Origin of the sequence: Mycobacterium sp. GA-0227b (assembly GCF_001499855.1) — a bacterium.
Taxonomy (GTDB): Bacteria; Actinomycetota; Actinomycetes; order Mycobacteriales; family Mycobacteriaceae; genus Mycobacterium.
The window spans coordinates 1-57,671 of sequence record NZ_LQIK01000029.1 but is presented as its reverse complement, the minus strand read 5'-3'; the positions used below and the strand labels follow the sequence as shown (position 1 = coordinate 57,671).

The following is a 57,671-nucleotide window of genomic DNA, read 5'->3' as shown; positions in this document are numbered from 1 at the left end:
CGCCGACACATTCTCGATCGGCCCGGCATATGCAGCTGCAACACGAATATCCATCGCCGTCACCTTCTGGGCCATGGACCATCCTGGCCGCAGCCCCACTCAGGTGTCAGCGATGTCCCGAGACATCAACCTGTCAGCGATGTCCCGAAACAGAACAGAGCGGTGAACGCTCCGAAACGTGCACAAATCACAGGTAAGGGTCGGCCCAGGCGCTGATGATGCGCGCGGCGCGGGCCGCCTGGTTCTTCTCGGTGAGCAGATGATCGGCGCCCTCGAGCGAGACGAAGCTGCGGGGGTGCCGGGCCGCGCGAAAGATCTCGCTGGCGTTTTCGATGCCGACGGTGTTGTCGGTCGGCGAATGCATGACGAGCAGCGCGCGGCGCAGCGTTCGGATGCGCTCCTGCAGATCGACGTTGCGGACGTCGTCGATGAAGTGCCGCTTCAACGTGAGCGCCTTGCCGCCGATGAGGAACGGCGCCTCCCCCTCGGCCTCGATCCGCTCCACGAGCGCGTCGTACGTGCGCTCGACGTGCGCGGGCTCGGACGGCGCCGCGATGCTGGCCACCGCCGCGACGCTCGGGCACTCGTGGGCCGCGGCGATGGCGGCCGACCCGCCGAAGGAGTGACCGACCAGCAGGCGCACCTCGCGGCCTTCGGAGTTCATGAACTCGACGGCCCGCGCGGTGTCGGCCACCTTGTGCGAGAACGACCCGTCGCTCCAGTCGCCTTCGGAGTCACCGAGGCCGAGGTTGTCGAAGCGCAGCATGCCGATGCCCTCGCTGGCGAGTTGCTTGCAGATGCGGCTGGCCGCAGGACTGTTCTTGCCGAGCGTGAAGCCGTGCGCGAACACGCCCCACCCGCGGACGTCGCCGTCGGGCATGTCGAGCTCACCCGCGAGCGTGGGTCCGCTGCAGCTCGGGAAACTGACACGCTCAGCCACGCGGGTCATCCTGTCATCCGGCGACCATGTGTCGTCGATCACTTCTTCGGGTACCAGGGTGCCATGGCAAACCGAATCATCATCGCGGCGCTCGCCGTGGCGACACCGATCGTCGCGCTGACCGGCTGCAGCACCGAGGACGCCGGCGAAGAGACCACGACGCCCGGCACCACGGCGGCGCCCGCGGCCACCGAGCGACTCAACGCACAGCTGAAGACGGCCGACGGCACACCTGTCGCCAACGCCACCCTGGACTTCGCGAACGGCTTCGCCAGGGTCACGGTCGAGACGATCGAGAGCGGCATCTTGAGCCCGGGTTTCCACGGCTTGCACATCCATTCGGTGGGCAAGTGCGAAGCCAATTCGGTCCCGCCCACGGGCGGGGAGCCAGGTGATTTCCTGTCGGCGGGCGGCCACTTCCAGGCGCCGGGGCACACCGGCCACCCGGCGAGCGGCGACCTCACCGCGCTGGAGGTCCGCTCCGACGGGTCCGCAGAGCTCGTCACGACCACCGATGCGTTCACGGCTCAGGATCTGTTGGCCGGTGAGGGCACCGCGCTGATGATCCACCAGGACGAGGACAACTTCGCGCACATCCCCGACCGCTACACCCAGCCCAATGGCACGCCGGGTCCGGATCAGGACACGCTGGCCACGGGTGATGCCGGCGCGCGGGTGGCGTGCGGTGTCATCCAGTCGGCGTCGGGAACCACCACCACGACGACGACCACGACAACCACGACGACGACACCGACGACGGTGACGGAGACGACCGTGATCAGCCCGACCACCGAGACGGTGGTGCCGCCGCCGCCGGCGATTGAGACCACGACGGCGGACACGACCACTGTGACCACTACGACGACCGCGCCGACGACGACAACAACGACCGAGACCCCACCACCGGCGCCACCCGCTCCGGGCGGCTGACGGCGATCAGGACCGCTGCAGCAGGTCGCGTTTGACCTCGAGCCGCCGCAACTTGCCCGATGAAGTCCGCGGTAGTGCGCCGGGCCGGACGAAGACGACGTCGGCGGGTATCACGCCGCACTCGGATGCGACGCGCTCGATGAGGTCGGCGCGCGACTGTGCCTCGTCGGGACCGCGGAACTCCGCGACGATCGCGACGCCGGGCCTGATCGAGCGCTCCCCAACGCCGACCGCCACCACGGCGCCGTCCCGCACGCCGGGTGCGCCGGCCGCCACCCGTTCGACCTCGGCGGGGAAGATGTTGCGGCCTGCCACCGTGATCAGTTCCTTGGCGCGGCCACAAACCACCAGACCGCCGTCGACGAAATAGCCGAGATCGCCTGTGGCGAACCATTCGTCGGGGTCCAGCGGGGCGTCGTCGCGGTAGCCCGACATCATCGAGGTTCCGCGGATCAGGATCTCGCCCACCCCATCGTCCTCAGCGTCGTCGCGCTGCTCGACACGCACCGACATGCCGGGGATCGGCTCGCCGAGCACCGCATGGCCGGCGCCGTCGACGATCATGCCGCGGCCAGGCTCGGGAACCGTTACGGCACAGGTGGATTCGGCCAAGCCGTAGGAGGGCGCAAGCGCACCGGCGGAGAACCCGAAGCGGGCCATCTCGGTGGCGAACAGCGCGGTCAGTTCACAGTCGACGGGTTCGCCGCCGTTGAGCGCGAACCGCATGCTGCCGAGGTCGACGTCGGTGACCCGGCGCGAGTACTTTCCGATCAATCCGTATGCCATGTTCGGCGCAGCGGTGATAGTGGCGCGACTCTCGGTGAGCCAGTCCAACCAGCGAAACGGTGAGGCCTGGAATGCGGCGGTCGGCGCCTGCCACAGGTCGATACCGCCCAGGGCTCCGGCCAGCACAAAGCTCAGGCCCATGTCGTGATACAGCGGCAGCCAGGAACAACCGGAGTCGGCCGGAGACACCCCGATGCGGGTGTTGAGGCCGCGGAGGTTGGCCAGCACCGCATCCGGGGACAGCTGCACCGCGCGAGGAACACCCGTCGAGCCGGCCGTGCCCTGAAGCAGGGCGATGGCGGCGGGTTCGTCGGGTCGCCGGAAGGTCGTTGATCTGGCAAGCGGCGCAACGGAATTCAGTTCTTTCACCACCGGCCCGCCGTCGACGCGGGCGAGCTGCTCGAGATGACTTCGCCCGGTGAGCACGTGGCTGACGCCCATACCCGCGAACCGGGCCACCGTCGTCTGCGCCCACTTGTCTGCGTCCGCGCCTCGAACCGGGCTGGGCGCGATGGTCACCGCGACGCCGGCCTGGAAGGCGCCCAGGATCGCCGCGATCAGCTCGACGGTGGGTTCGCCCGCCAGCCCCAGCGTGGAGACTTCCTCGTTGAGCAGCCACTCCGCGACGTTCTCCGACCGGCCGTGCACCTCCGGCCAGGGGTGGCGGATCCAGGTGCCGTCGTCGAAGACGTGCAGGCTGTTGTCAGAGCTGGTCAGCCGCTCGGCAAAGGCCTTCGCCAACGAGTCCATGGACCACCTCGCAGTGTTTACGCGCTTGAATAAGCGATTGTCGATCTGGTCAATTGCGTCCAAAGCTAACCGATCGAAGTTCGCCGTGGGAAATCACCTCGATGCCGTCGGCGAGATACGAAACGGCCCCCGGAAATCCTCCGGGGGCCGTTTCACCTAGTAGCGGGGACAGGATTCGAACCTGCGACCTCTGGGTTATGAGCCACCCGGTTCCGGTCCCGCATGACCTCCCCGGTCTCGAACGTGCAGGTCCAGAAGGCGTCGCCGTCCCAGCCATCACGGTGCGTCTCACATCCTCACGGCAGTTGCGCCCTGTTTCGTTCACAAATCCGTTCACAAGCTAAGGCGTCAACTGCCGCGGCTCGGCCACCGGTCGCCGACGCTGCTGCAGGTCTCGAACTGGCACCACCTTCGCATCGCCCGAGGACTTACCCGGCCCGGAGGGTCGCCGCGAACACCGCCCGCTGTCACGAACGGGTCAGGAGAGTCTGCTTGTGGTTGCGATCGAAGCGCCGACTGCTCTCATTCAGCCACTCCCCCACGTACCCTATTGCAAACCCGCGTTTCATGGATACTCGTCATTATCCATGAAACGGCCAGCGAGGCGCTGTTGTGTCGGCGAGACCGGGTTCGTCGCGCTACCGCAGCGTTCGGCTTCCGATCACGATTGCCAAGACGATCAAGAACAGGAGACCCGTGCCGAGGCTGTATGCGGCCGCCGATGCCCACCGATACTTGCGGCGCGCGACGGTTGCGATCGCGTGTGTTTGTTTCGCAATCTGTTCTGTCAGGTGGCCCGGATTTGAAAGTAATTTCCTTAATGATTGAGCGTAATTCGTACCATCGCTTCCAAATTTACGGACAATATGTACGTAATACAAAAGGCTGTCGGGCGCCTCTCGGCGGTGGAGACGTAGGCGCGGAACTAGAGACCAAACTGCAAAGAGTGCCGCAAAAACTAGCCCTCCGCAGCACAACACGGCGACAACAGAAAACCAGCATGAAGGGGAACTCTCGTTCTTCACCAAGTTATATAGGACGCCGCCTGCCACTCCAGCGGCGGCAAGAATGAACCCTGCTTTTGTCTCGGCGTGGCGCACCCATTCATTGACGACGGAAAGTCCTTTCCACGCATGGTCGGGAGCACTCTCGTCCGAAGACGGCGTCTCGGCGCCGACTGGGTTCCGCGCGCCATCTGAGCTGGATGTCAAACTCGTTCACCGCCGAGGCTCATAGAGTCCACCACCAGGTCGAGCCATAGATTCGGTATCCAAGGTCCCTCGTTCCGAGATCAGTCCACATGTCACGCTTTGGTTCGCCCCCGTACTTTGACGACTCACCTAGCATGTTGTAGACCGATGCGGAGATGTAAGTTGGATATGTAGTGGGCAGCGCCGCCATCTTGGCAGCGTTATTCGCCGCATTTCCAACCCACACGAGATCATTGCTGCCCCGGATTCCGGTCCGCGCAATGAATAATGGGGACGTATCAATTCCAACGCGTTGCCTCAGGTCGAAACTATTGTTAGGGTACTGAGCCTTAGTCGCCGGACGGAGAATATCACGCACGGCGTAGTTGATTCTCAGTCCGCATTTTGCGGCATTGGAATTCTTGGAGCCGCCGATAAATACGGCCATAATGCGATCCCCATCGTATGCAGTAATAACCCCATCGTGGTGGCGAACTATCCGAGCGGCGCAGTACAGGTAGTTCTTGTAGATTTCGGCCGCAAACCAGTTCTCATGGTTTTTGACCATCACAGTGGACTGAGCCAGGTCCGCATACAGTACGGTGGCCTCCAACTTGACTGCCTCGTTGCCAAGGGCGATGTCGTCCGTCTCTGGCACCTTCGTGCCGTCGCGGGTCTTCCACTGGCCTTTGTGCACGGCCGCGACGTAGCTTTTCAGTTCCTCTTTGAGCGACACGAATTCTCCAGTGTTCCTGACGACCGGCTTAGGTGGGCCGGACTCATCCGCTTCGCCGCAAGCTCGCCAAGCCCCTGCGGTGTGCCAGGTAGTCCGTACGCATGCGCTCCCATCGAGCAGCCCGGACGGCGTCGAAGGTCGACTTGGCCGCCTCCCGAACACTGGCGGACTCCTGTCTAGTCGTCTCGCCGTTCAGTATTGCCGCGACGAAGTCAGCACCGCATTCGCGACACCAGCAAGCGCTCAACATCCGCCCCATCGCTTCATCGTCGTCGTGGTCGAGCTTTTCGATTCTGACGTCCTCCCACAACGTGGAAGGCTGCGCAAGCACACCTCCCGCGGAATCGTGGCCACACGAGGTGGTCAGGAAGTCGTTGTTTTCGATCGCGAGCCATACCGAACCGGTGACGATCATTTGCCGTCTGCTCGCTTGCTGGGCCGCCTTCGCGGCATAGTTCACGGGCTTGCCAGCCCATACGGGCTCCTGTTCCGCAGGATTGCGAGGCGTACCAATTTTCTTCACCAAGGTTCGCCCACTAGCAACCCCAACCTTGAACCCAGTCTTTGGCGCCTTCGGCCACTTTGATTCCAGAGCCGGTTCGAGATACCGCTCGCTGAAGGTCTTCACGGTGATTCCGGCACAGATAGCCCGCTCGATAGCACCATTCCCCCAAAAAAGCCCGAACGCTCCATCGCCCTGAATCTGAATGAAGTCGGCTTGGAACTCGTGCAAGATCCTCACCGCATTGCCGGTTGCAGCGCGGTAGATGGCGGCTGTGCTTCGGGGGTGCTTTCCGACGCTCATCTGCGTGGAGTTTTCGAGGTCAACGAACGCGGCGACAATGTTGTCGACCCGAAGCCATTTGCTGCCCGATGCGTCCGGAAGTTCATCCGCATTTAGGTTGTCTGGATCGATGTCGTCGACCGGCGGATTCTTCTGTAGGACGTCGGAGACGTCACCGTCGACGGCCTGCAGGATGTCGTCAAGCTGCTTCATCGGGCTGTCTTTACCTCCGGTCGACATCGGTGTTCCAGTTATGCATCTCTGTCTCAAGTCTAACACACTGTGTCGAGAACGATGTGGCGTTGCATATGTGCGACACTGCCAACATGGCGAAAACCACGATCGATACCGCCGTTTTGTACGCTGCCCTGGATGCTGCGCGCGTTGAGCGCGGCCTGTCGTGGCGGGGGCTTGCCAAGGAGATCGGTGTGAGCCCATCGCTGCTGTCGCGGATCGGAAACGGATTGAAACCCGACACAGACGGATTCGCGACTCTTGTTGCGTGGCTTCGTCTGCCGGCCGAAGAGTTCTTCACCGACGAGGAAGGCCGCGCGGCGACGGGCGGTGATCCAGACCTGATGGTGAAACTCGCACCGCTTTTGCGCGCTAGTAAGGAGCTGAGCGCGACAGACGTGAAGTATCTCGAACAAATCATTGCTGCGACAATCGAGCGCGCTCGAGACCACCGTTAAGCCTTATGCGACGTGGATTCAAAGCGGAGGCCAAGCGGCTCGCTATAGAGCTGCGCACCGAGATAGGTCTCAACGTTCACGTTCCGTTCGATCCATACCAATTCGCCGAAATGTACGGAATCCCAGTTGTCCGGCTAAGCGAGCTCGAAGGCGAGGCGCGTGACCACTTTCTCCGGCGCGATGGTAGCGCCGTCTCTGGCGCGCTGATCCCCGTCGGAACCGGTGCAGTCATCCTGGAGAACGATGCCCAGCCAGCGACTCGCCGTCGCACCACTATGTGCCACGAACTAGCCCACCTCATCCTCGAGCACAACTTTTCGGTATCTCTGTCAGAGGACGAGCGCAAGTGCGGTCTAGGCGGCGAACAAGAGGCGGAAGCAGACTGGCTCTCGGGCGAAATACTGGTGCCCTACGACGGAGCGTTCCACCTGGCCCGCTCTAACGCCACCGATGAAGTCGCGGCGAGCAGGTTCGATGTAAGCCTCGCTGTCGCGCGCTGGCGCATGAACCACAGCGGCGCCAGGACCGTCATCCGTCGGACACGAGCAAAGTGGTCGCGTTCGCCGAGTTAGAGAGGATTGGCCGCAACTGTGAAATCGCCGCGACGCCCTCCCAACCGGACGAGTGCCGATAACTGCCGACTATGTCGGTCTCGGACGCACTGAATGTGTCGAGCCCTCTGTTGTCTGTAGACGCCGTCGACCGCTGGTCTTTGCAAGCACAGGCGGGATGGGATGGTCTCCAGTGCTGAGTGACGACATCGTTGAGACGAATGAGCACGGCCAGGTGCCCATGATCGCGAAGCCAGAGGACGTCAATTCTGTCGATCCCGTCGGCCGACTCGTGACGTGAACAGCAGAGCGTCGATGAGCGCACGGTCGTGCCGGCAACATGAAGGCTCAGGTATTCGATATCGGCGACACCAGACCGCCCATCCCCGCCGGTACGCCGTACGACGTCAGCGTGCATCCGGTGCCAGCGCTGTCGGCCCCGGCCAGCTGCACGCCGCGTATCCGCGGTTCCACCCGATGTCCGCCGTGTGGCCTATGCTGGAGGCCACTTCATTGAGGGTGGTGTTCCGAGCGACCGAGCTGCAGAAGGCCAAGCGCCGGGTCAAGGCCGTGCGCGCGATCCGCCGTAGCACAGAACTGGAAGGTTCCCGCAGCACCAACGCCACGCGCGCCGACCAGGTTGCCTACGCCCGTGGAACCATCACCGCCGCTGAGCTGAGCGATCGCGTTCGGCGCCGGTACAACGTGAAGTAACCGAGCCTGGAGTGCCGCATCCCTGGGATACCGGCGATCTCGAACGGAATTGGCGGGGCTATTTCATTCCTGGCACGAACATTCTGAGAAATCGTGTCGGTGCTCAGACAACGAAGGAGCTGCGGGACGCGGAGAACGATCTCGTCGAGGCACGTGTTATCGAACTTCGTGAGGCCCCCGAACTCCTGGGTGATCGCACGTATGACTTGCCGTATCTGCGCGCGATCCACCGTCAGCTCTTTCAAGACGTGTACGTCTGGGCGGGTGATGTGCGGACAGTTGGCACCGAGAAGGGTGGCGAGTCCTTCTGTCCCCCGGGCAGCATCAGCCAGCCGATGATCCATGTGGCCGCTGAGGTCCACCGGCTGAACCGGCTCAGGGATGTCCCCGAGGCTGAGCTCGCCCGCACCGTCGCGTACCTGTATGACTACGCGAACTTTGCCCACCCCTTCCGTGAGGGCAACGGCCGTTCCACCCGCGAGTTTTTCGACATCTCCTCTCAGAACGCGGCGCCGGACTCGACTGGCAGAAGACCGACCTGACTGAATTGCACAGCGCATGCCACGCTGCTCGAGCCGAATCCGACCTCGCAGGGCTGACCGCGATGTTTGCGAGAATCCTGGACGCTGACCCTGATACGATTTCTGATCGGGCCGGGAGGCTGCCTGTTCAAGGCCTCTGGCTCCGCCGCCACTCATGGACCTCGGTGAGGGCACCGGTCCGGCCGATGCAGCCGTCGCGAAGCGCTGAAAGATGTTGTCGCCGTTGAGTCGATCTGGTTCAAAGATTCGAAAAGGCGATCGTCGGACCGGCGGTGGGGTCATCGCTGATTCGTGCTCAACTCGGGCGGGTAGGCCCGGAGGAGTTTGGTGGTGGGGTGCGAAACAAGCGGAATCGCGGCGTAGGCTCAGCACGCTCGGGCATTCCCCTGCACCCGCCGACGACACGCCCTGATATTCGTGGATATCCGCTGTTATCCATCGGATTTGGATAGGTGTTCGCCCGCCGCTGATCGACCTGCCAACCGGATGGGCGCGCCGAAAGTTCGCCCTACGTCAGGCCCACGCGCCATCATTGAGGCGGTTAATAGCAGCGAGTACTTCTTCGGCTCGGCCCTCGGCAATAAGATCGACTGCTCGTCGACCCCCAAACCACCGGTGGGGCGATGTCATCCAAATCTGCACGCCTTCAGGCTCATACAGTTCACAGAGCAGCGATTCAATGTGGCTCGTTGCCTGGTCTCGTATCGCGTCGTCAGCGTCCGTCATATTGGTTCCTCCGTTGATGAAGCCCGGTCATTCGTCGCTTGCTGACAGCTCCGGTTGCCCCGAGATATCGGTGATTTTTGCACGCTTCGTGGACCACCAGTTTCCCGACGCCACGCCGGCACACTTTTCTGAGGCGCACCGCTGATGCGCCTATCGATGCAATATCTGCGGCCACGCGCATCTGCATCGGCTGTGGCAACCGACAAACTGCGCCGTAGAAGGTTCGGGCAGTTAAGAGAGGGCCAGGTCGGTCATGGTGTTCTTTCGCCGATAATAGTGCAAACCTCTGGTCCACCGAGCCGAGTAAATCCAAATTCGCAAGCAGTCCGCTCCGAGCACACCTGTTCGAGCCGCTGAACGCCATCGAGGCGCTTATCATGGGCCAAACGGAACGCGACTAGGATCAGCAATCGATGAACGCGTGGATCGAATCACTACTAGCCGTAGAGATTATGCGCCGGCGTTGCGCTGCTCATGACCGGTGGACTCGGAAGCGCCCAGAGGCAGTGGCGTTCGCTGAAGCCTGGGCGACTGAACCTTAGGAACCGGCGCGTAGGTAAGCGTGTGACGAACCAACGCATCGGGAGATACCGTCGCCTACGGCATACGCTGCGGCAGGCAAAGGCCCATTCGCTATATGGACGACTTTAGCGCTGACGTCGAATCTAGTTGCCCCCAGTGATCCTGTGGACATGGATAATCTCTATTATCCATGAAAAATGTCGCCGTTTTCATCTGATGAATCAATCGGCCGATGCCGCCCGCCGGTGCGACCGTCGCTTCTGTTCACCGAATGTTGCTGTTGACCAAGGCTATTCGGGTTGATTGCGGGGCGCGAAGAGCGGGTGGGTCGTAGGACCAGGTCCGCGGGGGAAATTCGCACGTTCATCGCCGAGGCACACCGTAGCGGCGGCTCCCCAGTGACAGTGCCCCGCTGCCGGGTGAACGGTTGCCGATTCGTCACCGTGACGGTTCTAGCGGTCCCAATAATGTTGTGCGCCAACTCATTCCGCTTGCTTTATGGATAGTGTGCATTATCCATGAAGACTGACTCGCCACTTCCATCAGAAGAATCAGCCAGTGTCCCCCACCTCTCAGGCTCACAGAATGGCTCGCGCCACCGAATCGATTGCGTGGGCGATGGCGACGACGGACGGACGCCGCCATCGCGGCCGTCGCTGGCGGCCACACGAGCACGGGCGGCAGTAGCATCCTTGCCAACGGCCCACCCACCCAACAAAAGTATGCGTGGTTTCGCCTCGATCGGCTAAGTCCGCTAGTACGTAGTCGATACGTCACCGTGACGGTTTACCGGTCCTAATTTTGCTGCACCACAGGCTATTCCACCCCGTACACGGATAATCACTATGATCCATGAACAACTATCCGTGTTTCACAGGCGGATCAGCGCCCTTCTTCCGGTCGTGTCGCGGCGAGCGCAATCGCTTCCCGAAAGGGCAGGACGAACAGGCGGTCGCCAGCCATAGTGTCGTGATCTGGACTGCGCTGGCTGCCTCGTCGTCGAACGTGAGAAGAGCCCGGTTCGGCGTAGCGGCGGCTCGCGCCGGTCGATGTGCGTCATGTGGTGCGACGCCAGCGAGTGCTCCTCGCGCGACATGATGCCCGTGAGGCGGTGGTCGCTGAGGACGACGGGCGCTTGCCCTGTCGGCCGTTGCATGGTTGAACTCATCGATCGCGTCATCGTTCACGTAGATCGCTGGACCGGTGGCGAATTCGTGCGGGAATGATCGAGTGCAGCTGCGAGGAACGCGGGATGTCGTGCCCGCTGGCGCTTCCTCGTCCCGGCAGGTCACAGGACCGCACCACGGCGAGCCCGTGTTTGCCGACTCGGTTCGCTCGCCTAAGAAACTAGCTAACGGTCGTCGGCGCCGCCTGGGCGAGCAGGGCGCGGACATGGCCGTAGTGTGGGAGGTTCTCTGCCGCCTGGTCGGGCGCCATCGCGAGACCGGTGGCGTCGGCGAGGATGAAGTGCTCGCAGCCAGCATCTGCGTATGGGCGCAGACGCGCAGAGACCTCTTCGGCGTTGCCGGCGAAGACGAGTTTCTCCCAGAGCTCGAACGGGATGCGGGGCGCGAGATCACGGAGCATCGACGCGTCGAATTGGTGTGGGAGCGCGTCGGCAAAGCCCTGGGCGCTTGGCCCTGTCGGATGCGCCAGACCGTGACGCTGCCACGCTGCCGCCGGAAGGAACAGCGCGGCCAGCTTCGCCGCCGGGAATTCGTCCAATGCCGCTGCGATCGATTCTCGGGAGTGTCCCAGGAAGACGAGCGGACCGAATGCGCAGGTTGGGCGTGGTCGGCCGGCTTCTGCTGCCACGGTGAGCACGTGCTCGCGGTCCAGCGCGTACTGCTCCGGAGTCACGCCTGATGTGATCCAGCCGTCGGCAAGCCGGCCGGTGATCCTACGCATTCGCGGGCCGTGCGCGGCCGCCCAAACCTGCGGCCGCCCTATCCCAGATTCAAGCGGAAGACCGATCCGTCCGACGCCGTTCGGCATGCGGCCGGTGTCGAGAAGGCACCGGATCTCGGTCAATCGCTGCTCGAAGATGCTCACGCGACGCTTGAACTCGTAGCCGAACGGCTCGAGGTTAAGCCGGATGCCGGCGCCGACGCCGAGGATGAAGCCAGGCGGGTGCGCGTGATGCACGGTTAGCAGCGCTCGCGCGAGATCGGCCGACCCTCTGCGAGTGATGTCGATGACCGCGCTGCCCATCGGAAGCGACGTCCTGCCCGCAATCGCCGTTGCCGTGCAGAAGGGGTCGAGAAATGCGTCGGGATCGGCAAGTACTGCCGAGGCCGGAAGGTCGTTCCACACGTCCGGATGTGACAGGCCGAGCAAATGGTCGATCACCCAAACGCTGTCCATGCCGATCTGCTCGTAGACGGCGGCCGCTTGGGCGTTGATCTCGAGGTTCACCATCGACCAAGCGGTGAGGCCGGTCTTCACTTGCCGCGTCGTTTCACCGACTACCATTGGTTCCTCCCTGCGGAGACTGGTTCGAGAAATTCGAAGATCGAGTATTCAAAGCTGAACCGCCCGCGGATATCCGCGCTGGGAACTCATTGAGGTGGTTCAGCTCAGCGGATCGTGTGGTTCGGCAGCATGGACTTACCGGGATGCTTCGTGAACCGCATCAGGACGTTTTTTCACGGCGATCGCCATGGCGTCATATTGCCGGACGAACTTGATCACTTCCCAGATGGCGCGAACGATCAGCAGTGCCAGTGGCAGTGTGAGGATCGCAATGATGTAACGCATCGGTTCGGCCATCGACGTGTTGAGCTGTAGGAAGGCAAGCGGCATCGCAATGCCCCAAGCGCACATGTGGCCAGCGGTCGGGGCCAGCAAGAGCACTGCGCGCCACTTGCCGTGTACGCGTGGCTCCAAGACGTAGAGGAAGAGTCCGATCGACAGGATCGCTGTCGCATTCAGCCAGGACCAGTAGAGAGGAAAGCCGAAGATCTCGAACGGTTGGTTGCCGTAATAGACGTGCACTCCGGTCGACGTGCCCGGAACTTCCATGATGAAGTCGGCGGCGGCGATGATCCCGAAGACTGCGAAGAGGCGCTTCATTGTTATTCCAGCGGCTATGAGCCGATACGCGAAGTAGCCTCCGCCCCCAACGAAAGATGAGTAGGCGAACGGGATCAGCAGCGGGACCTCGACGCCGTATGCGGTGTAAAGCGTGAGTGGCACGTTAGTTGGCCACCAGAGATGGCCGACCAAGTCGCCCATCGGCTCCACGAAGGAGCAGATGAACGCGCCTCCGGCCCACATGATCACGGGGACGCTGTCGCGGTACCTCGCAAAGCGGTAGCCTCCATAGGCGAGAAAAAGCAGTCCCAGAACGATGACCCAGGCGGTGAACAGCCATCCCGCTGTTTCTCCGACGCGGAGGTCGTCTGGCACCGGCTGAATGAAAGCGGCCGATAGCGTCATCTCGTGCTCTTCCTGTTTGTAACGATTGACGTTGTTTATGTTTGAGGTGCTGTCGCAGCCGGGGCAGTCTCGGCGACTGCGCGGGCTTTTGGCAAGCTTCGGCGATGCGATGTGCCGCTGTTGCCTGTGGCTCCGCACAGCGTGCGTGTCACGAGGATCTTCTGATATTGCTGATCGAACGTTCGATGCTCGACGTTAGCAGGCCCCACCATCTCTGGCAATAAGCTGGGTGTAGGTCCGCGCCAACTGCATGAAATTCCACAGTTGGTCGAAAGTGTTACTGGCCACGCACAACCGCGCAAGGGGCGCCAGCGGCAAGCCGGACTCGGTTCGCTGCCCGGCGTGGCACGGAACTGGCCTCAGCGTTACCCCCTTGCTGGACGCCGGGTGGAGTACCGGATTGGTCGTCCGGCCGAATCCGCGCATCGGCTTGCTGGGTATGCCAGCTCTTGGTGGGCGGCGTTCGGCCATGATCTTTGTGCGAATTGTGGAAGTCGCGCGGTCGGCAAAATTCAGAAGAGTGGACAAGTCGGTGAGACTACTCAGGGCCAGCCGGGCCGTCTGCTAGAAAATCTGCCCGGTGACCGTTACCTGGGTTCGGAAGAAGGTGCAGCCACAGTCAACCTCGCTTCGTAACGATCGCTTAGACCGGGCTGAATTTGGAGATGAGCCAGCGATCGTCGATTCTGTCCATGGTTACCCGGACGCTGGACTGAAGGTCGGTGGGTGCAGTCGTTCCCACCGTCGTGGTCTGATTCACGAACACCAGCACCACCGCGTGGCCCGGAGTTGCCGACACCGAGGCCGCCGCCGCAACGCTGGCTGTCGCTGAAATGTGTTGCTGTTTCGCACCGGGAATCACCACATCTTGAATCAGCTTCGTGTACTCGCCTCTGAAGTCGCCGGTCAATCGGTCTCGCACGCCCATGAGGTCCTGCTCGACGGTGTCAGGCCGGTAGGACAACAGCGCCACGGTAGCGTCCTTGGCGGCCTGGACGGATTCGATGCGCGCGCGGTCGGAGAGGCGCATCGACGCGTCCTGCCACTTGAAGAACGCGGCGGCCATCGCCAGTAGCAACGCCACCGCCGGCAGCATCCCGAAAACCAGCACACGAGACCAGTTGATCTGGCGCTTGCCCTTGACAGGCCCACCCGTGTCGGAGTCGTGGCCTATTTCGGCATCGTCTGCGGGGGTGCGTGGCGACCCCGTGCCGCCACCGGTGCTGTCGGACGCGGTTCCGCCCGGAACCTGCTCGGTCGTCTCCTCGGGGGTTTTCGCCTCCTGATGCTCGTTCCTAGTATCGGTTACGGTATTGGGCTTGACCGGCATAGCAGCTGGTTTCCTTTCTGCGTTGGCGGGTCGATTGTTGTGCGCTGCGCAGTTGCGGCTGGGTCATGGCACGAACGCGACGTTGGAGAGCTTCACCTCGTCGTCGCCGACCTTTTGCACCGAGATTCGCATCCGCCAGGAGCGCGGCTGCGGCTCGGGCGCATTGGGCATCGCGGTCTTGACCGACATGGCGACAAGCACCTGAGCCTCATCGTCGGACAACGATTCCAACCCGGCTTCGGTGACTGTGCCCACCGACTTGGACTGCACCTTTTTGACCACGTCGACGAAGGGCTGCGACCGCGCTGCGAAGTCGTCGTGGAAGGTACCCGTCGCCGAGTCCAGAATGCGCTGGACGTCGGCGTCGGCCTGTTGCCAGTCGATGGTCGTCAGGTTCAATGCACCCTGGCGCGCGACCTGAACAAACAGCTCACGCTGTTTCTCGGTCTGATAGGACTCGTTTGCCCGAAAGCCGAGCCATCCGGCCAGCCCTCCCAGCGCGACGACCATGACCACAGCGACGAGGGCGGCCCGCCGCAGCTGTGACATCGGCTGTCTGGCCAGCACCGCGGCTGGTGGCTCGTCTTCGTATCCCGTCGCGGCGTCGTCTTCCTCGCCGTCTACGGGGGCGGAGTCGCCGGCGTCGGGTGTGGCTGCTGAGACATCTTCGGCCTTCGGCTCGGCGATTCTCCCGTTCCGCGATTGTGGTGAACCGTTGTCGGTGTGGTCGGGCGATGTCGGCAACGTGTGTGTCTCCTCTGTGGTGTTCAGTTCCCCGGCGGAGGGGTCAGCATGTCTTGCCATGCCCGCTCCTCACCGGCGCCGGGCGCCAGGTTCTGGTGGGTGTGCACACGCCCGTCCGGCCCGACATATGTACCGGTCGCGGGGTCGTACTCCGCTGGGTAAAGCGGCAGCGGCGGCGCACCAGGTGGTGGCGGTGCAGGCAGTGGTGGCGACACCCCCGGCGGTGGTGGCGCTCCCTCCTCACCCGCGACCACGGGGATGTCTTGCCCGGACAACGTCGCATTCGGATCGCCCTTCCAGTTCCAGCCTTCGTTGAGTGGCTGGTAGACCTCGTCGCTCTCACACAGCTGCGCCGTTGGGGCGCGCTTGTCCGGCTTGGTGGCGCACGGGTAGTTCTTCGCGCCGCGCGCATTTAATGCGCTGTCTTGGGGTGTCCGGCAGAACAGGTTGCCCGTGGGACGATCCGGGTAGTCCTCGAACGCCGCCGCCCGCTGCTGCTGTACCGGCAGGTACCCGGTCGTGCAGGGCTTCGCGATATTGAGGGTCAGATTGAAGTCCAGGTAGGCGCCGTTGTAGTCCTGCTTGGTGTTGAGGTTGGCCACCTGCGGGGCTTGGATGATTTTCGCGGTTTGCGGAATCAGCACCAGGATGCCCTCGAGGTTGTCTCGGTAGGCGACCAACACCTCATTGGTGCTGACCAGATTGGCGAGCACGATCGGCAGCGTCGGTCGGAGCCGGTCGAATAGCGCGCGCGCCTCTTCAGCGGCCGGGGCAGCGTCCTGCAGCAGGCTTTGCACGGCGGCGTCGTTGTTTTGCAGCTGCGTCGTGATGGTCGCCAGGTTGGCCGCCCACGCCTGGATCGAATCCGACGACTCCGTCTGACTGTCCAGTACCGGCTTCGCTTCTTCGATCAGGGCGATCTGCGCGTCCAAAGTCCTGCGGGCGTCGGCCGCCAGTTTGGTTGTTCCGTCCACCAACCGGGACAGTTCGGGCCCCAGCCCCCCGACGGCGATATACGCCTCGTCGACGACCGTGTTGAGGTCCTCGCGCGGGATCGCGTTCAGGCCGCGATTGGTGGCCTCCAGCAGCGAGGCAATGCCCGGCGGCACATGCGTGCGGTCTTGGGGGATCAGGTCGCCGTTCTTCAGTGGCGGGCCTTGCCCGCTTTGCGGCAATAGCTGGACGAACTGCTCGCCGATCGCCGACACGCTGTGGACCTCGGCTCTCAGATCGGCGGGGATCTGGATGTCCGAGTCCAGCGCCAGCACCGCCTCCACGCCGGTGTCGGTCAGCCGAACGGCGTCCACCCGGCCGACTTCGTAGCCGCGGTAGGCGACGTTGCCGCCCTCATACAGCCCACCGTCTTCTGGCAGCTGGATGGTGACCCTGTAGCGATCAATGCCGAAGAAGTGGGTCGGAACCCTCATGTAGGCGAAGAACACGTAGGTGATCGCGGCCAAGGCGACGGTCACGAAAACCACGAACTGGATTCTGGTTTGCCTCGTCAGACGCATGTCAGGGCCCCTGGTTGAAGTGGTAGGGCGCAATCAGCGGGTTACGCGCGGTGTAGGGGCTGGGCATCTGGCCGATGGTGCGTCCCCACTGCAGCTCCAGCTCGGTCAGCTCTCCCTCCAGGAACGTGCCGGTGAGAAATGACGAGTCGAGCCGGCTCAGTGTCAGGTCGACGACAGCGGTCAGGTTCGCGTAGTCCCCTCGAAGCCATTTGGACAACGTGGGCTTGGGGAACGGGAGGGTCGCGTAGAAATCCAGCGAACGGGTCAACGCTGGTCCTGCGTCGGCCAAAGACTGCAGTACCGGGCCCAGGTCGTTGAGCTCCTTGACCAGGTTCTCCTTGGTCAGGTTGACCGAGTCGGTGGCCAGCGCGCCGAATTGACCCAGCTGATCGAGCGCCTCAGCCAGGTTTTGCCGCTGGTCCTTAAGCACCGTCAGCGCGTCGGGTAGGGTCTTCAGCGCCCTGTCGACGACGGGCTTTTGTTCGGCGAATTGGCCGACCAAGTTGTTAATGCTCTCCGTCGCGGCGATGATGTCGCCTTTCTGGTCGTTGAGGTAGGCGACGAATTGGTCCAGTTGTCCGATAAGGCTTCTGAGGTCTTGCTCGCGACCGCTCAACGCGGTGCTCAGCGCCTTGGTGATGTCCTGAATCTGACCCAGTCCGCCCCCGTTGAGCAGCAGCGAAAGCGCGGCCAGCGTCTGTTCGGTCGAGGGGAAGGTGGCCCCCGACGACAGCGGGATCAGCGCCCCGTCGTCCAGGGTGCCCTCGGGGGGGACGTCAGTGGGCGGCGCCAGTTCGACGTGCAGCGAACCCAGCAGGCTGGTCTGACCGACCGTCGCCGTCGCGTTGGCCGGCAGGTCGATGTCACCGTCGATCGTCATGGTGACCAACGCGTGCCAGCCCTGACGTTCGATCTTCTCCACGTTGCCCACGGTCACGTCGTTGACCCGGACCCGGGAGTTTCGATCCAGGTTTTGCACGTCGGGCAGCTGCGCTCGAACGGTGTAGGACCCGGGTCCGCCGCCCTCGGTGCCTGGTAGCGGAAGCGAGTTCGCGCCCCGCCAGTCGCGGAGGAATCCGCAGCCGGACAGCACGGTTACGGCCAACGCCGCCAGGAGTCCCGCGCCTACGCGGCGCCAATGCGCCGATCGGTTCACCGTCCACCTCCGGGGGGCGCCATCATCCCGGGCAGGCCGTCGGCAGGATTGGTCGGTATTGGGTTCGGCGGCTTGGCCGGTACGAATGGCGGCTGCCCGTGGTAGGGGTCGGCCGGCTCGCCGAACCGGGTGTAGATCTGGTTCGGTGGTGGGAGCGGCCCCTCGGGGGGCGGCGCCCCCGTCGCGGGCCCCCCGATCGGCGCGCCGCCGGGTGAGGCCGGCGGCGGAATGTAGTCGGGCCGTAGCCAGTCCTCGGCGTAGGTGATTTCGTTGGGACGCGCCTGGGCTCCGACGAAGGGGTTCAGCCCGAACGGTAGGAAGTTGTACTGCCGGTTCTTGACGATCGGCGCCAGATACTGCACGCACAGCTTCGCCGACTGCTCGGCGCCCAGCCGCGATGCCGCCTGTACCGCTCCGCAGAGGAACTGGATCGGGTTGGCGAAATTGTTGAGGGACAGGTTCCCGGTCAATGATAAGTGCGCGGGTTCGTAAATGTTGGTGAGGTTTTGGAGCGCTGTGGGGGCGATGTGCAGGGTTTGTTTGAGGTCTTCGCGGATTTCGGCCACGGCGGTCGACACCGACGCCAGCTTGTCCGACGTCGTGCCCAGCGTTTCTCGATTGTCGGCCACGAAGGCTGTGACATCGTCGGCCACGTCGTTGAGGGTGCGGACCGCGTTTTCGACCTCGTTGGGGTCGTTGGCCAGCAGGCCGGTGACCGCGGCCAGGTTCTGGTTCAGGTCTTTGAGCAGGCCGGTACTGTCCTGCAGCGCTGATACCAGAGTCGCCAGGTTTTGGAAGGTGCCGAACAGGTCGTCGCTGTGGTCGCCGAGCGCGTTGATCGCCTGCGACAGCTTGATGACGGTGTCACGGATGTCGGCGCCCTGGCCGCGCAGGTTGTTGGCGGCGGTGTTGACGAAGGCTCCTAAGGTGCTGACTCCGCCCGGTTGAGTGGGCTGCAGCGTGTCCGCCAGCTTCTCCAGCTGCTGTCGAAGGTCGTCGAACTCCACGGGAACCGCGGTGCGCTTCCGCGGGATCACCGCGCCCTCTCGCAGCACCGGCCCGCCGGTGTAGGCGGGTGTGAGCTCGATGGCCCTCACCGTCACCAGCGACGGCGACAGGATCACCGCCTTGGCGTCGACGGGCACCCTATATTTCTCGTCGATCCAGAACGAGATCTTGACGCGCTCGGGCTGCGGCTCGATCTTTTCGATCTTGCCGACTGCCACACCGAGGATGACCACGTTGTCGCCCTCGAAGATGCCGTTGCTGTTTTCGAAATAGGCGACGAGATTTGTTTGGTTTGCGCCGCTCGCGGCCCTCACCGCCGCGACGACGCCGCCGATCAGCACCAGCACCAGCGCCATGGCCAGAGCCACCTTCGCGTTGCGGATATTCACTGTCCGTCCCCCTCGGCTGACGTCGGGCCCGGGGGCTGGCGGGTGGGTTCCGGTGCTGGAGGTCCGGGCGGCGGTCCGCCCGCCGGCGGCGCCGGGGGTGGCTGCCGGTAGGGATAGCAACCTGGTGCTGGTCCCGGGCATGGTTGGTCACCGGGATTACCGGTGATGGCGTCCGGGAGGGTAAGGCGTGGTTCGCCGCCCTGCCCGGTCCGCGGGAAGGGCACCGGCAGCGGCGGCGTTGCCCGCTGGCCGGTCTGCGGGTCGGCGCGTTCTGTGGGCAACAGGGTGGCCGGATCGAGGCCGAGATCGGAGAAGGCAGCGTCGATGAACGGCTGCACGAACTGCCCGGGCAGCAGGTTGACGACGTAGGCGTTGAAAAACGGTCCTGACGACACCGCCTCACCCAGCGACAACACGTACGCGTTGAGCCCCTTGACGGACTCCTGTACGTCTGTCTTGCGCCTGTCGACGATCGCCAACACACCGTTGAGTTTCTCCAGCGCGGGTTTAAGCGATTCGCGGTTCTCCGCGATGAAACCCTCGATCTGCTGGGCCACTGCCGAAATGCTGTTCGAGATCTGGTCCAGGGCGCTGCTCTGGTTTTGCAGCTCGACCAACAGCGCGTTGGTGTGCACGACGAGATTGACCACGTCCTGGCTACGCTCGGCGAGCACCTTCGTCGACTTGTTCGCGTTGTCCAACAACCTTCGCAGCTCGGCATCGCGCTCGTTGAGTGTCTGCGAGAACCGCCCTACCCCCTCGACCGCCGCCCGCAAGTCGGGCGCGGTTTCGGAAAAGGTGTCGGCCAGCACGGCCAGCGAGTTCGATAGCTGGTCGGTGTTCAACCCACTGATTGTTGTGGTGAGATCGCCGAGCGCGTCAGGCAGCTGATAGGGCGATGCGGTCCGGTCGAGGGGTATTGGATTCGTCAGCTGCCCTTCTCCCCGCGTAGTGACCTCCAGGAGTTTGGCACCGAGAAGGGTCTCCACCTCTATCGCCGCTTCGGTGCGCTCGCCGAGCCGAACGGTTTCATCGACCGTGAAGGTCACCAGCACCCGCGATCCATCCAGCTCGATGCTGGACACCTTGCCGACTTCAAATCCCGAGACCCGGACCGCGTTACCCGGTTGCAGGCCGCCGGCCTGGCTGAAGTAGGCGGAGTACGTTTTGCCCGTGTCGAAGAACGGAAGTTTCTGATAGTTCAGCGACAGCACCGTGATGGCGAGAACCACGCCAAGCCCGATGACCCCGATGACAAACGGATTGCGTTCGGAGAAGCGTTTCATCGCGGCGTGCACCTCCCCGAGGTTTGGCCGACCAGCTTGACGTACACGGGTTGGCCGCCCTTGCCGTTCATCTTCAGGACGACGTCGCACAGGTAGAAGCTGAAGAAGTCCCCGTATAGCCCCTGCCGACCCAGGATTTGATAGGCGTCGGGCAGCGTGTCGAGCAGGTTGTCGACGTACTCGTGGTCGGCCACGATGATTCCCGCGGTCCGATCCAATTCGGGCACCACCTTCTGCAGCGGCGGGCGGGACTGTGCCAGCAGGTCGGCAATCGACTTCGCGGCCGCGTCGGTGTAGGCCAGCCCGTTGGCGATGTCCTGCTTGCGGTTTTCGAGGCCGTCCACGAGTTCAGACAGCGAGTCGACCGCCTCGGCGAACTGGTCACTTTGGTCTCCGAGTGAACCGAGCAAGGTGTTGAGGTTGGCGATGACCTCGCCGATCAGTTGGTCCCGGTCGGCCAGCGTGTTGGTTAGGGCCGCCGCCTGGCTCAGAAACGAGCCGATGGTCGGCCCTTGCCCCTGAAAGGCCGCGATCAGCTGACCGGTCAGCTTGTTCACCTGGTCCGGGTGCAGCGCACGAAACAGCGGCCGAAAACCGCCAATCAACGCATTCAGGTCCAGTGCGGGCTCGGTGTGGGTCAGCGGGATCGTGTCCCCGGGATCGAACCTGTCGACTCCCCCCGCACCCTCCTCGAGCGCCAGGTATCTGCCGCCGATCAGATCTTGGTAGCGGATGACCGCCCGGCTGCCCTCGGTGAGCACCACCGAGGCGTCCGCGGAGAACTCGACGCGCACCGTGCCGTCGTCGTTGATCGCGATGTTTTGCACCTTGCCGACCTCGACACCCGCGACGGTGACGAGGTTTCCGCTCTCCAGCCCGGACACTTTCGCGAACTCGGCGCTGTATGTCGTTGTCTGCTGGAAGAAGCGCAGCTGACCGAAGACGGCGAAGAGCAGAACGAGCATGACCGCGCAGGCGACGGCGTAGGCGCTAAAGCGCAAGGACGCACCTACCAGATTCTCTCGCATCTGTGCCTTTCTCTATCGCGTTCCGCGGTCAGGGTGTTGGGGCGTGCATCGGTGGTGGCGGCGAAGGTGGCAACGACGATGGCGGTATCGGGGTCGGCTGCACCTGTGCCGGATTGGGCGGCGCAGGGGGTACCGGGTCCGAGCCCGCCGGCGGCGGACCGGGTTCGGCCGGCCTGCCCGGCGGCGGCGCCGGCGGCAAACCCGGATAGAGCGGCGTTCCGTCCGGTGCGTACCGCGGCGCCCCGTAGGGCGGTGCGCCCGGGTATGGGATGGGTCCGGGCGCCGGGCCCTCGCGATTGTTGAAGGTCGGCGGTTCGGGTTCCGCCCGGGTGACGGGAAAGTAGTTCGCGTACCCGGGGAAGCCGATACCGGGGTTGGGCCGGATGTCGACGCCGGTGCCCCAACCGGAGTTGGTCACCAGGTACCGCACCGGGAGGTTCTTGGTGACATCGGGCAACTCGCCGCAGCTCGGCGCTCCCCCCGGGCCGCCCTTGATGCCGTTGATGGGCAGGTGGTCGGGGTACCGGTACGGGTCGTCGCCGAGCAGAAGGGCGGTGTCTAGTATCGCCGAGTATCCGTTGCGACCGCCGGCTACGTCAGCGAAGCCCATGTCCAGCACGGTCTTTCCGCCGACGAGGGTGCAGGTGAGTATGGGGTTGTATTTCATCAGCAGCCGCGTTGTCGACTCGAGCATGTTGACCCCGCTAACCAGGTTGTCCTTGTTCGGGCCGATCAACTCGATGCCGCTGCGCGACAGACCGATCACGTCGACCAGCAGTGCGTCCAAGGCCTGCGCATTGCCGGTGATGGTGGCGCTGGTCGTGCTGGCGGCGTCCAGCACCGTCAGGACGTCCTGCGCAGCCGCGGCGAAGGTGTTGCTGAAATCGCGGAGCCCGCGAAAATCCTGGCGGATGGTTTCGCTGCGCGGATTGAGCTCACTGAGCACCTGATTGAGATCGGTCACGGTCTGACCGAGCTCGTCACCCTTGCCGCGAACACCGTCGGCCACCGCGGACAGCACCGCGTTCAGTTTGGTCACGTCCACCTGGTTCAACACTCCGACCAGGTTGTCGAACACCGTGTTGACCTCGACAGTCACATCGCTCGACCGCAGCACCGCCCCCGCCGCCAGCCGCTTCGGACTCGGATCGCTGGGGGTGCGCAGCTCGACGAACTTTCCACCAAACGCCGTGGGGGCCGTGATCTGAGCTCCGACGTTGGCAGGGATGTACTTGAGCTGGTCGGGGTAGAGCTCCAATTCAAGTTTGACGGGATCCTTCCCACCGCCCGTGTGAATCGACGCCACCCGGCCGACCGGAACGCCGCGAAGTTGCACCTCCGCGTAGGGCTCGGTCAACAGACCCGCCCGGCCCGACAGGAGGGTCACCCTGGCGTATGACTGGAAGTCGCGGTTAAACGCAATAGGGGTAATCACGATTACCACCAGGGCCATCACGGCGACTATGAGTGTCCACCATGCGGGATGCAGGCCAAGCTCGCGGCGTTTCGGTGTCATCGTCGCTATCCCGTGAGGTTGAAGCCACCGGATCGGCCATAGAGGATCATGCCCACGATCATCGTGACGGTCGTCGCCGCGACCAGTGCGGCGCGTACCGCGCGACCGGTCGCCTCACCGACGCCAGCGGGTCCCCCCGTTGCGTTAAACCCGTAATAGGTGCACACCAGCATGATGACGGTCCCCTGCACCGTCACCTGTACCAATGCCCAGATCACATCGGTGGGCCGCAGGAATGTGTTGAAGTAGTGCTCGTAAACACCGACTGACTGACCGAAGGACACTAGGACGACCATCTGGGTCGTCACTATTCCGGCTATTAACGAGACACAGAACAGTGGGATGACCACGATCACACCGGCGATCACCCGGGTTGATGCCAAGTAGGCGATCGCGCGGATGCCCATCACCTCAAGGGCATCCATCTCCTCGTTGATCCGCATGGCCCCGAGCTGAGCGGTGGCGCCGGCCCCAATGGTGATGGCCAAACCGATAGCGGCGATCAACGGACTGACGAGGCGCGGGTTGACGTAGGCGGAGAAGAACCCTATTAGCGCCTCTAAGCTCAGGTTGCTGAATTGGCTGTACCCCACAATGGCGACGACCGAGCTGGCGCCCATCACGACGAAGGACACGACAACCACGGCCCCGCCGACCAACGCAAGCGCGCCGACGCCCAGGCCCATCTGGGCGATGAGCCGCGTCAATTCGACCCTGTATTTGCGCACGGCTTCCGTGGATTCGCCCAGAGTCTTGGCGTAGAACGCGGTCTGTTCGCCTATGCGATTCCATTCCCCGGCCGAGGCCCGCACAAAGCGCTCCAACCGCTGTCTTGTCGCGCTCATCGCAGAACCACCGACACGGTCGCAGCGGTCACAACCGTATTGACGACAAACAAGATCATGATCGTGTACACAACCGTCTCATTGACGGCGTTGCCCACCCCCTGCGGACCGCCGCCGACAGTGAGACCCTTGTAGCAAGCGACCAGGCCCGCGACCAGGCCGAAAATGAGGGCCTTGCAGGTGGAGATGACCAGGTCGGGAAGCCCGATGAGAAACGTCAGGCTGGCCGCGAAGGAGCCTGGAGTGACGTTCAGGACGTAGACACTAAAGAAGAAACACCCCGCCAGGGCGCCGACGACCGACAGTCCGAACAGCAACACCGTGTTCAGGATGATTGCGGCGATCCTCGGCACCACCAGCCGTTGGATCGGGTCGACGCCCGTCACTTCCATAGCGTCGATCTCTTCGCGGATGGTGCGCGCCCCGAGGTCAGCACACATCGCCGTGGCGGCGGCGCCACCGACGATCAGGATCACCATAAACGGCCCGCTCTGCGAGACCGCGGCCAGAGCTGCGCCGCCGCCCCCGAGGTCCTGAGCGCCAATCTCGGCGAACAGCACGCTCAGGACGAACGTGACCAGCACATGGAAGGGAATCGTCAACATGATGGCGGGCAGCGCCGACACTCGAGCCGTGAACCAAGCCTGCTCGATGAATTCACGCCATGAGAACCGCGTGGTAAACGCTGTCACCAGGGCGTCCAGCGACATCGCGAAGAAGGCGCCGACCTCGCGTACCGGCGTGCGTAGCGTTGTAGACGCGACCACGTGCTCCCTTTGGCGTTCAACAGCTCACTCGTGGTGGCCGAATCGGCCGACCAAGTTGTTGAGTCATTGAGTTAAAGATTTCCCGAAGCTGCAGACATCCTGGCACTGGCACCTCGTTACCTGAGCGAACGTTCGATTGATCGAATCAGATTCCGCCGCGGAACGCAAGTAACCCGCTGCCATCGGTAGTGCACGGCCTAAACGCGTTGCAGGACACCGAGTGTGACTGCTGCGCTGGCCAGTTCGTCGGTGGCGGCGAATCGGAGCCGGGCCGCGGGTGGGATCACATGTCCTTGGTACGGTCTGCCCATGGGTCAGCCGTACGAATCCGTCACCGTCGAAACAAGGGGTCACGTGGCGCAGGTGACGCTGATAGGACCGGGCAAGGGCAACACGATGGGCCCGGCGTTCTGGTCGGAGATGCCGGAGGTGTTCACCGCACTGGGAGCCGACCGCGATGTGCGCGCAATCGTGCTCACCGGCTCGGGCGACAACTTCAGCTACGGGCTGGATGTGTCGGTGATGGGTGGGTTACTTGGTCCGATCCTGGCCGAGGGTGCGCAGGCTCGACCGCGCGCCGATTTTCACGCCGAGGTGCTGCGCATGCAGCAGGCGATCAGTGCCGTCGCCGACTGCCGCACCCCGACGATCGCCTCGGTGCACGGCTGGTGCATCGGCGGCGGTGTTGATCTGATCTCGGCGGTGGATATCCGCTATGCCAGCGCCGACTCCAAATTTTCAGTCCGCGAGGTGAAGCTGGCGGCGGTCGCCGACGTCGGCAGCCTAGCCCGACTTCCGCTCATTCTGGGTGACGGACACCTGCGCGAGCTGGCGCTGACCGGTAAGGACATCGACGCCGCGCGTGCGGAGAAGATCGGCTTGGTCAACGACGTGTTCGACGACGCCGAGGCCTCGCTGACCGTTGCGCACGCCACCGCCGCCGAGATCGCAGCCAATCCGCCGATGACCATTCACGGCATCAAGGATGTCCTTGACCAGCAACGCATTTCGGCAGTAGCGGCGAACCTGCGCTATGTTGCGGCATGGAACGCGGCGTTCCTGCCGTCCAAGGACCTGTCCGAGGCTATCTCGGCGACGTTCGCGAAGCGTTCGCCGCAGTTCACGGGCAAGTAGGCGATTGGACATGCCCTCAGGAATCCCTAGGTATCTGTGCCTACCGCGTGCTCGACCCGCAGGGCGACGTTGTCCCGGCACCCCGTCGAGAGTGTAGGCGCCCGCCGCGATCGGCGTCCCGCTGGCGTTGGTGCCTTCTGCCCCATCGTTGGAGTGCTCTTCGGTACCTCATCGCTGATCCTTGCGGGTGTTCGCGACGCTCGGCTCACGAACCCCCGGAACTGGCGACCTCGCCTTCCACATCTCCGAATCCCCCGACCCGTGTCCATCCGAGAGTGAACCAACTGATCGGTTCGCTTCGCCATTGCCGCGCAGCGCCGCGTGAAGCGCCAACGGGCCCGCGATTACGCCCTCCCGGGGTCGTGTGACGACGATCGCCGTTGCTGCCGCGGGACGAGTGCTCGGCCCTGAAGGCGCAGGAGACGGCGAATCCGCCGTCTCCTGCAACGATTCTCGGCGGACTATAGGAGCCACTGGCGGGCCTACCGCCATTCGACTACCGCGATGGCGCGGGCGCCATCCGCACGGCGACCTCTTGTACCACAGTGGCCACGGCGCGGCCGTCCAGCGTGCGAATCTCACCGGTGACCAATCCTCGACCGCCTCCTGCGACGGGCGAGCTTGATTCAAGGACTAACCACTCGTCGGTGCGGGGTATGTGATGAAACCACATCGCGTGGTCGGTAGTCGCGAATCGGATCCTGCGGTCATTGCCCCGAAAGCCGTGCTGAGCGACTATGGGTTCGAAGAAGTAGAGATCGCTGATGAACGACAGCACGCATTCGTGAACGATGGGGTCGTCAGGCAGCGCATAAAGCGAGCGGAACCACAATCGTCTGGTGAAGACGCCGTCGACACGCTCGTCGTAAAAGCGTATGTCGAAAGCGTCCGGTGGCACGGCTCGCGCCGTGTGCGGCATGGCGTTTGGCAAGCTGTCGGGCAACACTGGGGGCCGCTGTTTATGTCCATGCGTCCAGCTGTCACTCGGAGTATTAAACGCTACGGTTCCGATCGCCACCGGCAAACCTTGCTGGCTCACCGAGATCGAGCGCAAGGCTGACGACTTTCCGTCGAATGTGCGTTGGACGCGGAATTCACACGGGACGTCACCCGCAGCGGCCCGCAGGAATTGAACATGAAGATTGTCTGCGTAGGTAAGGCCTGGCATCGCAGCTCGTCCGGCGGCTAAGACCTGCGCAATCATCGTCCCGCCGAACAGCCGTCCGCCGACCGGGTCGGCGGCGCGCGAAAGCCAAACATCAGTCGCCGCTTGGTCGAGCTGGAACACATCGAGGATCTGCGGGCGCGGCGATCGAGCGCAATTGTTCTCCCGTGTCATCCTTCGTTGCCCTTCCGGCAGCCGAGCACTTCGTCCAGCGCCACGAAACTTGTGCAGATCGAACGTACGATCATCTGCTATCGTGCTGGTCGAGTGCTCCGCTGTCAACCGTGGTCCAGTGGCCTGCCGACGATCAACGTGCGCACCTGCAGAACATGTTTTGTTACCGCCGTGAGGAGCCAGATGCTGACATCCGACCATACGTCGAAAGATGGACTTGACCTGAGCGTGATCGGACGCGTTGGGTCCCCGCGTCGGGTGTCATGGTCGGCCGAAGACGCGCAGCTGTATGCGGTTGGCATCGGCGCGGGCCAAGAGGACCCGCTGGCTGAATTATGCTTCACCACCGAAAATACCCGCGGCGTAAACCAGCGTATCGTGCCGACATTCGCAATTACTTTGGCGCAGAGGGACCTTCCCGCGGTGGGGCCAATCAAGATGTCGCAGGTCCTGCATGCTGACCAACGGCTCACACTGCACCGTCCGTTACCCGTCGACGGAGAGGCCTTCAGCACTTCGACTGTCACCGCGATCTACGACAAAGGACGCGACGCGCTTATCCGGGCTGTCTACCAACTCCATCTGATCGGTGATGACAGCCCTGTAGCCACGGCGGAATCCGGCCTGTTCGTCCGCAACGCAGGTGGTTTCGGCGGCGAACGCGGTCCGCACACGCTGTGGCAAGCCCCGGCTCGACAGCCTGACTCGACGGTGCAGTTGGGGGTCGGGCCGGGGCAGGCTCTGATCTATCGGCTGTGCGGCGACCGTAATCCTCTGCATTCAGATCCCGCGGCCGCAGCAGAATTGGGGTTTTCCCGCCCAATCCTGCATGGGCTTTGCACGTTTGGATACACCTGCCGCGCGTTGATCGGCGCGCTGTGCGACGGTCAACCTGAACTGTTTGGTTCGATGAGCGCGCGGCTTTCCGCGCCGGTGTTTCCCGGCGACCAATTGACAGTAGCGATTTGGCGGGTCGACGGCGGCGCGGTGTTCAGGACGACGACCGCAGTGGGGGTCGCGCTCGATCATGGCAACTTCATGTATCGACCTTCCGACGACGACACCAAAGTATCGCCCGCCCCGCAAATTTGAGAAGTCAATCCCTCGCGCATCGTACGCTAGCTTGCTCGTCCAGCCCAGTGCTGACGGCTTGCTCGCCCCACGTCACGGGTTGACGGTTCGCCGGACCGGTGCGCCGCACCCTCAGACGGGTCGAGTGCGTAGCTGGTGGCCCTCCAGTGTCACCGTGTGCGAAATCGCTTCGGTGTGTTTCTTGCGTCCAAGTGGTGAATTTGCGCGGCGGCGCGTGCAGCAGGTCGATGACGACGGCCGTTCGCACCTCGCGTATGTGCAGTGACGCGCGGGTGGGAGCCAAAGGTGTTCCGATGTGGACTATCTCGGCCAAAACCCGTCTCCGCTGCGCCCGCTTCGATTGGGCGCACGAAATGTACTGCTCTTGAACCGGGCACCGGTGTAGTCGCTGCCGGAGATGTTGAGGCCCGGGCGTGAGCTACGCACGGTGGCTGCGGCCGCGCTACTGAATTTCAGGACGGCGAAACGTGCCGTGGCGGTGGCGAGCAGGCGTCCTGTTGGGTCCATGAGGTCCGCCGACGGCGGACTCCTCCGTCGGTGACGGCATCGGCGATGGTGGGGCGAGCGATGACGGCCAGGTGCAGATTGCTCGTCGCGATGTGCTGGCAGGTGGCCAGTTCACCCAGAACTGGTGCGCGCCAGCACAATGTCGGCAAGCATGAACAACACGCCGGGGGCTAGTTCACCATGCCCGTCTACACAGCGCGGGTGCGGGTGAAGTTGCGCAGAGAGACTGCCCGCCAGCCAGGGTGTCGTGATGGATGCCGACCGACGCATCCGCCGGACTGATCACCGACATCGATGGGTGCGGTGAGCCGTCGGGGGCATCTCAGCGCGCCTTCACCGGGTAGCCCACCTCTACCGCGATGCACAAAACGGGCCGGCGCGACCATTCAAACCGCCGACGACGCCAGGTGAATTCGACAACATGGCGCCGTCTGAACACATTGACTTCGACGAGGTGACTGGCGTCCCAGACGGATGGCGCCACGCCGTACGGCCGAATCCGTCTGGGGCCGCAGCGGGCTGCTTCATCGCTCTTCTTGGCATTCGTCATGCCGGAGGACCACGGTGTCACGATCGTGGTTTGGTCGCACATCCCCAGCGGCGAACCCTCGCAGAATCGGCGGAGTTCCATGATCATCAGGAACTCGACGTAGCAGGGATGGTTGGCGCGGCGCTGGGCCACGACGGCGTTCGCCGCTCTTGAAAGGCCGCCATGCCTTCAACCACGTCAGGCTCTTTCATGCTCTGGGCTTCGAACGACGCCGAAAGCATAACGTTGGGGATTGCATCGCGGGCGTGTGCGGCGTTGATCGCCCGCTTGGTGTAGGCGATGGCTTGTCGAGGGCCGGCCGCCAGGCGTGCGGCGAACGCGTGCGCTTCGGCGACAACCCCGCCGGCGGGCACGACGCGGTTGACCAGACCGATCCGTTCGGCGGTGGGCGCGTCGACAACGTCGCCGGTGAGCAGGAACTCTTTGGCGCGCGCTGGCCCTACCAAAGCCGGCCACACCGCCGTGCCGCCGTCGCCGGCCACGATTCCCATCCGCACATGCGGGTCGGAGATCGTTGCGGTGTCGGCCATGATGACCAGATCGCTGAGCAACGCCAGCGTGGCGCCCAGACCCACGGCAGCCCCGTTTACCGCCGCGATCACCGGTTGAGGGACTTCGAGGAACTCACGCACGATCTTGCTGACATCGCCGATCGCGCGTGCGGTGGCCCAGGGATCGGCGTTGCGGGTCTGCTCAATGAGTTCCATGTCTCCCCCGGCGCAGAAGAACCGCCCCATCCCGGTGAGGACAACGGCGCCGACATCGCGCTGATCGGGCAGCCACCGCAGAAACGCCAGAATCTCGTCGTGCATCACGGAATTGACGGCGTTGGCGCGGTCGGGCCGGTTGAACTGCACTGTGAGTACACCCGCAGTGGTTTCGATTGCGAGGGTGCTGAACTCAGGCGACATCGGTTATGTCCTCACTTCTGACGGCACTCTTGACGGCGTTGATGCTGGATGCCACCTCCGCCCGGCCGGGGTGCGGCTGAATCGGGGTGCCGGCGCGGGCTGGAACGCACCCCGACTGTCGAGCTCATAGACCGCTCGCGCTGTATTCGGCGTGTAGTCAACAGCTTCCCGCAGTGACAGCACAGGGGAGACGCAGACGTCGGCGCCGTTCAGCAGCGCGGTCCACTCGTCGCGGGCCTTGCTCGCGAACACCTGCCCAAGTCGGGCCTTGGCCGCCGGCCAGGCCGAGCGATCCCACTGCCGCGCGAACAGCGGGTCACTGGCCAGGTCCAGATGCGACAGCAGGTTGGCGTAGAACTGCTTCTCGATGGCGCCGACGGCCACGTAGCCGCCGTCACTGCACCGGTAGACGGTGTAAAACGGAGCCGCCCCGTCGAGGGTGTTGCTGTCGCGGGTGTCGGTCCAGGTGCCGTTGGCCAGCATGTCGTGGATCATGCTTAGCTGCAACGCGGTTCCGTCGACGATCGCGGCATCGATTACCTGACCCTGACCCGAGTGACGCGTCTCGGCCAGCGCGCAGGCGATGCCGAACGCCAGTAGCATGCCTCCCCCGCCCATGTCGCCGATAAGCTTGAGCGGCGGTACCGGCGCGTCGGCGCCGATCGCCCCCAGCGCGCCGGCCACGGCGATGAAATTGATGTCGTGGCCGGCGGCTTGGGCCAGCGGCCCGTCTTGTCCGTAGCCGGTCATGCGCCCGTATACCAGTCGGGGGTTCACGGCGCAGCAATCAGTCGGACCCAGCCCAAGCCGTTCTGCTACTCCGGGACGGAACCCCTCGATGAGAACGTCGGCTTCGGCGATCAGGTGCAGCACCGCATCGCGGTCTGCCGGATCTTTTAGGTCGGCCTCAAGCATGCGGCGCCCCCTGTGCAGCACGGCATCCGGCTTGGCGGTATCGGCGGGCCGATCGACCCGGACGACGTCAGCGCCCATGTCGGACAACAACATCGCGGCGAACGGACCGGGACCGATACCGCCAACCTCGATGACCCGCACGCCGGCCAGCGGCCCGCCGGGACGCTCGTCGGAGAGTATGGCCCCCCAATCCCACTGGGTCACTGGGCCTCCGCGAGCAGACTGCGCGCGATAGTGCGCACCTGGATCTCGTCGGTGCCGCCGAAGATAGACAGGATCTTGGCGTCGCGGCACAATTGCTCAACGTGATTCTCTGCCATATAGCCGTTGCCACCGAAGATCTGGACCGCCTCCAATGCGACTTCCATGGCGGCCTGGGCGGTGTAGAGCTTGATCGCCGAGGCTTCGGCCAGGCTCGGACGCAGTCCGGCATCCGACATCGCGATGTACTGCAGCAGCAGGTTCTCGGTGTTGAGTCGCGCCACTTCCATCTTGGCCAGTTTGAGTTGGATGAGCTGGTAGTCGCCGATCGGCTTGCCGAATTGGACGCGGGTCTTCGAATAGTCAACGGACAGCTCCAAGCAACGCTCGATGATGCCCAAGGCGTTAGCCGCCATGCTCGCCCGCTCCATCGCGAACGTCGCCTTGGCGGCCGATCCGGACGGCTCGGCGGATTTGGCGGGACCCGTGTTCGGCCCGGGCCCGTCGAGTAGTCGGTCCGGGGTTACGAAAACGTTGTCCAGGCGCAGCTCACCGGTGGGTGAGGAATGCAGCCCCATCTTGCGCAGCGGTTCGCTCTGCCACAGCCCGGGCATCCCCTTTTCGAGAACGAAGGTCATGATCTTGCGCTGGGCGGCGGGCCTGCCGTCGTCGAGCTTGCAGATGAACACGATGGTGTCGGCGTAGGGCGCGTTGCTGATGAAGGTTTTGGATCCGTTGAGCAGCCAGCCCCCCTCGGTCGCTCGTGCGGTGCATCGCATAGCCCCAAAAGCATCCGAGCCCGACTCCGGTTCGGTGAGCGCCCACGCGCCGATCTTGGCCAGTGACAGCAGATCCGGAACCCAGCGCCGTTTCTGCTCATCGCTGCCGCTGCGCAGGATCGCCCCTGCGGTCAGGTCGATGCTGGCACCCAACGCGGTCACCAGACCTGGCGAGTGCCGGGAGAACTCCAGCAGCGGAATGAGTTTCTCCGACGCGTTTCGTGGCGGCTTCTGCCCGGCCATCGTTGCCGCGAAACGCTCCATCGCACTGTCAGCCACCCCGAATTCGGCGTAGAACTTGCGCAGAATGTCGAATGGAGGGACACCGTCGAATTCCAGTGCCTCGCGCTGTGGAGCTACCACAGTTTCCACGAAGCGACGCACCGCCTTGCGATACATCAGTTGCTCATCTGACCAACGAAGCATCCTCGGTCCTTTCCTGGGTGTGGCCAAAGTTTCGGTTGGGCGCAGCGCTCATGTGCCGCTCCACTGCGGTTGGCGTTTCTCGGCGAAGGCGCGTGGGCCCTCTTTGGCGTCCTGCGAACGGAATACCGCTTTGAGCAGAGGCTTCTGATAGGTATAGAAGTCGTCGTCGCCGATACCGCTGCGCCGGCGCACCAGCCGCCGCGACGCCCCAACGCTCAGCGGGGCGCAGCGGCCGATCAGCTCCGCGAGCGCCAACGCCTCATCGGCCGCGGCGCCCTGCTGGGTGAGCCGGGATATGAGCCCGAGTTCGTAGCCGCGTTCGGCGCTGAGCGGCTCACCGGTGATCGCCATCTCCAGGGCCACGTTTTCCGGGATGCGCTGAGGTAGCCGTAACAAGCCCCCACCTGCGGCGAACAGCCCCACCTTGGCTTCGGGAAGCCCCAGCTTGGCGCCGGTGGCCGCCACGATCAGATCACAAGCCAACGCCAGTTCAAGGCCGCCGCCGAGGGCGTAGCCTTCGATCGCGGCGATGAGCGGCTTCTCGGCGCTGCCGTCGCGCAGGAAATGGCCGATACCATCTGGCATTCCGGTCTTGGCGAACGCATTGAGGTCCATACCGGAGCAGAACGCTGTGCCGGTCCCGGTCAGCACCCCGACGCGTAGGGAGGCGTCGCGATTGAGGCGTTCCACGGCGGCCAACAACCCGTCGCTGACCGCGGTGTCGATCGCGTTGCGCGCCCGCGGACGGTTAAGGGCAATCAGCAGGGTCGAATCGCGTTGTTCGACCAGCACTTCATCACTCATAACTGAACTCCTGCGCTTTCAACTACCGCGGCGGCAAACGGATGGCGCCGTCGAGCCGGACGACCTCACCGTTCATATAGCTGTTGGTCACCAATTCCACTGCCAGAGAGGCAAATTCGTCGGCATATCCGAGACGTTGCGGGAATACCACGCTGGTGCCAAGTTTTGACTTGAAGGCGTCGGCCTTTTCACCGGCTCCATAGATCGGGGTGTCGATGAGGCCAGGCGCGATGGTGTTCACCCGGATCCCGTGCAGCGCGAGATCACGAGCCATCGGCAATGTCATTGCCACCACACCACCTTTGGCTGCCGAGTAGGGCGTCTGCCCGATCTGCCCGTCGAATGCGGCCACAGAAGCGGTGTGGAGGATGACGCCACGAGCACCGTCCTCCAACGGTTCTGACCGTGTCATCGCCGCAGCCGCCAGACGCGCGCAGTTGTAGCTGCCAATGAGGTTGACCCGGACGACGAAGTCGAACTTGTTCAGCGGGATCGGTGTTCCCTCGCGGTCGACAATCCTGCCCGGCGGACCCAAACCGGCGCAGTTGACCAACACCCGCAGCGGGCCGAGATCCACAGCTGCGTCCACGGCGCCCTGTACTTGCTCTTCGTCGGACACATCGGCGGGGGCGAAGATTCCGCCCAATTCGGCGGCGACCTTGCGGCCGCCGTCTTCTTGTCGGTCGAGTATCACGACCCGGGCGCCGCGTTGAGACAACGCCCGGGCGGTGGCGGCACCGAGACCGGACGCTCCACCGGTGACGATGGCCGATGCACCTTCAATGTTCATGGTCAGATCCTTTCTATGATCGTGGCATTGGCGAGGCCGCCGCCTTCGCACATGGTTTGCAGGCCGTAGCGGCCCCGCCGGTGCGCTCGAGTTCGTTGACCACGGTGGCCATGAGCTTTGCGCCCGAGGTGCCCAGCGGATGACCGAGTGCGATCGCGCCGCCGTTGACGTTGACGCGGTCCATATCGGGGTGAATCTCTCTCTCCCAGGCCAAAACCACGGAGGCGAAGGCTTCATTGACTTCGAAGACGTCGATGTCGGCTGCGGTCAACCCGGCCTTCTTCAAAGCTTTTTCGGTCGCGGAAATCGGCCCGGTGAGCATCGAAACGGGATCGACCCCGGCCAGGGCGAAGGTATGTACCCGCGCTCGCGGTGTGAGTTTGAGGCGCTCGGCAACGGCTTCACTGGTGATGAGAACGGCTGCGGCGCCGTCACAAACCTGAGAGGACGTTCCGGCGGTGATCTTGCCGCCCTGTTTGAACGATGGTTTGAGGATGCTCAGCGATTCGGCGGTGATTCCGGACCGGATCCCTTCGTCGGACTCAGCGATGCCCTGCTCGGTGACCTCGCCGGTGTCCTTGTCGCGGCGCTTGACAGCCACTGGCAGGATCTCGTTGTGGAAGCGGCCCTCGTCGAGCGCGCGAGCGGCGCGCTGCTGGCTCCGCGCGCCGTACTCGTCGAGCTGTTCGGGTGACAGGTCCCAGCGGTCAGCGATAATCTCAGCTGAGATTCCCTGCGGGACAAGACCCCCGACCGGCCTGTAGCGTTTGCGCACCGTTGGGCCGTAGACGTAGGACCCCGGCGTATTGGAGGCGCCCATAGGAGTAGTGCTCATGACCTCCACACCGGCGGCGATCGCGATGTCGTAGGCACCGGCCATCACGCCTTGTGCGGCGAAGTGCACCGACTGCTGTGACGAGCCGCACTGACGGTCGATGGTGGTGGCGGGCACACTCTCGGGCAGACCCGGGGCCAGCACGCTGCTGCGGCCGATGTTGAAGGCTTGATGGCCCACCTGCGTGACACAGCCCATGATTACGTCACCGATGAGTGCGGGGTCGAGCCGATTGCGCTCGACCAGGGATTTGAGGATGTCCGCGCCGAGATCAAAGGGGGTGCCACCCGGACAGGTTTCCATGCCGCCGGCCGCCCGGCGTGCGCATCGCGTCAACGATCACCGCCGACGATGTAGTGCTCATGAACAACTTCCTTCCTTCAGCGTGCCGGTGGCCGCCGACTCTGGTGGTGAGTCCTGAGGAGCTGGAGCGCCGAGCTCGCTCACGATTTGCACGGCCCACTCGTAGTCGGGTTTGCCGGTGTCACTGCGCACGATGCGCGGGACGACATGCAGGACCCTGGGGATCTTGTACCGGGCGAGCCGGCTGCGGCAGAAGTCCAGCACTGCTGGCTCGTCGATTCCCGACGGCGCGACCACCACGGCGGCGACCTCTGAACCCCAACGCTCACTGGGCCGCCCGCAGACCAGCGCGTCGGCGACGTCGGGATGGTCTTTGAGGACGGCTTCGACCTCTTCGACGAAGACTTTCTCGCCGCCGGTGTTAATCGTCAGTGCGTCGCGCCCCAGCAGTTGTACCTGGCCGTCGGCCAGCAACCGGGCACGGTCGCCCGAAATGGTCACCCGCATGCCCTCGACAACAGGAAAGGTGCGCGCGGTCTTGTCGGCATCACCGAGATAGCCCAAGGGGATTCGGCCGCCGCGCGCCAGCCATCCGACGCCGTCGTGGCCGGCCTCTAGGAAGTGGCTGAGGTCTTCGGCGACCACGAACATCGAGTCGTCCGGGGTGAACGTCACCTCAGCGGCCGAGACCGCATCAGCACTGACGTGGCTGCCCACAATCCCCGATTCAGATGAGCCGATGTTCTCGACCACCCGCACACCGGGAATGAGCTCGACTAACCGCTGCTTGCAACTGGCATGGAGCGCCGCGCCGCCGGAGACGATCACCCGCAACGACGACACGTCATAGTTGCCGCGTTGCAGCTCTTCCACCAGCGGCCACCCGAAAGCGTCGCCGACAAGCGTGATGACGGTGACACGGTGGGAGGCCACCGCTGCCAAACCATCGGCGGCAGTGAAACGTTGCGCATGTTCGGGGAAAACCACCGTGTTGCCTTCGCACACCGCCCCCAGCGCGGCCCACTGCGCGGCGCCGTGCATCATCGGCGCGCACGGCAAGACACGGGCCGGATCGGCGCGTATCGCGGTTAGGGCAGCGCGGATGTCGGTCCACTCCCGGTCGCCGCGTTTGTCGCGAAGACCCAGGGTCGCGACGGCGGCGTCTCCTTGGCGCCACAGCACCCCTTTGGGCATTCCGGTGGTGCCACCGGTGTAGATCACGTAGAGGTCGTCAGGCGAAAGATCTTGGTGCACTTCGGGTGTGGCTGATGCCAGCGCTTCCTCGTAGTCCACAGCACCGCGCAGCAGCGGGTTTCCGCTGCCGTCGGCCACTTGCAGCAGGATCTGTGCGCCGGGGAGGTCAGGTAAGACTTCCGCCAGGACCGGGGCGAATGCGGCGTGGTACTGGATTACCGTCGGAGCCGCGTCGCGCAACAGGTAGCGCAGCTCGTCGGCGGTGTAGCGGTAGTTGACGTTAAAAGGGGCCACGCGGCCGAGGTAGCAGCCCACCAGGCCTTCGATAAACTGGGGCGCGTTGTGCAGGTACTGCGCGAGCAGATGTTGACCTGATTCATGGCCTCTGAGTTGTGATCGGTCCGCGAAGTGTCCAATGCCACGGTCGTTGAGGTACCGGGCCAGGCGCGTCGACCGATCGACTAACTCGGCGTAGGTCAATACTCGCTCGCCTTGGCGCACAGCCACGCGTTGCGGAACGCGCTCGGCGACCGCGCGAACGAGCGTGCCGAGGTTGAGATCGCCTGTCATAGCTTAAATCTGTTGCTCGTGTGAACCGCTCCGTTCACCATCAGGTCTCCTGTAAGTGATTGATTCCGGTCGGCCAAGGCGTTTCACGACGCTGGCGCAGTGGTGAGATGCCTTCGACTGAAGTCATCCCGGCACGAGTGAGCCACTGTTGACCCGGTGGTGTGCATATCGTCGGGCATGCATTCGATGACGACATGGCAGGTGAGGATGGCGGGCTACTCCGGACCGCCGGCCATCGCGATCATCCTGTCGTGATCCTCGGCGGGATAGAATTGCGCCGCCCAACGCCGCATGGCCGAATACGCCTTGGCTTCTTCAGCGGCGAAGTGCGGGCGCTGCAGGTAGGTCATGTTCGCCCAGATCGGGAAGTCCTGTTCGATGACCTTCTGCTGGACCTGGACGAACCTGACGCCGGGCCCTTCGGGCTTGGTCGGATCCGCACCCTCCGGCTGTTGAGAACATTGGGCAAAGTAGTAGTCGATGTACTCATTGTCGACGGGGATGAAGCCGGTGACCTGAATCGTTGGAACAGGATCAACCCACCGGATCAGCGACAGCCCAATGCCGTAGGTGTTCATCTCCACCAGCGCCTCCACGGGACCGTTGGGGGTGAACGCGGTGCTCTTCTTGCCGGCGCCGTAGACGACTGAGACGTTGGATTGGAACCAGGGTCCCTCCGAGTGGAAGCTCACCTGCTTGGGGATCTCGCCCGCGCCATGGATGTAGGCAATGTGCGCCGGATCGACCGCATTCTCGATGGGCATCTGCACATGGGTCTTCGTGCGGTGCACCTTCGAACTGAAGGGATGCATGTCGAAGAAGTCTTTACGGCCGTACTCGGGCACCAAAGGTGGCTCCCACGACGGTTGTTTGTCGGAATCTTCCGAATACCAGATCACGATTGTGCCGCACCACTCGCGCACCGGATAGGTGCGGATCTTCAGTTTGGGCTTGCAGCCCTCCCCGGAGTAGGGGATCCGGGTGTTGTGTCCGTCGCCGTCCCATTCCCAACCATGCCAGGGACAGGCCAGGTCGTCGCCGACGACCCAACCGCCGACTCCACGGTGGGCGCCGAGGTGAAGGCAGAAGGCGTCCTGTACATAGGCCTCGCCGTTGGCGCCGCGCCACAGCACCAGCTCGCTGTCGAAGTAGTGGAGGCGTTTAACCTCGCCAGCCGCGAGCTCATGACTCCAGGACACCGGAAACCATCCCTCAGGAAAGCGAGAACTGGGGAACCCGTTACGGTTTCGTCCTCCGGTCATTGCATCACTCCCATTTTGTTCTGCACTGCTTCGGTCTGTTGGTTGACTCACCGGTGCAGCGGCAAGTCGGATTGCCGCGGTCGCCGGTGACACAGCATTACGCGCGTTCGCCCGAGGTCGACCCGGGGCCCGACGGAGATACTCCGTGCGGCGACCCAGTCAGCTACTGAGCGAACGTTCGATTTATCGACTATAGCAGATGGTCCATCGAAATGGAATCGGCAACAGTGTTCGTGCTTTGTACCGTGACGGCACGCAATTGGCCCGGGTTGCGCGGTGCGGTGCTCTCGGAATCCGGCCGCAAGACTTGGTGATGTCTAATAGTTGCAGCAGAACTTGATGACGCCGCGAGTGCGCTTGCCCTCAGCGATCGTCAGAGGGGGAGTTGATCGTTGGGACTGTATTTCCGAGTGATCAGCCCGTCGAAGCGCAGGTCGCCCACTGCGGTGCATTTCCCGGCTCGGATCGCTGTTGCACGCGGGTGACCACGCCAGATAGCGCACCTTGAAAACAGGTGAGCTGCCTGTGCAACGGTTCGGCGTGGGCGCCCTGGCCATACCGCCGTGAGTCGAGCATCGTGCCACAGCAACGCGAGGCAATCATTACGCCATCCGCGCGGCGCTTTCACGCGCCGCCGAACGACGGTCGCCGCTTGCTCTGAAACGCTGAGATGCCTTCGCGGAAGTCACTACTGCGCACCAGTCGGTCCTGTCCCATCGACTCGCGATCGATCGCTGCAGCGAGATGGTCGACCGTCGCAGCGTTAATGGCCCGCTTGGTCTCCGCGTAGGCAAGCGGCGGCCCTGCGGCCAACCGCGCGACCAGCGCGTCGACGTTCTCGCCGAACCTCTCGCCTTCGGCGATGTGGCTGATCAGGCCCCACTGGGCAGCGTCTGCAGCACTGACCCGTTCGGCCAGCAACGCCATGCGCAGCGCGCGGGAACGTCCGATGGCCGCGGGAATAAGAGCTGTCGCTCCCCCGTCGGGCATAAGTCCGATGTTGGAGAAGGCCAACAGAAAGTAGGCGTTCGGCGCGGCGATGGCCAGATCGCAGGCGGCGGCCAGAGACACGCCGACACCGGCAGCCAGACCGTTGACCGCAGCGAGGACCGGCTTCTCGAGCGCTCGGATGGCCAGGATCGTGCGATTAGCTGCGTTGAGTATGTCCTCGCCCCCTCCCGGGTCGGACCCTGCGCCGATGTCGGCGCCAGAACAGAACGCGCGCCCCGCGCCGGTCACCACGACGACGCGAACGTCACTGTCCCGGGCCGCGTCGACCAGCGCTGTGGTGATGGTGGTGAACATCGCGGCGTCCACGGAGTTCAACACGTCCGGGCGGTTCAGTGTGATCCGCAGTGCCGCGTCGCGGGGTTCGACCAAGATAGTTGGCTCGGCGGTCCTCGCCGCATCCGCGGTCACCGCGCTTCGGCGCCGACAGCACCACCCAGGTCAAATACCGATGGTGCATTGCGTATGGCGAATCCGACCTCGCGTTCCAGATGCGCTGTTGTTCCCAGAAGGGAGTCCAAGACGACGACCCGTCGGACATCAAAGTGCAGACCATGTTCCCACGTGAAGCCGATACCGCCAAAAACTTGCTGTGCTCTTGCTGTTGAACGGATCGCCGCTCGGCCAGCCAGCAGCTTGGCTAACGCAGCGGTCCTGACGCTCTGATCAGCGACCGCCTCGTCGACTGCTGCCCGAGCCGCTTCCAGTTCGACTTTGGCTTCAGCTAATTGGTGGGCAATCGATTGAAAGGAGCCGACCGCGCTGCCAAACTGCTGCCGTGTGCGTGCGTACTCGACGGCCCGGTCCAACACACGCTCACCAATCGCCGTCAACTCACTCGCAAGCCCAACCCGGGCAAGCGCGACGGCTTCCTCCCAGCGTCCCGATTCAGCGGCATCTTCGGCGGCCAACGGATGAAACTCGCCGCCGCCGACAACCTTATGCAATCCAAGGTCTGGATCCAGACCGTCGGCGAAGATGAGCGGATCAGCGTGCGGTATCCACTCGCCGACTTGATAGCAGCCGTTGATCTGGACCGCTACGAGGAACTGTTGTGCGTTGGAGTGCTGGATCATGCCATCGACATCAATCGACGTCGGCGATTCAGCGCGCCTAGTACCCGGGGGCGTAGCTTCGCCCAACGCCGGCAGGACCACGGCGGTCTCGCGACTGCCATCTAGTCGCCGCCACAGCGATTCCCCGAGCGCGAGAGCCATGACAAGCGCCAGTATCGGCATGCTGCGCTGTTGTATCCCGTGCCGTCGAAACAGCAATCGGACGGCGGCTCCGCGGTCTTCCTCGTACAGCGCGAACCAGCCGAACTCGTCCAGCCGGGTGCCAACATCCTCGGGAGCGCTGACGTCGAGGAGCCTGCCGAGCCCTTCGTCAAGCAGACTCCATTCAGAATTATCCACTTGACTTCCCCTTGCCTGGCCTGCCTGCGCGCGGCAAACCCAGCAGCCGCTCAGCGACGACGTTCTTCTGAATTTCCGAGGTGCCGCCGTAGATGGTCGCTGCCCTTGCATACATGCAGTCTGCTCGCCAACGCTGGGCACTGACGTCGCTGCCAAGCACTATCTGCGGCCGAAGTGCGCTCAGCGCTAGATCAAATAGCGCCTGTTCGGACGACGCCATCAGCAATTTGTCGATTGAGCTCTCCGAACCCGGTATCGCGCCGCTGGCGAGGCGTTGGAGAGTTTCTCGAGCGCGTAACCGGTTTGCGTACAAGGACGCATACACCCGTCCGGCGGCGTTGTCGTCCAGGACTTCCTCGGCCTCGCGAAGAAGGTCGGCGAACCGGTACAGCAGCCAGGTGGCGCGTTGCCAGCCCATAACGCCGCGCTCGCATCCGAGCACGAACATTGCAACCTGCCAACCGCCGTTGACGCGACCGATCACACGTTCCCCGGGAACATGAACACCGTCGAGGAACATTTCGCAGTAGTCTTCGTCACCGGTCGCGGATCGAATCGGCCGTACATCGATACCCGGTGTATCCATATCCAGAAAGAACGCCGTTATACCGCGGTGACCCGACTCTCTGTCCCCGGTACGTGCAAGGAGTACACAGCGATCGGCGAACTGAGCAAAGCTGGTCCAGATCTTCTGCCCCGTGATAGTAAACCCGTCGCCGGCGGGAATCGCCGCAGTGCGTAGTGAAGCCAGGTCGCTACCGGACTCTGGTTCGGAAAACCCTTGGCACCAGGTGTCTTCGCCGCTCAACACGCGCGGAAAGTAGCGACGGTTCAACGCAGGGTCCGCGAAGTGAAGCACCGCCGGTGCCAGCACTTCAATCATCGAGAAGGAGAAGGGCAACGGAAACCCTGCGGCGGTGAGGACTTCGGCGAACATTCCGCGCTGCAAAGCAGATCCCCCGAGGCCACCGAACTCGAGCTGCCAACCCCTGCGCATCCAGCCGGCGTCGTAGAGGGCTTTCTGGAATCGCCGTAGACGAGCCACCTGGTCGGCAACGCTGTCCAGGTGTTCCCGAAATTCGCTGAGCTGGCTGCTATTTGCCGTCAACCACTCGGCAAATGTCGAACGCATCTGATCGTCACTCAAGGCGTCGAAATCGCCACTGTCGTGTGCTCTTTCGTCGACACCTGGCGGGCCGTCGATGCTTACAGCGTCAACCATGTTGCACCACCGCGGCGCGGGCGTATCTCAGTTCAGCCCACATCGACATTCCAAACCCCTTCACCTAGCGGATTATTCGCAAGAAGCCCGACACGGACTGGTGATGCAGCAGGTGTGTGATCACCGATCCCGTAAGCATCATCGCCGTTACGCCAACCTATTCCGACCGCCTAGCTCCATTAGGTTGACAGACGTGCTCGGGTAGCTGCGCATGTCCACCTGCCATCTCCATCATCCGGTCAGGATCCTCTGCCGCCACGGTATCTCCGATCAGTCGCAGTTCGACTTGGCGCCACCACAGCACCGTGCGCGATGTGGCTGGCCCACTGACCAATTCGGCACCTACGACGTGGGCGCCTCGGCAGTCGTCGCACTGAGCGAACGTTCGATTAACTATCGAATCAGATTCCGAAGACAAATGCAAGCGGCATGCACCGATTTTTGCTTCCGATCATTGACGTCGTCTAGTCGTACGCTGCGCTCGCACATGGTGGACATTTCTGCACGGGACTCCAGGACCCTCTCCACGTGCCGTCCAAGCTCAGCGCCGTGGCCTAGCTAGACGTTGGCTCTATGAGGGCCAGGGAACGGCGCGGGCGCGGCCAGCGGTGTTTTGACTAGCTAGAGCGCTTGTCGAAAGCGTGTTGGGCGCGGATGATGTCGAATTGCAACACATCTGATTGCAGCTAGGCGAGCCGCAGTGCTGCAACACGTTGCTCATGACGGACCGGATCGGGGTCGAGCGACACAGGTTCTCTGCCTGATGCAGGCGCGTGCTGCAATGTCGACCAGGATTGGCGCCATCGGCATTGGTCCGGTCGCCGAATCGCGCGCGGCCGCACAAGCAGCACAGCGATCCATCCAGGTCGGCTATTTCGGCAGCGCATCCAGGTCGCCGTCGTATTCCACGATGCTCAGCGCAAGGCGGGAGTACCTGGCGGTGAGCGCGTCTATTTTTAACTTCCCCGACGGCCGGTACCAGTCGGGGATCACGTTCAGCATGGCGATGATGGCGCGACGAGCATCGTCGGGGTACGGGGTCTTGAACACGCCGGCATCAATACCCTCGCCGATGACCTGGTCGAAGAACTTCTGGCTTGCCGAACGCCGGGCGGCGATTCGCTGGGCGTACTCGGGGTCTAGGTTTCGCACCTCTCGAATGAACAACATGCTATCGATGGGTAGCTTCGCTCGATACTCAACCATGCTTGCCACCAGAATGAGGAACCGCTCGACCGGATCTGAGGAGGCATCCGGCCATGCATGCCGGGCCAGTACGCCATGGAAACTGTCTATCCCTTCGTTGAGGACATCGAAGAGCAGCTCTTGCTTGGTGGCGTAATAGTGATAAATCACCGATAGGCTAAGTCCGGCTTCTTTCGCCATATCACGAATGGATACGGCGTGGTAGCCTCGCGCAGCGAATTCACGACGGGCCACCTCGCGCAACGTGGCAAGCCCGGCTGGGCTGGCCTTTGCGCCATGCGCGCCTGTCCGCGAACCGCCGATGGGTTCTGGCTTCGCTGCCTGTTTGCGACGACCGGTGACCTCGCCATTGGTGCCGCGGCGTGGGCGCGTCGGCGCTTTGGACGCCGCCGCTTTCGATCGTGGCTGACCGTCTCGTGTCATGACGTCATTGTGCCTTTCGAAAGTCTTTCATTTGTCATTGTTCGTCGACGCGCTGGTCCGGCTTCCCGCAGGATTGAGCTCACGTGGACGGCGATGGTGATGCCTTTCGGAACCTTGTAACGAGCAAGCCGTTGACGGTGGACCACGGCAGCCAGTCTATCGAACGTACGACCATTCGTTTCGGTAGGCCACTTCGTTGTCACGGTGGACGACGCCGGCCTGGCAGCGCTAGCCGCTCTGCTGACGCCCAGCTCGATGGCGTTCTTGGAATGCGGTGAGGCGGCCGAGAAACTCATCCGTTGTGAACAGGAACCTCTGGCTGGTCCATTCGTTGACCATGTGCGTTTCGACCGAAGTTGTCCAGGCGGATCGTAGAGCCCGCTTTGTGAGCTGAGCGGCCAAGCTGGGCTGTGCCGCATATTTGCGCGCGAGTTCAACGGCTGCGTCCCAGGCTTGGCCCGGCCCCACTAGTCGGTCGGCGATCCGAAGACGGTGTGCCTCGGCGGCGCCAATGGTGGATCCCCCGATAAGAAGGTCCACTGCGGCGCCATGTCCGGCGATGCGTGGAAGCAGCCAGCTAAGGCCAAGCTCTGGCCCTAAACCCGCATCGATGTACCCCGCGCTGAACCGGGAGTCCTCTGCTGCGACGCGCACATCGGCTAGTAGCGCAAGGGAAAGCCCGCCACCGACGACGGCGCCGTGAAGCGCGGCGACGATTGGCTTGTCGAGGGTCAGGAACCGCACAGCAAGCCGACTTGGTCCAAGCGGGTCCAGACGCCGCTCGTTCGGTGAGGAGTCCCCAAGCCCATGATCGCCCCCAAGCACGCCGGCATGCACGAGTTCATTGATGTCGTGGGACCCGTGGGCATCCACGCCGGTGAGGTCGGCGCCGGCGCAGAAGTGATCACCCGTTGCGCCCAGCACCACAGCATGGATGTCGTCGTCATGCTGGGCGTCGTCGAGTGCCCGGTGAATCGCTATCGGGATCGTGCCACCAATCGCGTTGCGCAGCCTGGGCCGGTTGAGCCGTACCAGAAGGAGGTGGTCGTCGGTGCGCTCGACGATCACATCGCCGTGCGAACGCTCAGTCGATGCAGTCATGCCGTCAACAGTGTGCCGGTGCCGAGGCCTCCGCCGCAGCACATCGTGACGAGCGCGGTTTCGCTGCCCGTTCGCGACATCTCGTGGGCGGCCTTGGTGATTAGCACGCAGCCGGTGGAACCGAGCGCATGTCCGAGCGCAATCGCACCGCCATTTGGGTTTGTGCGCGCCGGGTCCGCGCCGGTCACTTTTTGCCAACCCAGTACCACCGCGGCGAAGGCTTCGTTTACCTCGAAGATGTCGATGTCATCGATCGTCATACCGCCCTTCTTGAGTAGGTCTGCAGTGACAGGGATCGGGCCTTCCAGCATGATCTGCGGATCGCATCCCACGAAGCTCGTCGAGTGCACTCGCGCCAGGGGCGTCAACCCTTCCGCGGTAGCACGTTCGGCGTTCATCAGGACAACCGCTGCTGCCGCATCGGCGATCTTCGAGCTTGTGCCCGCGGTGTGAATGCCACCGTTGACCACCGGGTTGAGGGCCGACAAGGTGGCGATGTCGGTATTCCGGGGTACCTCGTCAGTGTCGAACACCGCCGTGGTCGACGAACCGACCGTGATGGGAACAATCTGGTGGCCGAAGCGGCGCTCCTCAATTGCGATGAGCGCCCGTCTTTGGGATTCCAGACCGTACTCATCGGCTTGCTCGCGCCTCACGCCGTACTTGTCTGCCAACGCCTCAACGGCGGCGAACTGATCCAATTGGCCGTAACGCTCATCATATCCTCCCGACTGTGGAAGTCCATGTCCGGCAGCCTCTCCATCGAGTATCGCGGACCCGAGAGGGATGAGACTCATCAGCTCGACACCGCATGCCACGACAACGTCTTCAGTTCCGGCAGCGACGAGCGAGGCGGCAAGATTGAAGGCCTGCTGCGACGATCCGCACGCACTGTGCACCGTGCTCGCCGGCGTGTGAATGGGGCCGCCGACCGCCAACCACGCCATCCGGGTGACGTTGGCCGCTTGGGCCCCGACCTGATCGATACAACCGCCGATGACTTGGCCAACTGAGGCGGGATTGACGCAAGCTTCGTCGAGGGCCGCGAGCGTTACGGCGCCGAGCAAGGTGGTCGGATGCACCTTCGCCAACGATCCACCACGGCGTCCGACCGCGCTGCGGCGTGCACTGACAATGGCGACATCTGCCACGGGAACCAAATCTCCTTTACTAACCGAACGCTCGTTAAGTAGTGGGCCGCAGCCGAAGCTACACCATTTCCTAAAGAGTCGACAAGGCGTGGAGACTCACCACCGGCAAGCGGATCGGCCCGTCGGCCCCCAGGGCGGTCCGTAGCGCCAGGACAGTCCGGCGTTAACTACTTGCCCAGGAGTGCCGCGTTGTTCCAGCTCAACGGCGGCCCATCGGGGACGAGTTCGACGACGACCATGTCGGCGTAGTTGGCAGCGACCGGAGGTGGGAGAAGCTCGGCGGAAATGGTGTGATCGGCGTACTTCTCGGCGATGGCGGCCAGCCGTTCGGCGCTCTGCGCCACGTCGGTGAGGGTGCGGCATTGTACTGGCAGCACGACGGCCCGCAATTCCGCCCAAGCCGCCCCCTCCTCCACCAGAAATGAGCCGCGCGGGTCGTGCGCGATGCGGCGCAGCTTCTTAGACCGCGACGGGGTCTGCACGTATATCGCCTCATGGTCGGTGACGTGCCACACGGGCAGCGGTACGGGTCTACCGTCACGGCGCAGCGTGGTCAGCACTCCACTGCGTGCGGCGGCGATCATGTCCCACGCCTCATTGTCGGTCAATCGAAACCCCATGTGCGCAACCATCCTCGGCCGTTTCTCGGTTATTCGTCGGCAGTTGCCTCGCGGGCTATGCCGGTGGCCGCCCGGGTCGTAGACAGCGGCGCTGCGACACCATACTATCAAGCGTACGTTCGATAAGTGCGCGGAGGCTCTTCGATTCATCGACCGGCACCTCGGACGCGTGAGGAGCGATCCCATGAGGACGGGCTTGACCGACCTGCTCGGAATAGAGCACCCCATCCTTTCTGCGGCGATGGGTTTTGTGGCTGACCCGGGGTTGGTTGCCGCTGTCTCGGACGCTGGAGGTTTCGGTCTGCTGGCGACCGCTCCCCTCACGCCAGCAGAAGTCGAGCGCTCGGTGCTAGCGATCCGGAGGCGCACCGATCGGCCATTCGGAGCGAACGTGACGTTGCAATTCGCCACTGCGCCGGCGAATCTGGCGGTCCTGCTCAAGCACCAGATCTCGGCAGTGAATGTGTCAATGGGCTTTTCCGCCGAAGTCGCCCAACAGATTCGCGATGCTGGGGCGGTGGTGCTGGCGACGGTCACGTCGGTGAAACATGTGCTCAGCGCCGAACGCAAGGGCGCCGACGGTTTGATTGTGACCGGGCACGAAGGGGGTGGGCATGCCGGCGATGTGTCCTCGCTGGTGCTGTTGCCCGCCGTGGCAGCAAGTGTATCCATCCCTGTGGTAGGTGCAGGCGGATTCGGTGACGGCGCGGGCCTTGCCGCAGCTCTGGTACTCGGTGCGGAGGGCGTTTCTATGGGAAGCCGTTTTGCGGTGACCAGAGAAAGTCCACTGCACCCCAGGACGAAAGAAGCGGTTCGCTCGATGGGACACTCGGATACGCTTTATAGCGATCAAATAGACGGCTGGGGGGCGCGTGTCATACGCGCTGAAGGCGCGCGTCGTTTCACTGCACGCGGCGTCTTGGCCGGAGTGCGGGCTGCCCTGGCGGTTCATCGGGAACGTGGCCTGAAACCACGCGATATGGCCAAGATGGCCGCCGCTAGTCTGGCCGGCGGGCCGTCGTTCAGTTTGCTGCTCAAACGAGCACAGGTGCTCGGCGCATCACAACGAGGCTTGCTCGGCGGCGACCTCGAGTCTGGCATCGTGTCGATCGGCCAGGTGGGCGGTACTCTCACCGATTCACCGTCCGCACGCGAGGTCATCGTGCGGACGGTGGAGCAAGCCGAAACCATTCTGCGAGACCGCTACGAGAACGTCGTGGTAAACTAAGATTCGTTGCCTTCCCAGTGATTCGGTACCGAACCGACGCCGGCCTTGGGCGCCCGTACCACCGAGGTGTCCATTCCGTCAGTTGTCGTCCCGCTCCAGGGATAGGGCGCCGGTCGGGCACTGGGAAATGGCTTCGCCAGCGTCGGGCAACTCGCTGGCCAACGCCGCGTCCTTCAGCAAGTGTGCTTGACCGTCGTCACCCACCTCATAGAGGCTTGGAGCGAGTATTTCGCACAGTCCGATGCCTTGACACACAGTGGGGTCCACCCGCAGACGGATCATAAAAACCTCCGCAACATCCTTGTTGTTCGACCAGCGTAAGGCGAATAGATGACTCCCGGATCGGGCCATGGCGACTCCGACAACCTCCAGCGGCGGTAGGTGAAGGTCTCAAATCCCCAGCGGCGGTGATAGGCATGCATTCCGCTAGGCCCGGCCCCGCCGAATGACAATGATGGCGCGGGAAGTGCGAGGCAACGTGATTGATCACCGCAGCTCCGGGCATGCGATTGACCTGCTGTCGCGTCCGCTGGGCATCGCGAGAATGCAGATAGCGCCAAGGGTTTTGGCCGCACAGTTGTGAAATAAACTGCAGCAGTGATGGATTCGATGGAAGCGATTGGCGGAACCGGGCCGGGTGACTGGTCGACGATGATAGTCGCTTCGATTCGCAGGGATGTGACGTCCCAGCCGCCACCGGCGATGACCTGCGTTCGGTCGCGCTGATCGCCCACGCGGCTGCAAGTGTGCGCCCGCCTGCCGGATCTTCGCGAAGGTCGTCATGAGCTCGTCGGTGTGGGAAGCAGCCGTCCAGGTAGACGCGTCGGGTCATCGTTACGTCCGGCTAGATTTCTGGTGCCGGGACTACTCCACTGAGGACAGCGCCGGTGATCCCGCCGTCGACGTTGATCACCTGGCCGTTGATCCACCGAGCGGCATCCGAGGCCAGGAAGACGACAACGTCGGCTATCTCATCTGGTGTGGCATGTCGCCCGAGGAGGCCCTTGACTCCGTCCAGAACTTCCTTGCCCATAGAGTTCTCGAAGTCGGCGAGGATCGGCGTCTCCACTGGCCCCGGAGCTACCGCGTTGATGCGGAAGCCCATTTGCGCCAAGGCCAGGCCCATCGACAGTACGTAGGTAGTGCTGACTTCCTTGGAGAAGTTGTAGGCGTTGCCGCACTGAGGGTGGGCCTCAAACCAGGCGGCGCCGTCGTCGAAGGTGTCGGTGGAGAGGAGGTCGCGGATAGCCGCGAGACGCTGCGGCCAGCCGACGCCGGCTGTCGAAGAGACGATTGTCACTGTGCCGCCGGGTCGTAGCAGGCCGAAAAACGCTTCGGTGAGGTGGCGCACGGCAAGGCAGTTGACCGCGAGTACTTGTGCCGACGGTGCCGTGCCCGGAATGCCCGCGACGTTCATGAGACCGTCGAACTCACCTTGCAACTGTTCGAGGGCCGAGTCGATGCTTCGCGGATCTGCAAGGTCGACAGCGATGTGGCCGGTGACCGCTGCTGTCGGTTCGTTGCGATCCAGGGAGTAGACATCGGCACCGACTGCGAGCAGCTTTGAGACAGTTGCGTGGCCAATTCCGGATGCCGCGCCGGTGACGACGTAGCGCTTTCCCGCGAACATGTCTCGTCCTTCCTAGTCGAGGGTGTAGGGCAGCGACTTGACGGCGTAGACGAAATTGCCCGTCAAAAGGCTGGGCTGGCCCAGACGTAGATTGGGAGCACGCAAGATCAGCTGCCGAAAGAGCGCCTCGAGCTGCATCTTCGCCAGGAATGCTCCCAGGCAGTAGTGCGGGCCGCCACCCCCGAATGCGACGTGCGGGTTGGGGTTACGGCGGATGTCGAAGGTACCGGGATTGCTGAAAACCCGTTCGTCACGGTTACCCGACGGGTAGATCAGCACCACCCAATCGCCTTCTTTGATCTGCTGATCACGAAGGACGGTGTCGCGGGTGGCGGTGCGGCGGAACGTCATCACGGGTGACGCCCAGCGTATGAATTCCTCAACCGCCGTCTTGATATGACGGTCAAAGTCGTTCTCCAGCAGCGCCCGTTGGTCTGGGCAGTCCTGTAGGGCCATTGCGGCCAGCGTTGTTGTGTTACGCGTAGTGTCGTTGCCGGCGATTGACAGCAACACGAAGAAGGCGCCGAGGTCGTCGTCGGTGAGCTTGTGGCCGTCGATTTCTGCCGCCACCAACAGCGACATCAGGTCATCGGTCGGCTTGACGCGACGTTCCTCGGCGAGTTCGAGACCCATCGCGAGCAGTGCCACCAGGGCATCGTTGACGACCTGTACTGGTTCCCGGCCGGCCGCCACGTCTGGGTCGGCCCACGTCACGCTCCCATCGGCATGGTGGGCGGCTTCGTCGCGTTTTTCCAGCGGAAGGCCGATCATCTCGTAGATCGTCCACATCGGAAGGCGCTTGGACACCTGCTGGACGAAGTCTCCGCCGTTGGTCGCGAGCAAGTCGTCGACGATCTGGACGGCCTGATTGTTGATCTGGTCACCAATCTTTGCGATCTGGCGGGGAGTGAACACCGAACTGATCAGCCGCCGAACATGCCCATGCTGTGGTGGGTCGAGCGAAAGGAAAGACGTAGCCGCGTAGAGGAATTCGTCGGGTGTCGATTCCATCATGACACCCCTGCTCGAACAGAAGATCTCCGGGTGCTTGCTTACATAGCTGATGTCCTCATGTCGGGTTACCGCCCATAAGCCGTCAATCTCTGGTGGGATCATGGCGCCTTCGAGCGGTGGGTGCCAGCTGACCGGTCGCTCATCGCGCAGAAGCTTGAAGTAGGCTTCGCGCTCCTCGGCAGTGCGCGCCCAAAAGTCAAGCGGAGAAATACATATCGGATCGTAGGGACGAGCCGAGTGCGGGGCGGAAACGGTCATCGGTTTACCTCCAAATAGCGATCCACCAAAGCTCTCTTGGCGAGTTTTCCGGTCGCCAACCTCGGCAGGCACTCGACGAAGTCAACCGACCGGGGAGCCTTAAAGTGGGCAATACGTTCCCGCGCGTAGCCGATGATGTGATCGGCTAGCTCGTCGGACGGCGCAACGCCGTCGCGAAGTTGCACGACCGCCTTAACCTGCTGGCCCATCTCGGTGTCCGGTGCACCGATCACGGCGACGTCGAGGATGCTCGGGTGCATCGCCAAGACATTCTCCACCTCCTGTGGGTAGATGTTTACTCCCCCGGAAATGATCATGAATCCCTTGCGGTCGGTGAGGAACAAATACCCCTCGTCGTCGCAATAGCCAACGTCGCCGACGGTTGTCCAGTTCGGGTGCTCAGGATGACGGGACTCAGCGGTCTTCTCGGCATCGTTGTGGTATTCGAAGGGCGCTTCGTCGCGCTCGAAATAGATCGTGCCTACCGCGCCGGCAGGCAGCTCAGCCCCGGAGTCGTCACAGATGTGCACGTCACCTAGTACCGCCTTGCCGACCGACCCGCGCTTCTCGCGCCAGTCCTCGGTTGTGATGACGGTACTGCCGTGTCCTTCGGTGGCACCGTAGTACTCCACGAGTATCGGCCCCCACCAAGCGATCATCGCGTCTTTCACGTCTGGTGGGCACGGCGCCGCTCCATGCACGGCTATGCGAAGTGAAGACACGTCGTACTTCGCGCGCACACTGTCGGGCAGCTGCAACATCCGGATGTACATGGTCGGCACCATCTGCGTGCTCGTGACACCGAAGTTCTCGATGGCCGCCAGCGTTGCCTCGGCGTCGAATCTGTCCAGCATCACCACCGTTCCGCCAATCGCCTGGACAGCGGCAGACCATTTCAACGGGGCGGCATGATAAATCGGAGCCGGAGACAGATAGACATCTTCGGCGCCCATTCCAAACGCGTGTTGCAAGAGGAGTGAGATCGGATCGGCCTCTTCATCGACCTGCCCCTTCGGCAGCCGAGGTTTGACGCCCTTGGGTCGGCCGGTGGTACCCGATGAGTAGAGCATGTCCGTTCCGCGGGGTCGATCGGCCAGCCGTGATGCCCCGGCAGACTCGAGCAGTTCGCCGTAGTTACCGAAGCCGTCGATCTCACCGCCGAACGCGTACCAGTGCGCCACCGATGGAACCGATGCCGCGACCTGCTCAGCCAGTGGCCGCACACCCGCCGACGCAATGACGGCCGTTGCGCCACTGTCCACCAGGATGTAGGCGACTTCGTCGGCGGCTAGATGCCAGTTGAGGGCAGTGATGTACAGGCCGGACCGTACTGCAGCCCAGTAAACCTCAAACGCTTCAGGCGAGTTGTCCGAGAGCAGCGCCACCACATCGCCTTTGCGCAGTCCGAGGCGGTGAAGCGCCCAGGCTAGTTGTCCTGACCGGGTCTCGAGTTCGCAGTAAGTGGTCGTCCTCCCCGAGCCGGCCATGATGACGGCCGGCTTGTCGGGTCTTGACTGTACGTGGGTACCGGAAAACATCGCGATCAGACGATCAGGTCGTCGCGACCGTCGTTCTTCAGCCGTTCGATGTAATGAGCAGTGAGTTTCTTGCTCAGCGGTGCCAACTTCAGCAGGCTTGCGACGTTACCTTCAACCTGAATCTTCTTCTTGGCCATGGCCAAAGGCAGATTTACCTTTCCCTGCCAGTACGCGTTACCGGTGTCTGCCGTCATCGACAGGGTGGCAGCCGGCGTTTGCCCATCCGCCAGATGGTCTTGCACCGACTTGCTCGCCAGGTCTACAAGGACGAACGCATCGGGGTCGCTGAAGTCGAATGCGACAACCGACCCCACCTCAGCGAGCCTAGGACCGATCTCCGGATCCGCGAAGGCGTCATCGAAGATCCCTCCGATGTACTTAGTGACCTCTGCAGCATTGCTGAAGCCCACAGCTACCCCCTTAATCACGACTGGGTGGTTGTTGCGGCGATCCGTGTCCGCCAATTCTACCCATCGAACGTTCGACCAGTAGTGTAGCTCATTGGTAGGTCGCTTGGCCAGAGGACCGAGCAAAGGCGGTGGCGTCGACGGCACAGCCGTGGGACGTCCCAGGGGCGCGGTGAAGATCGGCAGGGCCGTGACCAACGACGGAGTGGTAGCCATCGCCGACTCCAGCCATCTGGTCCGGGTTCGCCTGTGTGGTTCCCCCGAGATCGTGGAGGGTTTCTTAAGCCGCTTCCGGCTTCTGTTGGTTTTCCCTGATCTCGTAGTTGACGGGTGACAGCCCGTCGGCGGCGCTGTGGTGTCGTTGATGGTTGTAGAACGTGTAGCACCAGTCGATGACCACAGCCCGCGCTTGTACTGTATCACTGAAAACGTTGCGGGACAGCACTTCCCACTCCAACGAGGAGAAGAACGCCTCTGCGGCGGCATTATCGAAGCACGACCCCACCCGCCCCATCGACTGACGTACACCGAGCCTGGTGCACAGCGCGCGGAAGTCCTTGGCGGTATAGGTGGCACCGCGCTCGGTGTGGAAAATGACACGCTGGGCCTCGTCGTCGCACCAGATCGCCTCCCAGCCACCACGGGCGGCCACAGCCATCTCCATAGCGGCACACGCCAGCTTGGCATCCGGATGCCGCGACGTCGCCGCACCGAGCAGTCGGCGGCTGTACAGATCGATCACCGTCGCCAAGTACAACTTGCCCGACGCGGTGGGAATCTCGGTCATATCCCCAACCCACTTGGTGTTCGGAGCCAACGCGGTGAAGTTACGTTTGAGTAGGTCAGGAACTTCGGTGCGGTCTTATCCTGCCGTGTGAGCCCGCCGCGACGACGGATCTTGCGCGCGATGAGGCCTTGGCGGCGCATCGAGTCGGCGACCGTCTTCTCCGACACTGTCCACCCCAGATCCCGCAGATCGGCCACCAACCGCGGCGACCCGTGCAATCCCTTGGCCTTCCCGAATGCCGTCCGCACCGCCTCGTCGAGCTGGCAGCGGCGCCGATCGGTGCCGGTGTGCACCCCGTCGGGATCACCGGAGGCAGGCGCCAGCCATTTGTAGAACCAGGACACGCTGATCCCCAGCAGTGCACAGGTAAATGTATGGGGCACCGGGTATTTGGTCCTCTGGTCGGCGATGAAGCGTGCCACGCTCACTTCGTCCTCATTCACCCACAGGACCACTGATCGCTTGAGGACATCGCGCTCCATACGCAGCTCGGCGACCTCGCTACGCAGGCGCTTCAACTCGTCCACGTCGTCGCGGGTCAGCTCACCGCGGCCCTCGCGGGCTTCCCGCGCACGTGCCACCCAGTTGCCCAGCGTGCCCTCATGCACCCCCAGGTCACGAGCGACCTGGGCGATCGGCTTGCCCGTCTCTTCGACGATCCGGACAGCACCCTCACGGAACTCCCGGTCGTACTTCTTGCGTTTCTCTGGCATCTCGACCCCTATTGCCGATGCCTCCACGCTCTCGGGGGAACCTCATCGGGCAGCTCACCCAGTAGGTGATATCTGCGGAACCCGAATGCGTCGCAGGCAGCGCTTCTAGGCGGTGGTTGATGGCTTCGGTGGGTCCGCACCCCGATCTCTTGAAATCGGCGTCCAGCAGTCATAAACTGATCGAGCGTTCGGTAACTGTGCGACAACGCGTCGTCTTGGCTCCTGTGATCGGACGGTGCTAACCGTCGACGGAAAGGACATTAATTAGTGGCAGTCTCTGAGGATCCGGTTCTACCTGCCGCCGCCGAACCGGACTGATCAGCTAATGCCATCACCGTGCGCGTTCGGCGCCGAAACGGCCCGAGCCCGATTTGTGGCGGCTCTCGCTGCAGGTCCCTCGCTAACCTACGCGCAGAGCAAACGACAAGCGATAGTGCCGCCGCTATCGACGGCTTGCCCACGGCCATCGACCGCGCGCGTTGCTCAAGAGAACCTCGCGCGGACAAAGACATCCTCCAGGGACAGGTGCATTGCGGCACAAGCGGCAAGCTCAATTCACGGGAATGTACTCGATTCAGTTGCATGCAGAGGCAGGCCCGTTACTCGAGTTCGAGCGCAAAGAACGCACGCAGTCGAGGTGCCGACGCTGCCGCTAAGGGCCAGTCAAAGTCGATGTTGTTCCGGGCCGAATTGTGGAAGGGCATTAATCGTTGCAGCCGAGCGGATGGGTGGACGCAACGTCTCAATCAACCACTGCGCGGCGACCCGCCCACTGCTACAAACTCACACTTGACATTCGTGATGGAGTTGTGGCCGCCGCGGTCCGGTATGGCCACCCATATGAGGATTTTGGAGCGGCCAAGTGCACACAACGCTCAACGAAGATGAGACGCTGCTCGTCAGCACCGTGCGCGCGTTCATCGACCGTGAGGTCAAACCGACCGTGCGCGACGTCGAACACGCCAACATCTATCCGGAAGAGTGGATCGACCAGATGAAACAGATCGGCATCTACGGGCTGGCCATCGGCGAGGATTACGGCGGCTCACCGGTGTCGATGGCGTGCTATGTCGCGATAACCCAGGAACTGGCGCGCGGCTGGATGAGCCTGGCCGGGGCAATGGGCGGTCACACGGTGGTCGCCAAGCTCCTCGAAGACTTTGGCACCGACCAACAGAAGCGCACCTACCTGCCGGCGATGGCGGCCGGCGAGCTCCGCGCGACGATGGCGCTCACCGAGCCCGGCGGCGGCTCGGATCTGCAGAATATGATTACCGTTGCCCGCCGAGCCGGCGACGAATTGGTGATCACAGGCACCAAGACGTGGATCAGCAACGCCCGCCGTTCGGGTCTGATCGCGCTGTTGTGCAAGACCGACCCGCAGGCCAGCCCCCGGCATTGGGGAATGTCGGTGGTGCTCGTCGAGTCGTGTGCAAGCGGGCTGAGCGTATCGCGGGATCTACCCAAACTGGGCTACAAGGGCGTCGAGGCGTGTGAGCTTTCCTTCGAGGACTGCCGTGTGCCGGCCTCGGCGATCCTCGGCGGCGAGCCCGGAGGCGGGTTCGCGCAAATGATGAAAGGTCTCGAGACCGGCCGTATCCAGGTAGCTGCGCGAGCGCTGGGCGTCGCTACGGCCGCCCTTGAGGACGCGTTAAGCTACGCCCAGCAGCGGGAGAGCTTCGGCCAGCCGATATGGAAGCACCAGGCGATCGGGAACTACTTGGCCGACATGGCCACCAAGCTGACCGCGGCACGCCAACTCACCCGCTATGCCGCCGACCGCTACGACACCGGCGAACGTTGCGACATGGAAGCCGGAATGGCAAAACTGTTCGCCTCCGAAGTCGCCATGGAGATCGCACTCAATGCGGTCCGCATTCACGGCGGCTACGGCTACTCCACCGAATTCGACGTTGAACGTTATTTCCGCGACGCTCCCCTGATGATCGTCGGCGAGGGCACTAACGAGATCCAACGCAACGTGATCGCGGGGCAACTGGTGGCCCGCGGCGGCATATGATTACACCAGCGGTTGCCCCGTACTTCGTGAGACCCATTGCTGAAGCGCGCCGACGTAGAAAAAAGGCCGGTTTGGCCGATCGCGCTCACCGAAATTCCACTGACGCTCACCGAGATTCCCCACCCCGTGGCTCCTCCACGACATGTGGCGATCACTGCGTAATTCGAAATCACGCATCATCCTTTTCACGACTTCACACTGACCCTCACCGGCGCCGGCGCTACAGTGCAGATGTGTCTCGAATCACCGCACGCGGCATCATCAATCGCCGATCCTTTCAGCGGCACGACGACCTTCTGCGCGGTATGCACCGCACCGCGGCTGTAACCGTCATCACAGCGGTCATCTGGGCGATTGCCCTCACCCGCCTGGGCAACAGCCACGCGGCTCCGGGGTGCAACCCGCCACCGGAGCCGGCGGTGGACCAGTCACTTTTGGGCACGCAAATCTCGCCAGCCATCATGGCCGACGTTGCCCCCGCGAAGGTATCCGACATAAGGGTCCGAGTACTTAACGCCCACGGTACGACATGGCCAACATGGGAGCAGCAGTCAGGCGGCCAAGCCGCCCAAGTGGCCAGCGAACTGCGCAACCTTGGATTCGGAGTCGGGGTTGGCCACCCCACCGCCGCTAACGATCGCATCTATGCGGGCAGCCAGCTCACGTGCCCGGGCCAGATTCGGTTCGGAAGCACTCCCGCCGGCCGGGCGGCGGCGGCCACGGTGTGGCTCCTCGCGCCGTGTCTTGAGCTCTTAGAGTCGGCAAACGCGGCCATCGGCGACGACGTCTATCTGGCGCTCGGCACCGACTTTCCCGGGCTGGCCCGTAGCGACGACATCGATGTCGCGTTGGGCGCGCTGCGCCCGGATGCGACCACACCACCCGACCCGTCTCTGCTGGCCCGCATCCACTCGAACACCTGCTGATTCCTTCAACCTGCTCGCCGCGGCTGCCAGCGGAGCACTCGCAGGGTCTCGTTGATTCGTGGCAACATCGTGGGGTTCACACTGCTGCGAGTCGGGGGACCCTTCGGGTACGAAGCAACTGGTCACCGATCTCCCGCTCGAGGTCATTCGAGCTGCCCAACAACGCATCGAGCGCAATGACTCGGCGCAGGTCGAAATGCAATCCGTGCTCCCAGGTGAAACCAATGCCGCCGAACACCTCTTGTGCGCGACCGACCGCCCGCGATGCTGCTCGACCGGCGAGCAGTTTCGCGAGCGTCGCAGAGACGTCATCACCAGCGGCCGCAGCCTCATTGACTGCAGATCGAGCTACCGCGAGTTCGACCTCAACCTCCGCCAGTTGATGCTGCACAGCTTGGAATGTGCCAAGTGCACGACCGAACTGATGTCGGTGTTGACGACGGTTGAAAACTAGGCCAGAAGCGACGGTGAAAAGTAGGCCACGTGGTCGTGGTTATTGTGCCGTGTT

50 protein-coding genes, 1 tRNA gene and 4 pseudogenes (1 of these 55 running past the window's edge) are annotated in these 57,671 nt (G+C 63.3%); 10 read left to right on the top strand and 45 right to left on the bottom strand.

Annotated features, from left to right (window positions below; all coding sequences use genetic code 11):
- Positions 1-54, bottom strand: the 5' end (the start) of a protein-coding gene (locus tag AU185_RS25665) for a helix-turn-helix domain-containing protein (protein ID WP_231740393.1). Its footprint begins 729 nt before the window's first position; the window shows 54 of its 783 coding nt (coding positions 1-54); the start codon lies at positions 52-54; its stop codon lies off the left edge, out of view.
- A 133-nt stretch (positions 55-187) separates the two neighbouring features.
- A complete protein-coding gene (locus AU185_RS16110; RefSeq protein WP_059101155.1) occupies positions 188-940 on the bottom strand; it encodes an alpha/beta hydrolase family protein in 753 nt (250 codons plus the stop codon).
- A gap of 63 nt (positions 941-1,003) precedes the next feature.
- Between AU185_RS16110 and sodC the strand changes: the two genes are divergently transcribed.
- Positions 1,004-1,870, top strand: a complete 867-nt coding sequence (gene sodC, locus AU185_RS16105; RefSeq protein WP_059101081.1) for a superoxide dismutase[Cu-Zn] — start codon at positions 1,004-1,006, stop codon at positions 1,868-1,870.
- 6 nt (positions 1,871-1,876) lie between these two features.
- Here the strand turns inward: sodC and mbtM are convergent, their stop codons facing one another.
- The 5 genes from mbtM to AU185_RS16090 form a co-directional block, all read right to left on the bottom strand.
- Positions 1,877-3,406 (bottom strand): long-chain-fatty acid--ACP ligase MbtM, encoded by a 1,530-nt coding sequence (gene mbtM, locus AU185_RS16100; protein WP_059101082.1) that lies wholly within the window; start codon positions 3,404-3,406, stop codon positions 1,877-1,879.
- A gap of 161 nt (positions 3,407-3,567) precedes the next feature.
- A tRNA-Met gene (locus AU185_RS25185) sits at positions 3,568-3,628 on the bottom strand.
- 416 nt (positions 3,629-4,044) lie between these two features.
- A complete protein-coding gene (locus tag AU185_RS25830; RefSeq protein WP_502687990.1) occupies positions 4,045-4,617 on the bottom strand; it encodes a Pycsar system effector family protein in 573 nt (190 codons plus the stop codon).
- Positions 4,618-4,636: 19 nt separating this feature from the next.
- On the bottom strand, positions 4,637-5,332 hold the full coding sequence (locus tag AU185_RS16095; protein ID WP_059101083.1) for an adenylate/guanylate cyclase domain-containing protein: 696 nt from the start codon (positions 5,330-5,332) through the stop codon (positions 4,637-4,639).
- Between the two features lie 43 nt (positions 5,333-5,375).
- Positions 5,376-6,329: an adenylate/guanylate cyclase domain-containing protein gene (locus tag AU185_RS16090; protein ID WP_059101084.1), complete on the bottom strand. Its 954-nt coding sequence runs from the start codon at positions 6,327-6,329 to the stop codon at positions 5,376-5,378.
- Between the two features lie 113 nt (positions 6,330-6,442).
- Between AU185_RS16090 and AU185_RS16085 the strand changes: the two genes are divergently transcribed.
- From AU185_RS16085 to AU185_RS16070, 4 genes and pseudogenes are all read left to right on the top strand, one after another.
- Entirely contained in the window at positions 6,443-6,808 is a 366-nt protein-coding gene (locus AU185_RS16085) for a helix-turn-helix domain-containing protein (protein WP_059101156.1), read from the top strand.
- Between the two features lie 5 nt (positions 6,809-6,813).
- Positions 6,814-7,380: an ImmA/IrrE family metallo-endopeptidase gene (locus AU185_RS16080; protein ID WP_059101085.1), complete on the top strand. Its 567-nt coding sequence runs from the start codon at positions 6,814-6,816 to the stop codon at positions 7,378-7,380.
- Positions 7,381-7,878: 498 nt separating this feature from the next.
- Positions 7,879-8,073 (top strand): antitoxin VbhA family protein, encoded by a 195-nt coding sequence (locus AU185_RS16075; protein WP_231740402.1) that lies wholly within the window; start codon positions 7,879-7,881, stop codon positions 8,071-8,073.
- 11 nt (positions 8,074-8,084) lie between these two features.
- A pseudogene (locus AU185_RS16070) lies at positions 8,085-8,721 on the top strand (Fic/DOC family protein).
- 407 nt (positions 8,722-9,128) lie between these two features.
- Here the strand turns inward: AU185_RS16070 and AU185_RS25825 are convergent.
- From AU185_RS25825 to AU185_RS16010, 13 genes are all read right to left on the bottom strand, one after another.
- Positions 9,129-9,341: an MbcA/ParS/Xre antitoxin family protein gene (locus AU185_RS25825; RefSeq protein ID WP_082683929.1), complete on the bottom strand. Its 213-nt coding sequence runs from the start codon at positions 9,339-9,341 to the stop codon at positions 9,129-9,131.
- A 1,869-nt stretch (positions 9,342-11,210) separates the two neighbouring features.
- Positions 11,211-12,308 (bottom strand): LLM class flavin-dependent oxidoreductase, encoded by a 1,098-nt coding sequence (locus AU185_RS16065; RefSeq protein ID WP_172800395.1) that lies wholly within the window; start codon positions 12,306-12,308, stop codon positions 11,211-11,213.
- Between the two features lie 162 nt (positions 12,309-12,470).
- On the bottom strand, positions 12,471-13,301 hold the full coding sequence (locus AU185_RS16060) for a hypothetical protein (protein WP_059101088.1): 831 nt from the start codon (positions 13,299-13,301) through the stop codon (positions 12,471-12,473).
- A gap of 643 nt (positions 13,302-13,944) precedes the next feature.
- A complete protein-coding gene (locus AU185_RS16055; protein ID WP_059101089.1) occupies positions 13,945-14,631 on the bottom strand; it encodes an Rv1363c family protein in 687 nt (228 codons plus the stop codon).
- A gap of 63 nt (positions 14,632-14,694) precedes the next feature.
- Positions 14,695-15,435, bottom strand: a complete 741-nt coding sequence (locus AU185_RS16050; protein WP_059101090.1) for an Rv1363c family protein — start codon at positions 15,433-15,435, stop codon at positions 14,695-14,697.
- A complete protein-coding gene (locus tag AU185_RS16045; protein WP_059101091.1) occupies positions 15,399-16,889 on the bottom strand; it encodes an MCE family protein in 1,491 nt (496 codons plus the stop codon). The genes AU185_RS16050 and AU185_RS16045 overlap by 37 nt, the downstream gene beginning before the upstream one ends.
- Before the next feature lies 1 nt (position 16,890).
- A complete protein-coding gene (locus AU185_RS16040) occupies positions 16,891-18,045 on the bottom strand; it encodes an MCE family protein (protein WP_059101092.1) in 1,155 nt (384 codons plus the stop codon).
- Positions 18,042-19,409: an MCE family protein gene (locus tag AU185_RS16035; RefSeq protein ID WP_082683948.1), complete on the bottom strand. Its 1,368-nt coding sequence runs from the start codon at positions 19,407-19,409 to the stop codon at positions 18,042-18,044. Before AU185_RS16035 ends, AU185_RS16040 begins: the two co-directional genes overlap by 4 nt.
- A gap of 29 nt (positions 19,410-19,438) precedes the next feature.
- Entirely contained in the window at positions 19,439-20,728 is a 1,290-nt protein-coding gene (locus AU185_RS16030; RefSeq protein WP_059101158.1) for an MCE family protein, read from the bottom strand.
- Complete coding sequence (locus AU185_RS16025) at positions 20,725-21,756, bottom strand: virulence factor Mce family protein (protein ID WP_059101093.1); 1,032 nt, start codon at positions 21,754-21,756, stop codon at positions 20,725-20,727. Before AU185_RS16025 ends, AU185_RS16030 begins: the two co-directional genes overlap by 4 nt.
- A gap of 28 nt (positions 21,757-21,784) precedes the next feature.
- Positions 21,785-23,272: an MCE family protein gene (locus AU185_RS16020; RefSeq protein WP_059101094.1), complete on the bottom strand. Its 1,488-nt coding sequence runs from the start codon at positions 23,270-23,272 to the stop codon at positions 21,785-21,787.
- Positions 23,273-23,277: 5 nt separating this feature from the next.
- Positions 23,278-24,117: an ABC transporter permease gene (locus tag AU185_RS16015; protein ID WP_059101095.1), complete on the bottom strand. Its 840-nt coding sequence runs from the start codon at positions 24,115-24,117 to the stop codon at positions 23,278-23,280.
- Positions 24,114-24,884, bottom strand: coding sequence for an MlaE family ABC transporter permease (locus tag AU185_RS16010; protein WP_059101096.1), 771 nt, complete (start codon positions 24,882-24,884; stop codon positions 24,114-24,116). Before AU185_RS16010 ends, AU185_RS16015 begins: the two co-directional genes overlap by 4 nt.
- A 309-nt stretch (positions 24,885-25,193) precedes the next feature.
- Between AU185_RS16010 and AU185_RS16005 the strand changes: the two genes are divergently transcribed.
- The gene (locus AU185_RS16005; protein ID WP_059101097.1) at positions 25,194-26,018 is read left to right on the top strand and encodes a crotonase/enoyl-CoA hydratase family protein; all 825 of its coding nucleotides are present in this window, start codon (positions 25,194-25,196) and stop codon (positions 26,016-26,018) included.
- A gap of 496 nt (positions 26,019-26,514) precedes the next feature.
- Here the strand turns inward: AU185_RS16005 and AU185_RS24770 are convergent, their stop codons facing one another.
- Positions 26,515-27,357 carry an acyl-CoA thioesterase gene (locus AU185_RS24770; RefSeq protein ID WP_172800245.1) on the bottom strand — a complete coding sequence of 281 codons (843 nt, stop codon included), beginning with the start codon at positions 27,355-27,357 and terminating at the stop codon, positions 26,515-26,517.
- 183 nt (positions 27,358-27,540) lie between these two features.
- On the opposite strand from AU185_RS24770, the gene AU185_RS15995 reads away from it, so the two are divergent.
- Entirely contained in the window at positions 27,541-28,449 is a 909-nt protein-coding gene (locus tag AU185_RS15995; protein WP_059101099.1) for a MaoC family dehydratase, read from the top strand.
- Between the two features lie 829 nt (positions 28,450-29,278).
- On the opposite strand, the gene AU185_RS15990 is transcribed toward AU185_RS15995, so the two are convergent.
- From AU185_RS15990 to AU185_RS24765, 16 genes and pseudogenes are all read right to left on the bottom strand, one after another.
- Complete coding sequence (locus AU185_RS15990; protein ID WP_059156988.1) at positions 29,279-29,638, bottom strand: hypothetical protein; 360 nt, start codon at positions 29,636-29,638, stop codon at positions 29,279-29,281.
- Complete coding sequence (locus AU185_RS15985; RefSeq protein ID WP_059156987.1) at positions 29,593-30,417, bottom strand: enoyl-CoA hydratase/isomerase family protein; 825 nt, start codon at positions 30,415-30,417, stop codon at positions 29,593-29,595. The genes AU185_RS15990 and AU185_RS15985 overlap by 46 nt, the downstream gene beginning before the upstream one ends.
- Before the next feature lie 3 nt (positions 30,418-30,420).
- The gene (locus AU185_RS15980; RefSeq protein ID WP_082683928.1) at positions 30,421-31,536 is read right to left on the bottom strand and encodes a CaiB/BaiF CoA transferase family protein; all 1,116 of its coding nucleotides are present in this window, start codon (positions 31,534-31,536) and stop codon (positions 30,421-30,423) included.
- On the bottom strand, positions 31,533-32,738 hold the full coding sequence (locus AU185_RS15975; RefSeq protein WP_059101103.1) for an acyl-CoA dehydrogenase family protein: 1,206 nt from the start codon (positions 32,736-32,738) through the stop codon (positions 31,533-31,535). Before AU185_RS15975 ends, AU185_RS15980 begins: the two co-directional genes overlap by 4 nt.
- 48 nt (positions 32,739-32,786) lie before the next feature.
- Positions 32,787-33,542: a crotonase/enoyl-CoA hydratase family protein gene (locus AU185_RS15970; RefSeq protein WP_059101104.1), complete on the bottom strand. Its 756-nt coding sequence runs from the start codon at positions 33,540-33,542 to the stop codon at positions 32,787-32,789.
- Positions 33,543-33,564: 22 nt separating this feature from the next.
- Positions 33,565-34,332 (bottom strand): SDR family NAD(P)-dependent oxidoreductase, encoded by a 768-nt coding sequence (locus AU185_RS15965; RefSeq protein WP_059101105.1) that lies wholly within the window; start codon positions 34,330-34,332, stop codon positions 33,565-33,567.
- Positions 34,333-34,334: 2 nt separating this feature from the next.
- Positions 34,335-35,531 (bottom strand): annotated as a pseudogene (locus AU185_RS15960) (thiolase family protein).
- Positions 35,528-37,234, bottom strand: coding sequence for an AMP-binding protein (locus AU185_RS15955; protein ID WP_082683927.1), 1,707 nt, complete (start codon positions 37,232-37,234; stop codon positions 35,528-35,530). The pseudogene AU185_RS15960 and the gene AU185_RS15955 overlap by 4 nt, the downstream one beginning before the upstream one ends.
- Before the next feature lie 215 nt (positions 37,235-37,449).
- On the bottom strand, positions 37,450-38,547 hold the full coding sequence (locus AU185_RS15950) for a Rieske 2Fe-2S domain-containing protein (protein ID WP_156425545.1): 1,098 nt from the start codon (positions 38,545-38,547) through the stop codon (positions 37,450-37,452).
- Positions 38,548-39,120: 573 nt separating this feature from the next.
- A complete protein-coding gene (locus tag AU185_RS15945) occupies positions 39,121-39,876 on the bottom strand; it encodes an enoyl-CoA hydratase-related protein (protein WP_231740394.1) in 756 nt (251 codons plus the stop codon).
- Positions 39,877-39,911: 35 nt separating this feature from the next.
- Positions 39,912-40,919 (bottom strand): acyl-CoA dehydrogenase family protein, encoded by a 1,008-nt coding sequence (locus tag AU185_RS15940; protein WP_059101108.1) that lies wholly within the window; start codon positions 40,917-40,919, stop codon positions 39,912-39,914.
- Entirely contained in the window at positions 40,912-42,141 is a 1,230-nt protein-coding gene (locus AU185_RS15935; protein ID WP_231740395.1) for an acyl-CoA dehydrogenase family protein, read from the bottom strand. Before AU185_RS15935 ends, AU185_RS15940 begins: the two co-directional genes overlap by 8 nt.
- An 870-nt stretch (positions 42,142-43,011) precedes the next feature.
- Positions 43,012-43,770 (bottom strand): TetR/AcrR family transcriptional regulator, encoded by a 759-nt coding sequence (locus AU185_RS15930; RefSeq protein WP_082683924.1) that lies wholly within the window; start codon positions 43,768-43,770, stop codon positions 43,012-43,014.
- 228 nt (positions 43,771-43,998) lie between these two features.
- Positions 43,999-44,871 (bottom strand): enoyl-CoA hydratase/isomerase family protein, encoded by an 873-nt coding sequence (locus tag AU185_RS15925; protein ID WP_082683923.1) that lies wholly within the window; start codon positions 44,869-44,871, stop codon positions 43,999-44,001.
- On the bottom strand, positions 44,868-46,022 hold the full coding sequence (locus tag AU185_RS15920; protein ID WP_059101111.1) for a thiolase family protein: 1,155 nt from the start codon (positions 46,020-46,022) through the stop codon (positions 44,868-44,870). The genes AU185_RS15925 and AU185_RS15920 overlap by 4 nt, the downstream gene beginning before the upstream one ends.
- A 167-nt stretch (positions 46,023-46,189) precedes the next feature.
- Positions 46,190-46,642, bottom strand: a complete 453-nt coding sequence (locus AU185_RS24765; protein WP_172800243.1) for a pyridoxamine 5'-phosphate oxidase family protein — start codon at positions 46,640-46,642, stop codon at positions 46,190-46,192.
- Positions 46,643-46,838: 196 nt separating this feature from the next.
- Between AU185_RS24765 and AU185_RS15910 the strand changes: the two genes are divergently transcribed.
- The gene (locus tag AU185_RS15910; protein WP_172800242.1) at positions 46,839-47,870 is read left to right on the top strand and encodes an NAD(P)H-dependent flavin oxidoreductase; all 1,032 of its coding nucleotides are present in this window, start codon (positions 46,839-46,841) and stop codon (positions 47,868-47,870) included.
- A gap of 78 nt (positions 47,871-47,948) precedes the next feature.
- On the opposite strand, the gene AU185_RS15905 is transcribed toward AU185_RS15910, so the two are convergent.
- The 7 genes and pseudogenes from AU185_RS15905 to AU185_RS25815 all read right to left on the bottom strand — a co-directional run.
- The gene (locus AU185_RS15905) at positions 47,949-48,152 is read right to left on the bottom strand and encodes a ferredoxin (RefSeq protein WP_353612195.1); all 204 of its coding nucleotides are present in this window, start codon (positions 48,150-48,152) and stop codon (positions 47,949-47,951) included.
- Between the two features lie 562 nt (positions 48,153-48,714).
- On the bottom strand, positions 48,715-49,500 hold the full coding sequence (locus tag AU185_RS15900) for a coniferyl-alcohol dehydrogenase (protein WP_059101113.1): 786 nt from the start codon (positions 49,498-49,500) through the stop codon (positions 48,715-48,717).
- Between the two features lie 12 nt (positions 49,501-49,512).
- Positions 49,513-50,772, bottom strand: coding sequence for a cytochrome P450 (locus tag AU185_RS15895; protein ID WP_059101114.1), 1,260 nt, complete (start codon positions 50,770-50,772; stop codon positions 49,513-49,515).
- Positions 50,769-52,310 carry an acyl-CoA synthetase gene (locus AU185_RS15890; RefSeq protein ID WP_059101115.1) on the bottom strand — a complete coding sequence of 514 codons (1,542 nt, stop codon included), beginning with the start codon at positions 52,308-52,310 and terminating at the stop codon, positions 50,769-50,771. Before AU185_RS15890 ends, AU185_RS15895 begins: the two co-directional genes overlap by 4 nt.
- Before the next feature lie 5 nt (positions 52,311-52,315).
- Positions 52,316-52,720, bottom strand: a complete 405-nt coding sequence (locus tag AU185_RS15885) for an SCP2 sterol-binding domain-containing protein (RefSeq protein ID WP_059101116.1) — start codon at positions 52,718-52,720, stop codon at positions 52,316-52,318.
- A gap of 277 nt (positions 52,721-52,997) precedes the next feature.
- Positions 52,998-53,932, bottom strand: a pseudogene (locus tag AU185_RS25820) (IS3 family transposase).
- A 63-nt stretch (positions 53,933-53,995) separates the two neighbouring features.
- Positions 53,996-54,217 (bottom strand): annotated as a pseudogene (locus tag AU185_RS25815) (transposase); the annotation flags it as partial.
- Between the two features lie 862 nt (positions 54,218-55,079).
- Here AU185_RS25815 and AU185_RS15870 point away from each other — a divergent pair.
- The gene (locus tag AU185_RS15870; protein ID WP_059101117.1) at positions 55,080-56,237 is read left to right on the top strand and encodes an acyl-CoA dehydrogenase family protein; all 1,158 of its coding nucleotides are present in this window, start codon (positions 55,080-55,082) and stop codon (positions 56,235-56,237) included.
- A gap of 233 nt (positions 56,238-56,470) precedes the next feature.
- Positions 56,471-57,163, top strand: a complete 693-nt coding sequence (gene cei / locus AU185_RS15865) for an envelope integrity protein Cei (RefSeq protein ID WP_059101118.1) — start codon at positions 56,471-56,473, stop codon at positions 57,161-57,163.
- A gap of 76 nt (positions 57,164-57,239) precedes the next feature.
- Here cei and AU185_RS25810 read toward each other — a convergent pair whose 3' ends face one another.
- A complete protein-coding gene (locus tag AU185_RS25810; RefSeq protein ID WP_082683920.1) occupies positions 57,240-57,554 on the bottom strand; it encodes an acyl-CoA dehydrogenase family protein in 315 nt (104 codons plus the stop codon).
- Between the last annotated feature and the right edge of the window lie 117 nt (positions 57,555-57,671).

What these genes read in the sequence shown, in the direction of transcription:
- sodC (WP_059101081.1), top strand. Translation starts at nt 1,004, where the DNA reads ATGGCAAACCGAATCATCATCGCGGCGCTCGCCGTGGCGACACCGATC.
- mbtM (WP_059101082.1), bottom strand. Translation starts at nt 3,406, where the DNA reads ATGGACTCGTTGGCGAAGGCCTTTGCCGAGCGGCTGACCAGCTCTGAC.
- AU185_RS16090 (WP_059101084.1), bottom strand. Translation starts at nt 6,329, where the DNA reads ATGAAGCAGCTTGACGACATCCTGCAGGCCGTCGACGGTGACGTCTCC.
- AU185_RS16085 (WP_059101156.1), top strand. Translation starts at nt 6,443, where the DNA reads ATGGCGAAAACCACGATCGATACCGCCGTTTTGTACGCTGCCCTGGAT.
- AU185_RS16080 (WP_059101085.1), top strand. Translation starts at nt 6,814, where the DNA reads ATGCGACGTGGATTCAAAGCGGAGGCCAAGCGGCTCGCTATAGAGCTG.
- AU185_RS25825 (WP_082683929.1), bottom strand. Translation starts at nt 9,341, where the DNA reads ATGACGGACGCTGACGACGCGATACGAGACCAGGCAACGAGCCACATT.
- AU185_RS16060 (WP_059101088.1), bottom strand. Translation starts at nt 13,301, where the DNA reads ATGACGCTATCGGCCGCTTTCATTCAGCCGGTGCCAGACGACCTCCGC.
- AU185_RS16055 (WP_059101089.1), bottom strand. Translation starts at nt 14,631, where the DNA reads ATGCCGGTCAAGCCCAATACCGTAACCGATACTAGGAACGAGCATCAG.
- AU185_RS16050 (WP_059101090.1), bottom strand. Translation starts at nt 15,435, where the DNA reads ATGGCAAGACATGCTGACCCCTCCGCCGGGGAACTGAACACCACAGAG.
- AU185_RS16045 (WP_059101091.1), bottom strand. Translation starts at nt 16,889, where the DNA reads ATGCGTCTGACGAGGCAAACCAGAATCCAGTTCGTGGTTTTCGTGACC.
- AU185_RS16035 (WP_082683948.1), bottom strand. Translation starts at nt 19,409, where the DNA reads ATGGCGCTGGTGCTGGTGCTGATCGGCGGCGTCGTCGCGGCGGTGAGG.
- AU185_RS16030 (WP_059101158.1), bottom strand. Translation starts at nt 20,728, where the DNA reads ATGAAACGCTTCTCCGAACGCAATCCGTTTGTCATCGGGGTCATCGGG.
- AU185_RS16025 (WP_059101093.1), bottom strand. Translation starts at nt 21,756, where the DNA reads ATGCGAGAGAATCTGGTAGGTGCGTCCTTGCGCTTTAGCGCCTACGCC.
- AU185_RS16020 (WP_059101094.1), bottom strand. Translation starts at nt 23,272, where the DNA reads ATGACACCGAAACGCCGCGAGCTTGGCCTGCATCCCGCATGGTGGACA.
- AU185_RS16015 (WP_059101095.1), bottom strand. Translation starts at nt 24,117, where the DNA reads ATGAGCGCGACAAGACAGCGGTTGGAGCGCTTTGTGCGGGCCTCGGCC.
- AU185_RS16005 (WP_059101097.1), top strand. Translation starts at nt 25,194, where the DNA reads ATGGGTCAGCCGTACGAATCCGTCACCGTCGAAACAAGGGGTCACGTG.
- AU185_RS24770 (WP_172800245.1), bottom strand. Translation starts at nt 27,357, where the DNA reads ATGACACGGGAGAACAATTGCGCTCGATCGCCGCGCCCGCAGATCCTC.
- AU185_RS15995 (WP_059101099.1), top strand. Translation starts at nt 27,541, where the DNA reads ATGCTGACATCCGACCATACGTCGAAAGATGGACTTGACCTGAGCGTG.
- AU185_RS15985 (WP_059156987.1), bottom strand. Translation starts at nt 30,417, where the DNA reads ATGTCGCCTGAGTTCAGCACCCTCGCAATCGAAACCACTGCGGGTGTA.
- AU185_RS15975 (WP_059101103.1), bottom strand. Translation starts at nt 32,738, where the DNA reads ATGCTTCGTTGGTCAGATGAGCAACTGATGTATCGCAAGGCGGTGCGT.
- AU185_RS15970 (WP_059101104.1), bottom strand. Translation starts at nt 33,542, where the DNA reads ATGAGTGATGAAGTGCTGGTCGAACAACGCGATTCGACCCTGCTGATT.
- AU185_RS15965 (WP_059101105.1), bottom strand. Translation starts at nt 34,332, where the DNA reads ATGAACATTGAAGGTGCATCGGCCATCGTCACCGGTGGAGCGTCCGGT.
- AU185_RS15955 (WP_082683927.1), bottom strand. Translation starts at nt 37,234, where the DNA reads ATGACAGGCGATCTCAACCTCGGCACGCTCGTTCGCGCGGTCGCCGAG.
- AU185_RS15935 (WP_231740395.1), bottom strand. Translation starts at nt 42,141, where the DNA reads ATGGTTGACGCTGTAAGCATCGACGGCCCGCCAGGTGTCGACGAAAGA.
- AU185_RS15930 (WP_082683924.1), bottom strand. Translation starts at nt 43,770, where the DNA reads ATGACACGAGACGGTCAGCCACGATCGAAAGCGGCGGCGTCCAAAGCG.
- AU185_RS15925 (WP_082683923.1), bottom strand. Translation starts at nt 44,871, where the DNA reads ATGACTGCATCGACTGAGCGTTCGCACGGCGATGTGATCGTCGAGCGC.
- AU185_RS24765 (WP_172800243.1), bottom strand. Translation starts at nt 46,642, where the DNA reads ATGGGGTTTCGATTGACCGACAATGAGGCGTGGGACATGATCGCCGCC.
- AU185_RS15905 (WP_353612195.1), bottom strand. Translation starts at nt 48,152, where the DNA reads ATGATCCGTCTGCGGGTGGACCCCACTGTGTGTCAAGGCATCGGACTG.
- AU185_RS15900 (WP_059101113.1), bottom strand. Translation starts at nt 49,500, where the DNA reads ATGTTCGCGGGAAAGCGCTACGTCGTCACCGGCGCGGCATCCGGAATT.
- AU185_RS15895 (WP_059101114.1), bottom strand. Translation starts at nt 50,772, where the DNA reads ATGACCGTTTCCGCCCCGCACTCGGCTCGTCCCTACGATCCGATATGT.
- AU185_RS15890 (WP_059101115.1), bottom strand. Translation starts at nt 52,310, where the DNA reads ATGTTTTCCGGTACCCACGTACAGTCAAGACCCGACAAGCCGGCCGTC.